The organism is Rectinema subterraneum, from assembly GCA_009768935.1.
In the GTDB taxonomy this organism is placed as follows: domain Bacteria; phylum Spirochaetota; class Spirochaetia; order Treponematales; family Rectinemataceae; genus Rectinema; species Rectinema subterraneum.
This window is the reverse complement of the sequence record WESA01000009.1, coordinates 1-57,671: the sequence shown is the minus strand read 5'-3', so window position 1 is coordinate 57,671 and position 57,671 is coordinate 1. Positions and strand designations below refer to the sequence as shown.

Below are 57,671 nucleotides of genomic sequence, written 5' to 3'. Positions count from 1 at the left end.
GCTCTGACGCTAGATCGAAATTTTCGAGAATATTGAGCATTTCGATAACCGACAGCCCACCAACAGGGGGAGGCGCTGAAATGATTTCATACCCGCGATATGTGCCACGCACAGGCTCGCGCTCGATTGCCGTATACGCAGCCAAATCTGCTTTTGTGATATAGCCGCCATTTTTAGCCATATCCTCAGCAATCGCATCGGCTATTTCTCCTTTATAGAACACATCGGGGCCGCCAGCAGCTATCTTTTCAAGCGTTGTGGCCAGATCAGGATTCCTGATTATTTGACCGGCTTCGAGGGGCAGGCCCTCGGGAGCAAGAATGGCTAGCAGCGCATCATTTTTCGAGATTGGATCGAAACGGTCCTTGATTGTAGATGCAAGAGTGTCGCTCACAATAAAGCCATTGCGGGCATAGCGGATTGCGGGGGCCATTACCTGGGCAAGACTCATCGTGCCATATTTTTCGAGCGCAAGGCAGAGACCTGCGACCGTCCCTGGCACAGCAACAGAGACATGCCCGTCCGGTGGGAATTTGACCTTGGACATATCAGCCAGCGGCGCCATGGAGCGATAGTCGATCGATGTAGTCACTTTCTTGTCGGCCAGATAGATTACCATCATTCCTTCCCCGCCCAGGCCGGTCGCATTCGGCTCGACAACGCCGAGGGCAAATGCGCTTGCCACAGCAGCATCGACTGCGTTGCCGCCAGCCATGAGAATCTCGAGCCCTGCAGCCGATGCAAGCGGCTGCGCCGAGGCGACCATGCCGTTGCGTGCTGTTACCTCTGGCTTTATGGTATCAGCTGCAAAAACTGAAGGCGAAAGTACAAAAAACAATAGCCCGATTGCCAGAAGAATCTTCGAAAAGCCTCCTAGCCATCGATGCTGATTGCCAGTACTTTCCCGTTCACCATGCATTTTGGTTTTCATCATGCAACCTCCTGTCATTGGTATTTTCAGTATTTCTTTCATTTTAGAAACGAGCCGACCCCTTGTCTGGCGATATTCTCCCATTCAGACCATCTCGTAAAGGTCGCTTTTTTGCCTTCTGGTGCATCAGCGTTCCATGCATCGAGAATAGCTTGTATGCTCGCCAAATGGGTTGCCACACGAACAGAGAGTGGATATGCAGAATCTTCAGCTGGGTCGGCGCTATCCAGCGATTGGGCAGGATTCGGCGTCTCTATAAGGAATGCGCATGCCTGCGTTTCATCTCCCCACTCGCGATGAGAAAGGCCGTAGAAGCTCTCACTTGATGGCTCCAGCTTCATTTTTATTCCTTCCAGTTCAAGGCTGAGCACCGCCATCGCGCCCATATCCAGATTTTTCGGATTGGCAACAATCATGTTTGCCAACCTCGATTCAGGCCCAGCTTCATGCAAATCGAAAGCCACATCGACATGTTCCTGCTTCAGAAGCTGCATGACTGCCCATGCGAGGCGCTCTGTCAAAGTTCCATCGGGCTTTCCCGGATAAACCCGATTGAGATTGCGCGATTCCTGCCCTTCGAGGCGCTCGTTGCTCTTGGGATGAATGTACTGCTCCGGATCTGGAGTGCCCTGATGAACTCTGTTGGTATAGCGTGCTCCATATTTGAAAAAGCGCGTACCAGAAGGCGTTCGGATAGCAATCCAAGCGGGCAATTGAGTACTCTCGGTCCATGTCGATGCTGAATTGTTGAGATTCGGAATAATCAGGAGCCTTCCTGTTTGTGGTACTGCCGATTCAACAAGAAGCACCGCAGTCAAAATACCTGCGATTTCATTTGCATGAGTACCGCCGGCAACAAATACTGTTGCGCCCGGTTTTCCGCTGTCGAGAATAAAAACTCGTGTATCAGCAGGTGTCCCCGCCAGTGGCGAAAACCACTCGGAAAGCCATGCAATCTTTGTGACGGCGGGATCTGGCCGGACATCATGCAGAATTGTCGATGCGCCTTGCGCTGGAAGACCTGCTGCGGCTACCAGCAGCAAAACAACCATAACCAGCGCTTTCGAATACCTTTTCCTCATCGGATAGCTTCCTCCTGCTGTCAGGTTGTACTGTAGCGCCCTCTTTCGCAGGACGCAAGACAAAATGCCCGAATTTCGCACTATCAAATACTTGCAAAGCGCCTCCTGAATTTCATGCAATGATCAACCGCCGAGGTTTAGCCACTTGCCATATAGATATGTTTATATTAATATATTTTTATACATCAATATTCAGGAGCTTGTTATGGCCAGATATGTAATCGTTGGCGGAGTTGCTGGCGGCGCCTCGACCGCTGCTAGGCTTCGCCGTATGGACGAGCGTGCAGAAATTGTCATGTTTGAACGCGGCTCGCATATAAGTTATGCAAATTGCGGTCTGCCTTATTATGCTGGCGAAACGATAAAGGAGCGCGAGCGGCTTTTTGTCATGACGCCGGAAAAATTCAAGGCTTGGCTTAATGTCGATGTGCGTGTGCGCACCGAGGTTGAGGCAATTGATCGCGGTGCTAAATCCGTTCGTGTTCGCGAGCTCGATAGTGGCCGCGAATATTCGCTCACCTATGATGCGCTCGTGCTCTCGCCAGGAAGCGAGCCGATCCGTCCGCCACTGCCAGGCATTGATGATCCGCGAATTTTCACGCTTCGGTCCGTAAGCGATATCGACCAGATCAAAAGCTTTATCGACGAACATAGGCCGGAGCGGACGATTGTTGTCGGAGGTGGCTTCATTGGCCTTGAGATGGCAGAAAACCTCCATACACGTGGCTCTTTTGTCACCATTGTCGAAGCGCTCGATCAGGTTATGAATCCTCTCGATTTCGAAATGGCTGCCATTGTTCACCAGCACCTCAAGCAGAAAAATGTCGAGCTCTATCTCAGCTCCGCGGTTGCACGCTTCGAAAAGGCTGGCTCGCGCGCTGTCGTTGTGCTTGCCGATAGCACACGGCTCGATGCCGACATGGTTGTGCTTTCCATCGGTGTACGGCCTGAGACAGCCTTTGCAAAACAGGCTGGCATCGAGACCGCTCCGAACGGAGCTATTCTTGTCAACGAAAACCTTCAGACGAATGACCCTTCAATCTATGCTCTCGGCGATGCCATTGCATTCCCGCACCCCATTCTTGGCATGGCCATGCCGATTCCTCTTGCAGGCCCTGCCAACAAACAGGCGCGCATCGTAGCGGACAATATCGTCAAAGGCGCAGGAACGCGCAGATGGAGCGGCGCAATCGGCACATCGATTGCCAAAGTTTTCGATATCACCGCTGCAGCAGCGGGCGTCGCTGAAAAGCTTCTCAAAAAGAATAATATCCCTTGCATGTCGATAATCACGCATGGATCCAGCCACGCAAGTTACTATCCCGGAGCCCAGCCGCTCACCATCAAGACAGTTTTTGCTCCGGATGGAACCTTGCTCGGTGCACAAGTAGTCGGCTACGACGGAGTCGACAAGCGCATCGATCTAATTGCTGACTATATTCGCCGCAAGGCAAAAGTGACTGAGCTGGGCGAGATTGAGCACGCCTATGCGCCGCCATTCTCCAGCGCAAAGGATCCGGTCAATATCGCAGGCATGACCGCCGAAAATGTGCTCACGCGCTTGAGCCGCCATGCGGCCTGGTCAGAAGTCGCGGTTCTGAAAGGAAATGGAGCTTATATTCTCGATGTGCGCACGGAAGAGGAATTCCAGCTTGGCGCAATTCCGGGCGCTGTGAACATTCCGCTCGACAATCTTCGCACAAGGCTTTCCGAAGTGCCCCGCGACCGCGCAGTCCTTGTCTATTGCGGCGTCGGACTTCGCGGTTACCTTGCGGAGCGCATTATGCGCCAGAACGGCTGGACTGAAGTATTTAACCTTTCGGGCGGTTACAAAACATGGGAGCTGGCCAGCGAGCCTCAGTCTCATAAAGGCGTCTACAAGCCAGGCCTCGCCGCGATTCAGTCTGCAAGCGCGAAAGGCGCCCAGGAACTTTTGCATACAACATTTGCCGAAGGCTCGGGGATGCCAGAGTCTATAGCTGCCAAACGCCAGGCTATTGTCCAGATCGATGCATGTGGTTTGCAGTGCCCGGGCCCCATCATGCGCCTCAAAACCGAAATCGACCGCCTCCCTGAGGGCGGGCGTGTCGTTATCAGCGCAACCGACCCTGGATTTGTCCGCGACGCGGCTTCCTGGTGCAATGTCACTGGAAACCTCCTTATTTCCATGGAGGAATCCAAGGGTGTCTATACTGCGATGATAGAAAAAGCTGTCAAGCAATCAGCCATGGCAGCCGCGACCGGCATGGCCGCATCACAGGGTGGTGCGCCGATCGTGCAATATTCGCCCAAAGGCGCCAGCATCATTGTCTTCTCCAATGATTTTGACAGGGCACTCGCAAGCTTTGTCCTCGCAAATGGTGCAGCGGCAGCGGGCAAAGATGTCACCATGTTCTTCACTTTCTGGGGACTCTCGGTGATCCGCAAGCCCGATGCGCCTCGCGTTGCCAAGGACTTTATGGGCAAGATGTTCGGTATGATGCTGCCAAAGCATGCTGGAGTTCTGTCCCTCTCTAAAATGAATTTTGGCGGCTTAGGCCAGCTCATGATGAAAGCACGCATGAAAGCCAAGCGCGTCGACATGCTCGAATCCATGATCGCGCAGGCGAGACAAGCCGGCGTGCGCCTCGTTGCGTGCCAGATGTCCATGGACATTATGGGCGTCAAGCGTGAGGAACTTATGGAAGGAGTAGAAATCGGCGGCGTTGCCACCTACATGGATGCGGCTTCGCAATCCGGTGTCAATCTATTTATTTAGCAAGCCCGAATATCGAGAGGAAAAAATTAAACGGCTCCCAAATAAAAAGCCATCCATTTCCACGGGTGGCTTTTTGTTTGCGCACTCGTCTACTTCGCCTTGCCCTGATTCGCGACCGCTTCTGCTGCAGCCTTGACTGCTTCTTCATCACCCAGATAATAATGCCGCGCAGGCGTAAGCATATCGTCAAGTTCATAGACGAGCGGAATTCCTGTCGGGATATTGAGATCTGCGATATCCTCGTCGCTGATGCGGTCAAGATATTTCACCAGCGCTCGAAGCGAATTGCCGTGCGCGACAATGATGACACGCGCGCCTTTTTGTACATCGCCCGATATTTCGTTATGCCACAATGGCATAAATCGTGCAATGGTGTCCTTGAGGCTTTCAGCCCGCGGCAGCTCTGAAGGATCGAGCCCTGCATAGCGTCTGTCCTTCCCCGGAAAACGCGGATCGTCGAGCGCAAGTTCGGGCGGCCGGATATCGTAGCTGCGGCGCCATACATGCACTTGCTCCTCGCCGTATTTTTTGGCTGTTTCTGCTTTGTTGAGGCCCTGGAGCGCCCCATAGTGCCGCTCGTTGAGGCGCCATTCTTTTCGCACCGGGATCCACTGCATGTCCAGCTCATCCAGGATGAAATTGAGCGTGCGGATGGAGCGTTTCAGCACCGATGTGTAGGCGATATCGAATTGAAAACCCGCATTTTTCAATGCCTTGCCGCTCTCCTTCGCTTCGCTGACTCCTTTGTCGGTCAGGTCCACATCTGTCCAGCCGGTAAAGCGGTTCTCTTTGTTCCATTCGCTTTCGCCATGGCGAACAAGCACGAGTGTATGCATGACTATTTCCCTCGAAATAGAGCGCAGGGGGCAGCTCAGGCCCCCAAATTTGCAGCACTATTTCATGCTCATTACGGCGTTGGCGGCACCTGCTCCACTTCCATCGGCTGCGCAGGCCCAATGCTCTGGAAGCTCGTCTCGCCGGCTGGCGGGCCAGATTCCTGGGCTTCCTGGATCTGCTCGGCCATGGTGAATGGCTCGATCCAGGGCTCGACGCCAGCTATCAGTTTAGGCACCGAAATAATCATCACATCGCTCCACAAGGGCACTTTGAACTCTTTTTCGATGGTTTTGTTGTCATCGAAAATGGTCACCTTGATTTTGTGCGTTTGCCCCTGAACCATGGCTTTGTCGCGGTCACCCGGATAATATTCCGATGATTCCTGGCGGTCTATTGCCACTTCCATGCCATTGATCGCGCTGTAGGAACCGTCAGCGGCATCCTTGTTGTCGATGAGGATGGTATGCCGCCTTCCTGTCATGATCATGAGCACCATGAGCAATACATAGATAACGAGCAGACCGCCGCGAATCGCGAGGCGACGGGTTTTTGTGGTGCCGTTCATGCCTGCCCTCCGTTCCCTGCCGCGCCATTCGCGCCATTTTTGACCGCGCTGACTTTTGTTGAGCCGTTCGTTCCTCCGCGCAAGCCAAGGCGGGCATCCGCTGCCGCTTTTCTCGTCCTCCATGCATAGAGCACAAGCGAGAGCGCAATGACGCCATACCCGATAAACTGGCGGAAATACTCGCCGATCATCGCCGAACCGAACAGCTTTTGCCCCGCAAGCGGCGACACGACAAACATCGAATGCAAGAGCGTGACGCCAATAAACACGTTCGCGATGCTCGCATGCGTAACTGACGCGCCTCCAACCAGAATCGCTGCAACCGCAAAGAATCCAGTCTGGTCATGCGCATTGTAGGTTGCCAGGTTGCCCATATTCTGAAGGAATATTATCTGCCCTGCACACGCCAGCACGGTCGAAATGATAATCGCAATAATGCGGGTCTTTTCGACAGGAATACCAGCAGCTTCCGCCACTACCATATCCTGCCCGACTGCACGCATATCCTGCCCGAGCTTCGTTTTCTTGAACCACACGATGAAAATGCACAGCAGCGCAATGATGATGAAGGTCACAACCGGAACCGCGTAGCCGCCCACTCGCAGAACAAGAATATTGTCAAGCGACTGCCGCACCGATTCGAGGTTGAGGGTGTTGCGTATTCCGTACCCGCGCGACAGCACGATCGCCCGGTTGCCCATCGGAATGACCGAACCCAGCATATACATGACAAAGAATTGGTAAATACCATTGATAAAGAACGCGAGGATGTAGCCTGTCACCATCTCGCGGCCCTTGGCCCTATTCATGACAAGCCCGCATATCCACCCCAAGAACACCGAGATAGGCAGCCCAACCAGCAGGGCAAACAGAAGCCCATGCCAGTTCGAAATACCGAAATTCACCGCAAATATAAGGCCAACCTGCCCTGCCATCGCTCCAAGCGTCATGCCGAAGTTCAAGCCCATGCCTGCGTAAATCGGCAACAGCAGCGCGAGCACAAGGAACGAATTCCGCCCCAGCCTTGTGATAATCTCCTGAAGGATGTATTTGATCGAAAGCCCTGACGGCGGAATCGCCGCCACCGTGATCATCACAAAAATGATAACGACCGCATACTGCGAAAAGAATTTGACGAATTTTTTCTGTGCGCTCATTTTGACACCTTTATCTTGCGCGTGAGCGCGTAGAGAATCATACCGTTCGAGACGATAATCCGTATGACTTCCGACATGTCGGTCTGCAAGAGTGAATTGATCACCGAGGGCGTCATAGTCAAGAGCCCCTGGAACAGAATTGTTCCAACCAGCACGTTCACCATGCTCGCCTTGTTGATGCTCGCCCCGCCTATCAGAATCGCTGCGACCGCGGGGAAGACCATCGGGCTTGGCGCCGTGTACAGCTGAATGAACCCGAAACTCTGCTCGTAGACGATAATGCCAACCGCCCCGAGGAAGGTCGATATGATAATGGAAATCGTCCGCATTTTATCGACATCGACACCTGAAGCACGCGCAAAATCCGGATTGGAACCGACCGCCGTCATCGCAGTGCCCGTCTTGCTACGCAAGAATAGCCACATCAAAAAGGCAAACAGCCCGACAAACAGCAGAAGCCCCGTCGGAAAGACAAAGAATTGGCCTATCCGTATCGCGAGGAAATTGTTCAGTATCTTGAGCCAATACCCTTCCACCGTGATCGTGGTGCGCAAGCCCTTGCCGGCATATCCCCACACCATTGTCGGATTATTGTAGGGCAGTATCAGCCACATGATGCACATGAACATGATGAAGGAGAACCCGACATACATGGCGATCGTCATCTCCTCGCCCTTTACCTTGTTCAAAAGCTTGGCGTAGAACCATCCAAGCACAAGCGCGAAGGGCGCGGCGAGCGCAATAGCTCCCAAAAATCCCAAAATGCCATGCAACTGGAACTGCAAAGAGAGCGTCGCCCCCAAAAGCCCCGACACAATCCCGAGCGCGAGCCCGAAGTTCAGCCCGCAGCCCGACTGGATCATCGGCACCATCGCCAGCACCATAATCGCATTCTGCCCGAAGCGGTTCAGCACGTCGGAAATCGACGCATCCAGTCGCACGCGGACAAATGGCGCCATAATGAAAAGGAATATCAAAAAGAAGAAAATGATGATGCGCGGCCAGCCGAAATCCTCGATGAATGTCTTGAGATTACGCATTGACGGCCTCCATGGCTGCGCCTGACATGAGCAGGCCGAATTCTGAAATATCCGCCGTCGGCGGCAGAATACCCGCGATCCTGCCCTCATCGACGATCGCAATGCGGTCGCAGATCGAGCGCAGCTCCTCGAGCTCACTCGAAACCATCACGATGGTCGTGCCGAAGTCGCGGTTATAGTGATGCAGCGTATCAAGGACGAGTTTTTTAGCGCCTACATCGATACCCCGCGTCGGCTCCGAGACGAAAAGAAGGCTCGGCTTTATCGCAAATGCTTTTGCGAGGCAGATTTTTTGCTGGTTGCCTCCCGAAAGCTCCTTGGCTTTTTGTTTTGTGCTTGTGCATTTGATATCCAGAAGGCTGACGTATTCCTTGCAGAGATCCTCCATCGCACGCTCGTCGCGCTGTGAAAAGAGGCCGCCCAGCACTTTTTTAAGGTACTGCCTGTGCACCTGCATCGCCGTAAAAGCGATATTCCATTCAAGGCTCTCGTCGAGAAGCAGTCCTACTCCACGCCTGTCTTCCGAAACAAAGCCCATGCCCATCGCGAGCGCCTTTGCCGGCGCGTTAAGCGGCACTGTATTTCCCTCAAGAATTACCTCGCCGCCTGCAGGAAAGAGGCCCATAATGCCATTGGGGATACCGAGCTTGCCCTGTCCCGCAAGCCCACCAATGCCGAAAATTTCGCCTTTATGGACATCGAACGAAACATCGCGAACCGTTTCGCCCGGCATATCGACCCACAAGTGGTGAACCTTGAGCGCAATATCCGAAAATTTCCTGCCTTCCGAACGCGCGCCAGTTTCGCCCAGCGAACGGCCAACCATCCACGATGCAATATCGCGCATGCTGACATGTTCGTTCGGCGTATCCTTGACCACATGGCCATCGCGCAGCACCACAATGCGATTTGCAATAGCCAGCACTTCCTGAAGCCTGTGGGATATGAAAATAATCGCGATGCCTTCCGATGCGAGGCGCTTCAGGGTCTGCAAGAGCACCTCTGCCTCTGATTCGGTGAGCACCGCCGTAGGTTCGTCGAGTATAAGAATGCGCGTCTGCTCCCTGTCTATCTCGCGGGCGATTTCAGTGAATTGCTTGTGACCAACCGGCATTTCCGATACCAGCATGTCCGGGTCGAGCTCGATGCCCAGTTTGCCGATGGCCTTTTCCGCACGCTCGCGCATTTTGTCGCGCAAAAGAATGCTCATTCGATCGCCGAACACATCGTTGAGGATGCTGGGGCGCATCGATTCACGGTTGAGGACGATATTTTCGGTTGTCGTAAAGCCAGGGATAAGACTGAATTCCTGGTGCACCATGCCAAGGCCCGCGTCCAACGCATCGAAGGGACTGGAAAAATGAACTTCTGAGCCCCCGATTATCACGCTGCCCTGGAAACCACCAGTTTCGGCTATGACCGGCATGCCGAATAAAATACGCATGAGTGTGGTTTTGCCCGCTCCATTCTCTCCGACAAGGCCTAAAATCTCGCCTTCGCGAAGATCGAAGCTCACATCATGCAAAACGACGTTTCCGTAGAAATCCTTGGAAACATGCTGAATGGAAAGAAGAGGGCTTCCGTTCGCCATAAGTGTTCCATATTATTGACGGATTTGCGAAAAAATGGCCCGTATCCCGACAACGCCTGAATACGGGCCGGAATGTTGCCGGCTGGTTCAGCCGGTTTTGTTCTGCTCATCGAAAGCCGCGCGATCACACGCGGCCAGCAATCATCAGTTGTGCATCTTGATGGTGTAGTACTTCTCGGGCACCTTCTGCTGCGTGGTCGGCAAGAATCCCTTTCCGAACACATAGGTATCCATGTAGATAAGGATCTGGTTCTTTGCGCGTACACCAGTTCCCATATCGACATAGTAGGCGCCGTTCCACTTGGCTCCCGGCGTATATTTGCCGAGCGAATCGAACACGTCTTTCATGCTGTCTTTTTTGGCCTTACCTTCAATGACTCTCTTGGCAAATTCACCAAGACCAGCGGTAAGGGTATAGCCATAGGAAAATGCCCAGGTGCCAAAGCGGCCAGCGCCGCCCTTTGCGATAACTGCTGCTTCAACCTTCTTGAGGATTGCGGGGAAATCGCCTGCTTCCTTGGAGAGATCGAGGCCCAGTGCGCCAGGATAGCCCATGAGCGGGGACGGAAGGTCAGCTTCGACAAAGATGCCGCCATACGCAAACAACTGCTTGAGAAGCGGCTCGGTATGCGCATCGTTGGTGCAGAAGAACGCGGTGTTCTTGCCATATTTCTGGATCCACTGCGGGACTTTCTCGAGGATAAACTGCTGGGCGCCAGCGACACCAACGTCAGACGTCGGGTCCGGAGCGGTCTCGAAGTAGAAGTTCAGGCCGAGATCCTTGCACGCCTGTTCCATAATCGCGCGGCGGCGGCCGAGCGATTCATAGCTCATATGGCGAGGGAAGGAAATATGCACAAAGTTCTTTGCGCCGAGCTGCTTGGCTGCCCAGATAATGGTGTAGCCACGAGATACAAAGTCGGCAGAGAGTGCAAGGTCAGCAGCGCCCTGGATAACGAGCGGGTCTTCGTGCGGCTCGCCAGAGAGAAGGAGAATGTCCGGTCTCTTGGCGCGCACGCGCTTGAACGCCTCAGCGGTGCCGGGAATGGACTGGTTGATGACAATCGCTTTCATGAGCGGATCGTCAGCCAGTGCCACGACTGAAGAAATGAACGTTTCCTGCTGGGACATAAAATCATCAGGATACGTAATGTGCTGGATCATGCCGCCATCTTTGACGCTGCCATATTCCTTGATCAGCTGCTCGGCACCGCGCAGGTCGTCCTCAGACTGGGAGACCGTACCGGTTACCACACCGATGTGGAATTTGGCCTTGGCCTGCGCGAATACATCCGCACCGACCACGAGGAAGGCGAGCACGAGCACGACTGCTACGAGCTTTTTCATAGAACCTCCTTTGAAATAGATGATGCAGAATTATTGTACACCTTAATGTGCAGCCGTCAAGTATTGTGTTTTTTTATTGAGAACTCGGCTGGCACAAGCTTGGAAGCACTATCGGAATAACCCGCCGGCTGGATTCTGGGCGCAGATGGCACAAGCTTCGGAGCACTATCGGGACTTTCCACCAGCCCGCATGGACGCTACAATAGAACCGATGCAATTTTCCCGAAAACGCTTTGCGGACGAGCTGTATTACTATTCGAACCAGTTTGTTCTCTTTTTTGTCATGATTATCTCGCTGACGTCGGGATCATGGCAGAATGCCATTGTCACTTCGCTCATTGTGTTGCTGTTCATGCTCGTTCAGACAGGCCTCCTTACCGTCCAGGGGCATATTCCTGTCCTGCGGCTTCTATATTCATTCATCACGCCTGCGGGATATTCAATTCTGCGTGCAACGCTCTCGGATATCGCATTTACAGAGACCGCAACCATGCTCCTTTGGGGAGCTTCGGTGTACATCGCGGTGTTCCAGACGCTCTCGCTCGTGCTGCGAAGGCCCTTCCTGAAAAGGCTCACAGAGACTGCGCTTTCGGTGGGCTCAGCGCTTATTTTCATTCTGTTTTATGCATACCTCGATTTGCGCATTTCGGTGACGGGAGCATTTTCGCGCGGGGAGATCGATTCAGAAGCGATGATACAGGCGCTTCGGATTCAGTCTTTTCCTTCGGTGTTTGACAAGTTCATCCGGGCGCCGCAGCATCTTTTTGCATTATTTGGAGTTATTTCATTCGATTTCATGCTTCTGGTAGCTCGCATGCGCGCGATTACGCTGCAGCAGCGGCTTACGCAACTTTTGGAAATGCCTAAGGAAGCTCAGCGAATTCTCGCTGCTTCACATACAGAAGCTGAAAGCGAAGGCCAAAGCAAAGAACCTGAATCGCACACAATTTCTGAGCCAGTGGCCCAGAGTGCAGCAAGTACTTTGAGTACTGCGAATTCGCCTGAACTTTCGGGGCTGCCGCTCCAGTCGCCGACTTCGCTGTCTGTAACCGTAGTTTCATCAGATATCGTCGGCTTTACCGATCTTTCCGAACAACTTGGTCGAACCGCAGCGACCACACTCCTCAATCGTTATTACGCAATCTGGACACATTGTGCAGGCAGTTTTGGCGGGCGAATCGCATCGCTCTCTGCCGATACTGTCGTGATTATTTTTGGCCTTGTCGATTCCGATCGAAGCGCTGATCGCGCTCTGAATGCCACGTATGCATTCCTGGAAGAGCTGGAAGGACTGAGAGAAGACATGGTTGTGCAATCGCTCCCCAGTGACATAAAAATTTCGGTCGGCATCCATGCAGGGTTTGTGACCGCCGCGCTGCTCGGGCCGCCTGGTCAGCAGAAAATGAGTTTCTATGGCGACACCATTGCGGTTGCCGCGCGCCTCGATTCGCTGTGTCGCGAATTCCATCAGAATTTGCTTGTCAGTCACGCAGCATACAGGCGTCTTACGCTGGAAAGCCAGGTGACGCTCGAACGCTTCAGCGAAGTGCTGCTCCGCAAGAGCACACGCCCGATGCCGCTGTATGCAAAAAAACCATAGTGTGGAGAAAATAATGAATTTAAGAAGGAACAATCTGTCTGGGAAGAGTCGCGCCCGGATATCTGAGAATGCGCATTTGCAAAGCAGAGCATCGCACAAGATCGACGCATTGGTGTCTTTCGCTGCCCTGCTTGTTGTGGTGGCGGCTACGGCCACCGCTATCCTGTTTGTTTCGTGCTCAGGAAGCCTTGATGCAACGCTGAAAACCGATGGATCGGTACGCGCCGCGGTCCGTCTGGATGTGCCTGACGCCCTGAGCGGTCGCGTGCGGCAATTTGTAGGCTTGGGCTCGAGAGAGCCTTTGTTCAACACTGAGGCAGTGCGCAATCAATTCCTTGGGCGAACAAGCATTATGCTTGTCGATGCATCGACACCCAGCCCGGAAGTGCTCACGTCGGTTGTGTGGGTGCCGAATATCGATGCACTCATCGCAGACACTTCGCTCGTGCCGCAGGGGATGATTCAATTTCGCAAAATTCCAGCACAGGGGTCTGCACCTGCCATGCGAGAGCTTTCGGTGAGCCTTTCGCGCGAGAATGCGCCGTATATGCTGAAATTGTTCCCGGGCGTGGATAAGCGGATTGTCGAAAGCCTGAGCCCTCCGGCGCTGGAGCCCGATCCTGTGTCCGCTGCCGAATACAGGCTCAATCTTGAACAGGTTATTATAGGGAAAAAATACATGGCTGCTTTCGATGCATGCGCGGTAGATATCGTCATTACCGTTCCGAGAGCGATTGCGGCAGCGGCGGGCGGCAGTTTCTCTGGGCCCATATTCCGTGCAAAGCTGCCTCTTTTTGATTTGCTGACGCTGGAAAAACCGATTGTGTTTTCGGTTCGCTGGCCGGAATAGCTGACGGCCTTTTTTGCTATAGAGCCGGCCGCTTATACACGCTCCATGCCTTTTTTTCATGAAAAGAGCGGCGCATGGCTTCCAGCAGTGCCAGCGATTCGCGGCGTGGGTACCATTCAGCCAAAAACGAAACAAGTGGTGCAAGGCCTGGAATGGCTGTCGAAATGCCCGCTTTGCAGATATCATCGCTTCCATCAGCGCTTTTCATATGCTGCGCATTTTCTGAATGTCCCCATTGCTTCCATCGTTCTACCATCGCAGCAAGCCCGGCGCGCAGCTCATTCACGATCGCTTCGTCAGCAATCTCCACAGCCGAAGACCTGCGTCCCACATGCTCCAGCACATGTGCATCGGAATCCGATATCACACAATGCCGGCCGCTCAGCACAGGGTCGGGGTCCGCACCGACTGCTTCAACCGCATCATATGCACCAGGCGGCAGAAAACCCAGCTGGCTGTATACCGAGAACTGCGCTCTATCCACATGCGCGGGAATGACAAGCGCCTCGGCGTTGTGCGCTGCGTCTGCAAAAAATGCAAATGATTCCTGCAATGCATTGCCGTACCAGGCTGCCGGCATTGCGAGAATCTCGTCTTTCGGATCGACTACAACCTGGTCGCCGAACTGACCGGGGTCGATTTCTAATTGCGGCAGGTATCGATATACCTGGTCACTAAAAGCAAGCGCTGCGAGCGGATCCGGGAAAATCGCCAGAAGATGCGCTTCCTCGAACGGGTTCATTTCCAGACCGAAAAAAGGAATCAGCCCCTGGCGCGCACACGCGATCGCAAAAGTCGCTGAGTTCAGCGCGCTATTGTGGTCAGTGAGCGCGAATATCTCGATTCCTTTCTGCCGCGCGCGCTTTGCCATTTCTGACGGCGAATTCTCGAGGCTTGCGCAGGGGCTGAGGCACGAGTGGTTATGAAAATCGAATGTGAGAATCATCAGGCTCGCCCTGCGCGTGCAAAGCCTGCCAGAGCCTGCCCGATACCTCGAACTGGCTCAGGCTGGTCCTGACAACGCCGATGCGCTCTTGCACAGCCGCTTCGGCCATATTGTCCACAATAGGACGGCTGTTACAAATGATAATGAGCGAAATCCCTACAATCGACGCAACGGCAATCGTGTTCTGATGCGCCTGAATCGTTACAAGCACCGTGGCATTTCTCCCATTCGCGAGCACATCGGAAAGAAGATCGGAAGTATACACTCCCGCCACAGGCGCCTCATCGAAATCGCCTTGAATCACCTCAGCATCGATGAGTTCGAAAATCTGCCTCGTCGTCATGGTGTTATGCTTCATAGCTTGCAGTATAGCCGCCAACTATGTTTCAATAAAGATGGAACGATTAAGGCGCTGAGAATCCCACATAATGCGCGCGAATAGAGGGGCGAATGGGCGCGCCAATATTCGCGCACAATGCGAATGCTCAGAAAAAGGCAGGCAAACTCATGATCGAACTGACCAATATTTCAAAAACCTACGCAAAAAGCGGCACCAAAGCTGTCGACTCTTTGACTCTACGCATTCCGGATGGCGCCATCTTCGGCTTTCTGGGACCGAACGGCGCTGGCAAAACAACAACAATCCGCATCATGACCGGCGCCATCGAAGCAGACTCAGGCAGTGTCCTCATAGACGGCATCGATCTTGCAAAAGAACCAATGGAAGCAAAGCGGCGCTTTGGCCTTGTGCCCGACACACCCGACCTTTTTAGCAGGCTTAGAGCCTATGAATATCTGAATTTTGTCGCTGATGTCTATGGTGTTTCCGCTTCGGACCGCATCACAGTCATCGAAGAACTTGCCGCACGCTTCGAGCTCTCTGATGCCCTGAAGTCTCCAATCGGCAGCATGAGCCGCGGCATGCGCATGAAGCTCAATCTCATCGCAAGCCTCATCCACAAACCCCACAACTGGATCCTCGACGAGCCGATTGTCGGCCTTGACCCGCACGCTGCGTTCGCGCTCAAGGAACTCATGCGTGCGCACGCTGCGAGCGGGGGCACAGTCTTTTTCTCGACCCATGTCATGGAGGTGGCTGAGCGCATTTGCGACAAACTTGCAATCATCAACAAGGGAAAACTGGTATTCACTGGCGACCTCGAGGGCTTGCGCGAGCTTCGCGAATCGCGCGGCAGGCTGTCCGGCCAGGTGCCACTTGTAGGCGCACCGAATTTTTCGGCACGTGAGGCAGGCATGGTGAACATAGAGGGCGCAGACCAGAGAGAAGAAAGCCTCGAAGCGCTCTTTCTTGCCCTCGTCGAGGAAGGTGAACAGGTGCCGGAAGAGGTCTCCAAACTATGAGGTCCCCATTCATTTCGCTTTTGAGCCTGAGCCTCAAATCGGTCTTTGCGATTCATCTGCCCACGCAAAAGGAGCTGGCCTCGCCCAAGGTGCTGCTCAAGACTTTTGGCTGGATTGTGCTCGCAGTCGTACTGCTTGCAGACTTCGGTTTTATGTTCGCGATGATGGATATCGGCATGCACGACGCACTCGCGCCGTTTGGCATGCAGTCGCTCATGCTCATCTATGCCACGGTGACGGCTTCGGTGCTTGTATTTCTTTTTGCTTTCATTACTTCTCTTTCGTTTTTCTCGAGCGCGCCGAACGAGGCCTTGTTCCTCACGATGCCGTTCAAGCCTTCGGAGCTTCTGGCGGCGAGGATGGCGACAGTCTATGCCATTGAAGCGCCGATTGCCTTTCTGGTGATGAGCATTGCGGCGGGCGTGTACGGCATAAAGAATAGCCCGCCTTTTGATTTTTATGTGTGGATGCTACTGAATGCGCTGGCGCTGCCGCTCGTGCCGCTTGCGGTTTCCTATGCGGTGCTCATGCCGCTGGTGAGCGCATCCCGCTGGCTCAGAAGGAAGAACACAATTCTGTATGTCGGCGGATTCATCGGGCTTGCGCTGGCGCTTGGCTTCAATTGGTATTTGCAGACTATGATGGCTCGCATCGAAGACCCTGTTCTGCTTCGCAAGCTGCTGATCGATAACGAGCTCAATTTTGCCGATATCGCGAACTGGTGGCCGCCTGCATGGCTGACAATGACCGCAATCGGGAATTCATCGATGCCGGCCGCTTTCGCGGCAACGCTTGCCAATCTTGCACTGGGCACGGCGCTGGCTGCGGCAGCAGCAACGATTTTCGGACGGAGCTACACCAAAATCCTCGCTAATTTCGGGGAGCTGGCTGCCGTGAAAGGGAAAATAGGCAGATCGCAGGCACAGGCTGTGTTTGCGCCGCGGCCTGTTTTTATTTCGCTTGTGCAGAGGGAGCTGCACCTTATGAACCGCGAGCCGATGTATTTCCTGAACGGGCCGTTTGTCATCGTATTGCTGCCTGTTATCCTAGCTATTTCGCTCATTGCGCAGGGTCAGCAGATTCAGCAGGCACTGCAGCAGCTCCGTCCCCTGCTGGATGGACAAGCTGGCTATCTCATCCCCGCGGGGATCGGCGTTTTTCTTGCAAGCTCGACGAGCATTGCCTGCACCGCCTTTTCGCGCGATGCAAAAGCGATCTATTTTCTGAAATCGCTACCGCTTGAGCCTCGCGATATCATTGCTGCCAAACTGGTGCATGCTCTGCTGTTTGCTGCGCTCGGTATTGTATTCGGCGTTGTCGGGGTCGGGCTCTTGCTGGGAATACGTCTGGTTGATATTGCTGTGGCGCTTGTGCTTGCAGTTCTTGGGGCAGTGACGCTTAATATCTGCGGCTTGGTGATTGACACCTTCTGGCCTCGCCTTTCGTGGGAAAATCCCATGTCAGCACTGAAACGCAACCCTAATACGATTATTGTGATTTTGGGTACAATGGGGCTGGTCGCAGGGCTTGGCGCGCTGTCGGCTAGCTTGCCCTTCCAAAAATACAGTTTTGCGCTTTTGTATGGCACTGTTTTTTTGGCTGCTGGGATAGGATTCGGCGTTCTTTTGTTCAGGAAAGGCTCCGCCTTCTTACGCCAGATGGAGCCTTGAACCAGCGCTCCAACAAAAACGCCGCGCGCCCGAGACAAAAGCGCAGGCAGCTGCAACCGCGTTCGCGTGGAGCTAAAAACGCCGCGAGCCCGAGATAAAAGAGCATCGCGACCCTTTACTCAAGCCGATATTCGACCCACCTTACCTGTCCCTGAGTAATCGCTTCGCGCACACTGCGCTCGACCGGACTCAATGCCGAGCGCCCGGTCTTTACCTCAATGAAAACAATTTCGCGCACAACTCCCTCGTCCGCGCCGCAAAACGCAACAAAATCGACCGGCTTGCCGATAAATCGCGCATCTGAAGGGTTGGCCGGAAAATCCGGCAGCCATGGAGCAATCTGTTCCGAAATCTGCCCGGAGAGCACTGCGCGGGAGCGCTCTATTGCATCCTTGCGCGCGAGATCCATCCTTTCCCCCTCGCTCAACTCCGCCTCAAGAAGACCTCGCTGCCTCCCTGCCCGATACGCGAGCACCCCAGCTGCAATCACCAGCGCCGAGAATACTATAAGAGCCGCGATAATAGCCGGCCCTGCCTGCAGACCAGCATGCAAACCTTCAATATTCATGCATTCAGCATAGACTGCTGCTGCTCTGCTGAAAAGCCAGCCGAACCGCATCGCTGTTCTGCAGAAAATGCCGCCGCGGAAAGCACTGCCGCGCCTTATATTTTTTACCCACAAAACCGGAAAACGGCTTTATAATGCAATATCTGCTGATTCAGCATAACAACGGGTCATTGTGAGCAGGTTATCAGGAGCAAATATGCAATTCCCTTCGTATGTGAAACATGCGCGTCTATTATCCTGGGTTTCCAGCATGAAAGATTTGTGCAAGCCCGATTTTGTCTATTGGTGCGACGGCTCCGAAGAAGAATACAACACCATCTGCCAATCGCTCGTCGCTTCGGGAACCTTCATACCCCTCAACCCCGAAAAACGCCCCAACTCCTTCCTTGCACGCTCGGACCCAAGCGACGTGGCCCGCGTCGAGGACCGCACCTTTATCTGCAGCCGCCGCAAGGTAGAAGCTGGTCCAACCAACAACTGGATGGACCCAAAACAAATGAAGTCTATCCTCACCTCTCTTTTTGACGGCTGTATGCGCGGACGCACGATGTACGTCATCCCCTTCTCCATGGGGCCAATCGGCTCTCCCATGTCCTACATCGGCGTCGAAATCACCGATTCGGCATATGTCGTCGCGAACATGCGCATTATGACAAGAATGGGGCGCAAGGTTATCGAAGCCCTTGGAGAAAATGGCGATTTTGTGCCGGCCATGCACTCGGTGGGCATGCCCCTCGCTGTCGGCCAGAAAGATGTCCCCTGGCCATGCAACAAGGAAAACAAATACATCGTCCATTTCCCCGAGACCCGGGAAATATGGTCGTATGGCTCAGGATATGGCGGAAACGCTTTGCTCGGAAAGAAATGCTTCGCCCTTCGCATCGCGTCGGTTATTGCGCGCGATCAGGGCTGGCTCGCGGAGCACATGCTCGTTCTCGGCGTCGAATCGCCGGACCACGAAAAAACCTATGTGGCTGCAGCATTTCCCAGCGCGTGCGGCAAAACCAATTTTGCCATGCTCATCCCGCCCAAGGCTTTCGAAGGCTGGAAGGTGACTACCGTAGGTGACGATATCGCATGGATTCGCCCGGGCAAAGACGGCCAGGTTCGTGCCATCAATCCGGAAGCAGGCTTTTTCGGTGTCGCACCGGGCACCTCCGCAAAATCCAACCCGAATGCAATGGCCACCATCCGCGCAAACACTATCTTCACCAACACAGCGCTCACCCCAGACGGCGATGTCTGGTGGGAAGGCATGACACCAAACCCGCCCGAAGGCCTCATCGACTGGCAAGGCAAGCCTTGGGATCCATCCTCCGGAAAGCCTGCGGCTCACCCCAATGCTCGCTTTACCGCTCCTCTCTACCAGTGTCCTTCAGTCGACCCTGAATGGGAAAACCCTGAAGGCGTTCCGATAAAGGCATTCATTTTCGGAGGCAGGCGCAGCACGGTGTACCCACTCGTCTACCAGTCATTCAACTGGATTTACGGCGTATATCTTGCCGCGACTCTGGGCTCGGAAACGACCGCCGCTTCGACGAGCGCAGTCGGACATGTACGCCGCGATCCCTTTGCCATGCTCCCGTTCTGCGGCTATAACATGGCTTCCTATTTCAATTATTGGCTCAGATTCGGGCGATGGAGCTGCAATCCCCCTCGAATTTTCGGAGTGAACTGGTTCCGCAAAGATAAAGAAGGCAACTACCTCTGGCCCGGCTTCGGCGAAAATATTCGCGTGCTCAAATGGATTGTCGACCGCGCAAATAACCACGGAAAGGCTGTCGAAAGTCCCATCGGCTGGATGCCCCGCTACGAGGACATCTGCTGGGACGGACTGGAATTCTCAGAAGAAAAATGGGCTGAACTCATGTCTGTGGAAAGAGATGCATGGATGAGCGAAATTCTCTCGCATGAAGAATTGTTCATGAAACTGTATGACAGGCTGCCAAAAGAGCTTATATTTGTAAAAGAGCTCATGATTTCGAGTCTGTGGCGCGCTCCCGAGCATTGGGAATTTGCAAAGGTAGAGATATCGTCGTATGATGATTAAGGCAAGCAACGGGGAGTCTGGCGCATATAGGGTGGCGGGGCGATGTATCTGGAGCGCTGCGCGATGTTTGGCGAGGCTCAGCGTTTGGCGCAGCACAGCAATATCAATTTCCGCAGGAGGTTAGAATATGCGAGTTGTCTATATCATCATTCTGATTGCAGCGGTGATCATCGCAGTAATCTTTGCGGTTCAGAATAGCGCGCCGATTACTGTTGCATTTTTTGGATGGTCAGCGACCGCCTCGATGTCACTTGTCCTTGTCCTCACCTTAGGAGCAGGCATCCTGATTGGCATGTTAATCCTTGTCCCTTCGATTTGGAAGCGAATGCGAGCTCTCTCTGTGCAAAAAAAGAAGACCCGGGAATTCCAAAAGCAGCAAAAGGAAGACGAAAAATCATCTACCCCTGAAGCTGCACAGGCCGAAAACCCGAGTCCTGAACAAAATAAAGGAAAATAGAAGCAAGAAGTTCTGACTTGCTTATTTCTTCTCTTCTTTCTTTTCTTCCTTTGGTGCGGTCGAGATGCCGAAGATCGTATACAGCGGGCAGAAAGAGATCGCGCTCGTCACTGCAAAGACCACCGCGATAATACCCAAAATCCACGCCCAGACGCCGGATAATGTGCCGACCAAAATCAAAATTGCAATAACAATTGCGGCAATGAGTCGGATAGTTTTATCCGTTTTTCCCATGTTCTTGGTCATGCTGTTCCTCCAGTGCAATCGAAATAGTAGCCCGCTCAAAGCGGACTCCGCCAAAGGCGGACACAAGGCAATTTCTTACATACAAATATACTAAGAAAACCCGGCTCTTCAAAATTTCCGGAAAACTGTAGTTTTTTAGCATTTAAAAAATGGGCGCTTTTCCAAAGCTCGACGGCGGCGGGCGTTTTCCCGTCATGAATCGGCGGCAGCCGCGTGCCTTGCCTCCAAGAGTCGGCGGCGGATTGGCTTTGACGCGCCATGAACCAATGACAGATTGCCTTTGACCCGCCATTCTCCAATCCAAGACACACAGGTACCAATTCATTATACTGCTGATATATGGATTTTCTTGTCGCATCGCCCAAAGATATGGAGAGGCGCCGGCTGGTTCCCGGCTCCTTCGATGCCGTCATAGTCAGCGGAGACGCCTATGTGGACCACCCCTCATTTGGGGCGGCGCTGATAGGACGCTGGCTCGAGGCTCATGGCTACCAGGTGGCCATACTCGCCAGGCCCGACCCCGATGATCCTGAAGTGTTTCGGATGTTCGGCAAGCCCAGGCTCGCGTTTCTGGTGACCGCCGGAGCGCTTGACTCCATGGTATCTTCTTATACTGCAAATAAAAAACCGCGCTCGCACGATGAATATGCGCCAGAAGGCGATCGCTCGCTCTGCTTGCGGGCCGATGGAACGATAGGAAAAAGCAAGCTGGGGCGAGTCAATGCGCGACCTGACCGGGCTGCAATTGTGTATTCGAACTTGTGCAGGCAGGCGTATAAAGGCGTTCCGATCATTTTGGGGGGAATCGAGGCGTCCTTGCGGAGGCTCGCTCATTACGATTATTGGTCGGATACTGTGCGCCGCTCTGTGTTGCTCGACGCAAAGGCCGATCTTTTGCTCTACGGGATGGCGGAGCGGCAAATCCTGGAAGTGATGGAAAAGCTTGCACAAGCCAGCAAAGCGGACAGCTCCACCGGACATGCGTCGGGCGCTGTGGGGACAGAGGTTGATTTGCGCGGTATCCGCGGGACAGTGTGGGCAGTCCATGCCTCGAAGTTCGAGCAGGCTCTTGCGGCGGCCCCGCAGCCGGGGACAGAGGTTCTGCCCGCGTTCGAAGAAATCCAGCCAGACTCCGACGAAGGCCGCCGCGCCTTCGCTCGTTCATTCAAAATCCAGTACCGCAACACCGACCCATGGTCAGCAAAACGCCTCATTGAGCCATGCGGCGACCGGTTCGTTATCCAAGAACCTCCCGAATTCCCATTGAGCCGCGAAGAGCTCGACAAAGTGTACGAACTGCCTTATCAGCGCGCATGGCACCCTATGTATGACCCATTCGGCGGCGTGCCCGCGCTCACAGAAGTCAAGTTTTCGCTCAACTCGTCGCGCGGCTGCTTCGGAGCTTGCTCATTTTGCGCCCTCGCCTTTCATGAGGGCCGCGTGGTCACCTCACGAAGCATCGATTCGATTGTGCGCGAAGCCCAAAGCTTTGCAAAAATGCCCGATTTCAAAGGCTATATCCACGATGTCGGAGGTCCCACCGCCAACTTTCGCGCCCCGGCATGCGACAAAATGGCTCAAAAAGGCGCCTGCATCGATCGGCGCTGCCTCGCCCCAACCCCCTGCGCCAACCTCGAAGTCGACCATAGCGAATATCGCGAACTTTTGAAACGCCTGCGCTCCCTGCCCGGGATCAAGAAAGTATTTATCCGCTCCGGCATCCGCTTCGATTATCTCATGCTCGACAGGGACAGAGGTTTTTTCCGCGATCTTGTGGAGCACCATATTTCCGGCCAGCTCAAAGTAGCACCAGAACACGTTTCCGACCGGGTGCTCGATCTCATGGGCAAGCCGCCGATCGAGACCTTCGACCGCTTCGCCGAAGAATATTCCCGCCTCAACCAGAAGTTCGGCAAACAACAGTACCTCGTTCCCTACTTCATTTCCGGGCATCCCGGTGCCACGCTCGAGGATGCCCTCGAACTTGCGCTCTACCTCAAGCGCTTCGGATTCATCCCCGACCAAGTCCAAGATTTTTATCCCACTCCCGGCACGCTCTCCACCGCCATGTGGAGAACCCGCATGAATCCCCTCGACGGCACATCAGTCTACATACCGCGCGGCACAAAGGAACGAGCGCTCCAGCGTGCACTTTTGCAGTTTTCCAAGCCCGAGAACCACGAGATGGTCCGCGAGGCATTGCGAATGCTGGGCCGCACCGATTTGATTGGGCGAGGGCATGAATGCCTCGTGCAACCATGATCGAGCGAGACTCACCAAAATAGTGCAGGAGGGGGATCACTAAAATTGCCGACTTCTGGGGTCATCAAAAATGGCAGGGTGGGGTCGGTATATGAGACGGGCTAGACTTTCAGCTTTTTAGAATTCCCGATGAAACAAGGCTAGTCTTGATCAATTCCATCTTTTGGCTAGAAATTGGAAGAAATGGCTTTCTGCATTCGCCGCAGGGCAGCCCGGCAATGCCAAGCGCATATTTAAGCGCCGGGGAAAAAGACCCCCAGCAAGCGCTTCAATAACCGAGTTCACCTTAGCTTGTAGCTTCTGGGCTGCAGCGATATCACCCAAAATAAATAGCTTTTTTATATCCAAAAACAGCTCAGGCATAAGATTCACTGTGCTGCCGATCATTCCATCGGCGCCAGACACAAGTGCAGGAAGAAAAACTTCATCATAGCCAGAAAAGAGAATCTTATCAGGATTTTTCACGCGGATGCGTTCCAATTCATATAGATTCATGGAAGTATGCTTGAGCCCGGCTACCCCCGGTATGTCGAGCAATCTGTCAATTTCATTATGGCCAAAATTTCTTCCCGAGAACGCCGGTATATTGTATACAAGCACTGGCAAGCCCGATGCTTCAGCAATATCAGCATAATAGCTATAGATTTTATCGAGATTATAACTGAAATAAAAGGGAGGAGTCGCTGATACAGCTGACGCGCCGCATGCTGCTGCATGCTGGGCTAAAGAAACCGCAACAATAGTCGACATTGCGCCCACATGCGCAATAACAGGTACTTTCCCTTCAGCAGCATCAAGCACAATTTCCAGTACTTCCTTGCGTTCAGCTTCGCTGAGCAGAAAGCATTCGCCTGTCGATCCGCCGACATAGAAACCTTCTACCCCTTTTTGAAGCAAATTCCTCACTAGAAAACAAAGCGCCTTTTCATCAACATTGCCAGCTTGATCGAATGCTGTCGGCAGAGCTGCAAAAATTCCCTTTGCAAGCGATGCTGCTTTCCGATTCCTCACCATGCAGTCCATCCTCCATCAATTACCAGATTGGAGCCAGTCATATATGAGGATGCTTGAGATGCAAGGAAAATAATCGCTCCGTTGAATTCATCTTCCCGCGCCATTCTCTTCATGGGCATCTTTGCGCAATAATTGGCCTGGAATTCCGGATCTTGTGTTGATCTCCAAACTCCAGAAGGTGTAAGGGTATTTACTCTGACACCTTTTGCCGCCCAGTAGGTTGCAAGATACCTGGTAAGGTTGTATACACCAGATTTTGAGGCAGAATAAGCAACAGGCTTTACAAAAGGGATCCCTGTTTTCGCTTCTTTATAAGCATAAATATCCTGAACAGGTGAAAGCATGCCATAAATTGAGCCTATGTTTATAATTGAACCTCTTCCAGCCTTTGCCATTTCAGCTCCTATTACTTGGCAACACAGGAAAGTTCCAACCAGGTTCACTTCTACAACTTCGCGAAACACCTCATCGGGAAAATTTTCAAAAGGACCGGATACTTCTGGCGGAGCTGATGGCTGCGTATCTAAACCTGCGTTATTAATAAGCACGTGCGGTATGCCCCAGGTATTCATCACTATAGAAAGCCCCTGTTTGATAGTTTCTTTTTTTGTGATATCGACAGGAACCGCTATAATGCGCTCGCTAAGGCCTGCAAAGACTTGTTTGATCGATGCGCGGTCAGGCGCATGGCGCGCAAAAATAGCAACTTTTGCACCGCGCTCAGCAAGCGATTTTACAAACTGGCGCCCTAATTGCCCCATGCCGCCGGTCACAACAGCTATATACCCTTCAACCGAGAATATATCCTCTTCTATTCGCTCATTACTCATTCTTTTGCTTCCTGGGAACTAGCTTTTACCGTTTTTCTCGACTTCAATATGTTGGAAATTATTGTATACAAAATGAGCGTCCAAAAAAGCCAGCAGAGCGGCCTTGTGAAGAATACAAGCAAATTACCTTCAGAAATAATAATCGTTCGTCCCAGATTAGACTCCACAAGAGGCCCAAGGATGAGGCCAAGCAACACGGGCGGGACCGGATAATCTGCTTTTACAAGAATGTAACCGAGAAAACCTGCAATAATTGTAACGCCTACATCGAATACATTATTGCGCATTGCATATGAACCAATGATTGCAAGAACAAAAATCAAAGTTGTAATAAGCTTCATTGGCAATTGCAGCACTTTTGCAAAAAACCTTGCCCCAATAAGCCCCAGCACAAGAATAAGAAGATTGCTTGTTATTGTGCTCGCAAATACAGTATAGATAACTTGCGGATTTTCTTTAAAAAGAAGAGGTCCAGGTTGCAAGCCCAAAAGCATAAGTCCGCCAAGCATGACTGCGGTGGCTGCTTCTCCTGGTATCCCTAATGTAAACATCGGGATCATAGCACCATTTACACAAGCATTATTGCCCGATTCTGGAGCAGCAACTCCTTCGATTCTTCCTGTCCCGAATTCTTCGGGATGCTTGGAAGATCGTTTTGCCTCTCCGTAGGAAAGAAATGCCGCAATGTCAGTGCCCGTCCCGGGTACAGCTCCTACAAAAGTGCCAATGAAAGCAGATTTGATTATATGCGGAAGAATTTGGATAAATTCATGCCCTGAAATGCCGATCTTTGTGATTTTTACCTGCTTCACCTGAATCTCATTATGCTTCTCGACGCCTTCGAAGGCTTGGGCGGCAGCAAAAAGACCAATCAAAACCGGCAACAGAGATAAGCCGCTCAACAAATTGAGCTGCCCAAACGTAAAACGAGGAAAGCCAGAAATCGGATCTATACCAATTGTCGAAATCAGCAAACCAAGCAAACCCATGAAAATGCCCTTTGCCATTGACTTGCCGGCAACATATGAAATCATGGTGAGGCCATATGCTCCAAGCAGCACGTATTCAGGTGGGCCAAAGAGCACCGCAATCCTGGCAATCTGCGGAGCAAGAAAAGTAAGAATCAGAGCGCCGATCAATCCGCCAAGCGCACTTGCTATTGTCGATATTGCAAGAGCTTTGCCCGCCTGGCCTTTTTGCGCAAGAGGATACCCATCCAATACAGTCGCTCCTGCTGCTGGCGTTCCCGGCGTTTTCAATAAAATGGCAGAAATCGAACCACCATAAATTCCGCCTGCAAAAATGCCGATCATAAGAGACAGCGCAAATGCTGGATTCATTCCATATGTAAAAGGAATAAGAAGTGCGATTCCCATTGTGGCAGTAAGCCCTGGCAAGGCGCCAATAATAATTCCAAGAAATACACCTATAAAAAGCGCAAAAATGCTTCCGCTGGAAATCAGATTTGCAAAGCCATTAAAAAGATATTGAACCATCGTATTATCCTCAGAACCCAAGTATCCCTTCGGGGAGTGGAACAGAAAGAAATATTTTGAAAACTAAATATATTCCAGCAGTTGTCAAAATCGATGTAAGCAGATTAATGATGATAGTTGAATATTTCATTATATTAAGAAGAACTGCAATAAAAACAGGTGTCAAAATCAAAAATCCTGCTTTTTTCACAAGTAATCCATAAAGCAAAAGAATAAAAAAAGTAAAAAAAACCATTTTGGCATTTTCAATATGCAATTCAGCATTGCTTTTTTTCTTCAGCGATTGAAGCGCAATAAAAATGCCGACAACAGCGAGAAGCGCAGAGACTATTCTGGGAAATACAGAAGCACCCAACTGAGCCTCATGAGGTTCAGGAAAGCTTTCGCTCAGGATATATACGCCGATTAATAATGCAATACCTATAAGGCCAAGAAATAGATCAAGCCATTTTACCTTAAATGAAACCATTCAGAGCCCTCCGCAACAATGACCAATGGACGAAGAAAAGCGGCCCGAGCCTTCAGGCCGCTTTATATTCATTTTATATTACTGCTACTAAAACGCCTATATTATTTCTTTCTCAGCAAACCAAGCTCGGTGAGGACCGGCTCAAGTGCCGCAGCCGTATCATCTGCAAGCTTTTTATAGTCTGCAGTCGAACGATAATCTATACCAAGTCCCATCTTGTTAAGTGTTTCAATGAACTCAGGTTCTTCCATCATCTTCTTGAATGCATCATGGAGTATTGTCACTCTATCGGCAGGCAGGCCTTTTGGACCGCCAATTCCGCGGAATGTACTGATATTGACTTTATAGCCAAGCTCCATCAACGTTGGAATCTGGGGGAAATTTGCCAGGCGCTTATCACCCATGCATGCAAGCATGGTGAGTTCACCCGCTTTTACTTGCGATTGAACCTCTGCGCCAGAAACCGTCACCGCGTCAATCTGATTACCGATAAGCGCCGCAATAGCTGGCGCTGCTCCATCGAATGGAACATAGGTCAGCGTAATACCTGCTTCCTTGGCAAAAACCGCTGCAGCAAGATGCCACAGAAGACCTGTGCCAGAATGACCAACCTTGAGCTTGCCTGGATTTGCCTTAGCGTATGCGATGAATTCCTGCACACTCTTGAATCTGCCCGCTTTTACTGTAAGAGCTGCCGGGTCAGTATTGAGATTCATGATTGGCGTAAAATCCTTGAACCCAAAGGGATAGACGCCTGTCTTGTCCATAAATCCCAATTCTACGGGGAGAATAGCAAGTGTGTAGCCATCAGGCGCGGCTTGAACGACTTCAGCCAAACCTACTGCTCCAGATCCACCTGGCTTGTTCTCCACAACCACAGGAACGCCAAGATACTTTTCGCCAGACCTGGCTAGAGCACGCGCGACCGCATCAGTACCGCCGCCCGCATTCCAGGGAACGATAATTTTGATTGGTTTTGTCGGGAATTTTGCTTGAGCAGAAATGCCCATAGCAACCAAGAACGACATCAAAAGTATGATGCCAAATATACGTTTGTGCATACGAACCTCCTATAATTTCATCCGGATTTATTCATCCCGGATATTTTCAAGAAGCAATTTCATCTGAGCTACTTGAGACTCCGTCACTTCGCTCATCGGAGACCGAGAAAAACCGCAATCCCTTCCGAGAATCTTAAGCGCAGCCTTCATCCTCGCTGGGAACTGGGGGCCACGAACTGCTTTCCATACAGGATAGATCGCGTCCTGTATGTGCCTTGCTTTGGCATTATCGCCATCTTTTGCAAGGTTCCACATCTTTACGCAGAGCTTCGGAAAGAGAGAAAGAATCGCGGAAATAGCGCCATCAGCTCCAAGGTCAAAAGTCGAATACAGCATTTCGTCTGTTGCTGAATAAATCATTCCACGATCACCATTTGTAAGCACCATATCGTAGAATGCCATTATGCCACCAACGCTTTGCTTGATGCCAATTACATTCGGGATATTCAGAAGACGCGAAAAGGCATCTGGCGTTATTTCGTTTTGCGGAACAACATTGTAAATAATGACAGGAAGATCCGCTGCTTCTGCTATTGCTTCATAAAATGAATAATTCCCTTTTTCGTCAGGCACAAGCACATTATAGAAAACTGGCGTCACCATAAGTGCGTTTGCACCTGCAGCTTTCGCTGCCAAGGCGGTCTTTACCGCTGCTTGCGTCGATGTACGAATCACGCCAGCAACAATAGGAAGCCCTTCGGTATTTTCTTCGCGAATAATTCCAATAAGCTCCGCCAGCTCTTCGTCGGTGAGCGCTGCTCCTTCTCCTGTGCTTCCTCCTGGCGACAAGCCATGAACACCGCAGCTTATGAGATGCCGAACTTCGCGCCTGAAAATCGTTCTGTCAATATTCCCCGATTCATCAAATGGAGTGACTATTGGAGGAATAATGCCGCTGAATTTCTTGCCTTTTTTCATTTCCGCCACCTGTTCAAATAAGCTTCACTTCTTTGAGCAACGCAATAAGGAACTCTCGCTCGGAAGAAGTGATTGGATCGAGCGGCCTCCGCGGCGGACCAACCTGGATACCAGTTACTATTTCAATCGCGGCCCTCAGCATCGGATTTGGATGAACTCGCCCGTTCACGCCAAAGCCACGGAAAAGTCTGAAAATATCGCGATATACTTCTGTCGCTTCGGCATTTTTGCCCGCTTCATAAAGATCAAAGACTTTCCGAATCCTATCGCCGACAAGATGGGCTCCCCCAGAAACAATGCCAATAGCTCCCTGAGGAATTGTAGGCATCAGCATGAGATCATCGCCATTGTACAGGAGAAAACCAGGCTTAATCTGCTTTGTAGCAAGATAATAATCGGTTATCTGGATCGGATTCAGCCCTGCTTCATCTTTGATCCCAATAATGCGGGACAGCGCAGCAAGCTTTCCTACCAGCGCAGGCTCCATATTGATACCTGTAAAAATCGGAATATTATACAGCAAAATCGAAATATTGGTCGCATCATGAACTGCCTTGAAATGGGCATAGACTGCATCTTGTGTTGGCTTGCAGTAGAACGGAGCGACGACCATTAGGCAATCAGCGCCAAGCTTTTCGGCTTTTTGAGCAAGAGCGACAGTCTCCCGAGTCGAAGCGCAGCCTACTCCAGCGATGACAGGCACCTTACCATCAACTGCTTCGAGCGCAGCCTCAAGCAAATTCACTCTCTCATCAAAGGAAAGTGTATTGAATTCACCTGTAGTGCCCGTAACGATGATAGAATCGCAATAATTCTTTTCGAGCGCATAACGAGCTAACTGCTTGTATTTGTCATAATCGACTTCTTCATTCTTATCAAACGGCGTGATAAGCGGAAGGAGTATGCGACCAAAATCCTTCACCATAAATAGCTCCTTTTAGCATATAAAATTTCCGATATCATGTTAGCAGATTGTCTGATATCTTAAATTATATTACAACGAGTTCAGCGATTTGTCAATGAATTTCTACTGCAATACCGAATGCATTTCGTGTACGCTGGCCAGCCGAAGCTGGAGCAAGGCAAGATATTATTTGCATAGCATTTACATTATGAAGTATCATTGTGTATTATGATTGTGATATATATGTAGCAGAGGTGTCATTTGAACCAAAAAATTCGAAAGATTGAGCGAGTCTCGATCACAGATCAGGTGGTCAAGCAGCTTCAAGCTTTGATTATGTCTGGCGAATTCAAGATCGGAGATAAGCTGCCGACAGAAAACGATTTTTGCGCGCAATTCGGCGTTGGTAGATCTACCGTGCGAGAAGCACTAAGAGTCCTTGCCGCAATGGGAATGATTCAAATTCAGGCTGGCAAAGGCGCTTATGTTACAAAAGATAAAGATAATTCATTTGATGCAATCAAATATTGGTTCGCTGAAAAACATGCCGAACTGAGCGAATTAATCGAGGTCAGAATGGGAATTGAACCCCTTGCAGTGCGTCTTGCCATTCAGCGCGCTTCTCCAGAAAGCATCAAGCAGATACAGGAGATTCATCAAGCTTTCAAGCTAGCAGCAATACGTAAGGACCATATCGAGCTGGCAACACTGGACGAATCTTTTCATAACGCGATCATCCAAGCTTCGGGAAACAGCCTGCTGATCAAGATTGGCAAACTGATCGCCGACTCCATGATGGAATTCCGAGCACGCTCCTTCGCAGTCATAGAGAATATCAATCATGCGACTATCCCTCACGAAAAGATTGTCGAAGCAATTTTGAAAAAAGACGAGCGTGCAGGAACACTCGCAATGATTAAGCATCTCGAGATTTCAAAGCATGATATGGAACAAGTAGCTCATGAAATAGAAAAAACTTAAAAATTCCGCCCCGTGCAAAAACCGCGTTTGATATCATCAAAGCTTCTATATAGAGTGGCCTGTCTCTTAGCTGTTTTCTTACTGCCTGGAACAGCTGAATTTTTTTCTTGACAAATAGACCAAGTCATGGTACATGTTTTTATAGTGACTCATCAGACAGTCTTATCACACGATTGTCGGAATGCTAAACACAAGGAGTTTCGAAATGCTGCAAAAAGAGAAGTATGGAAAACGGCTAGTTCCCATCGTCACACCATTCAAAAATGATATGTCGGTCGACTATGACGCAATAGTAAAAATCGGAGAAATCCTTCTAAAACGCGACTATGCAGATTCATTCGTCCTTACTGGAACAACAGGAGAATTCTTCACAATGACTTCAGACGAACGAATCAAGATATTTGAAACCATGAAAGAGGCCTTTGGAGCTCGCATTCAGCTTATTCCGCATACAGGAGCAGCATCCACCCAAGAAGCTATTGCTCTTACGCGTAAGGCAAAAGAACTTGGATTTGACCTTGTGATGGTAGTCGCTCCTTATTACACAAAACCCAGCCAGAAAGAAATAATAAACCACTTCTCTCTTATCGCGGATGTGGTCGATATCGATATAATGCTCTACAATATCCCGATTTTTACTGGCGTGAATATTGAGCCAGAGAGCCTTAGAGAACTTTCGAAAAAGAGCAACATCGTTGCTATAAAAGAAGAAGCTGAATTAAGACCAAAACAGATAAGCGAATATCTTCTGGCCACTCCTGAAGACTTCATTGTGTACTGCGGCGATGACACGATGGTGCTTGAAGCGCTGGCCCAGGGTGGCAATCGCATAGGCGGATTCATATCCGGCGGTTGTCACTTGTTTGGAGATCGCATGAAGAAAATGATCAATTTATTCCTGTCTGGGAATGTTCTCGAAGCAGGAAGAATTCAGCTGGAATTATTGCCTCTGCTTCGATCGCTGGGACAGAATGGAAGAACCAATCCTGTATGTCTGCTTAAAGGAGCCATGGCTATGGTGGGTTATCCGTCATGCCTCCCCAGGCTGCCGCTTACTCCGGCAACTGATGATGAAATGATAAAAGTAAAGAGCATTATGGTAAGAATAGGACTCATTTAGCGATATATCATCCTTAGGGTCATAATTGAAACGGGAGTTTGAATAGCAAGGAGGACGATAAAATATTCTCTATGAGCAAGCCTGCCATGATATGAGATCGTGGACTTTGGGTTAAGGATGCTAACTTGCTGACGCTCATAATGAGTAACCAAAGGGGATGTAGAAGAGGCAATTATAGTGGGATTCGTTAGAGATTGGTACTGCAAGAATCTGATCCTTTTTGTAATGCTTTTTATGGAAGACAGCAGGGCTGATTATTTTAAGAGGTCGCTTCGCCAAAGAATATTATTGGCAATAAAATGAAGAATGCCCATGTAAAGTTAAGAACTTCAAGAGAATTTCCTACAATTAGCATCGATGATGCATTCAAAATTAATCGAAATTTTGAAAAAAGGAGGAATGATAAAACAGTCGCCGTGAGCTGGTGGGTTTGCTATGCTGTCTTAGACTTAGGTTTGAGGCAGCCCGGTTACTGCTCGTCATGATGAATGACCTGCGAGGTCGGATAGGAGAATGGTGAGAACCCACCGTAATAGGAAGCTGGCTCAAACCAGAGCAAAGAGGAAGGCAATGCGTTTGAGCGTAGGAGTGGATTTACACAAGACACAGTTCACGGTGTATTGGCGCAGGGAAGGGGATAGCGAAGGTCGATTTGCGCAGTATCTGACGAACGAAGAAGGCTACTGTTGCTTTGAAGAAGAACTCGAGAAGGCGTTCGAGCAGGGGCATGAGGTTGCGGTGGTCGTGGAGTGCACGGGGAACGCACGATACTTCAAGAACCGTGTGGAGAAGTGTGGAGTCCGAGTCGTGATAGTGAATACGCTGAAGTTCAAGGTAGTCAACGAATCAGTGAGAAAGACCGATCGACACGATGCGGCTACATTAGCAGAGTTTTTGGAGAAGGGCATGCTTCCAGAAGCGCGGCTTTGCTCGCAGCACAGCGAAGAATTGCGACGCATGCTTAAGGAGCGATCCTCGCTGGTCCGCACAATCGTGAGCGTGAAGAACCAGATTCACGGGTTATTGTTATGTCTGGGTATTGAATCGACGCGCGCAGGTCTTCAGAGTCAAAAAGAACACCGACTAATACAAGACATACTCGCAGCACATGGCTACGTCGGCGGAGCGGTAGATCCACTCTTTGATATATTAGACCGGCTGGACGAAGAAGTCAAGAAATTGGGCAAGTTGATTGCCGAGCTGACGGCTGATAATCCGGTGGTGCAATTGATACGCACGATACCGGGAGCGGGCGTGATTAATGCAGCGACGCTGCGGGCATACATTGACGACATCAGTCGATTTACGACGCCCCGTCAATTGGCAGCCTTTGCGAGTGTAGTACCGTAGGTGCAGAACTCGAATAATCGGGAACACTATGGACACATTACCACACAAAGGTCGAACGAGCTGCACACGGCCATGGTCCAGGTGGTGCTTGGCATGGTGAGACAGAAACGATGGACGGGCAGGTATCGGCTCATAGTGCGCTATGACCGTATGAAAAAAGCAAAGGGGTCGGGGCGAAGCATCATCGCAGTGGCCCGTGCATTGAGTGAGATTTTGTGGCACATGCTCACTCAGAACGAACCGTTCGACGAAGCGAAGATGATTGATCCGAAAATACGCCGAAAGGCAGTGGAGATGCAGGCGGCAGCATTCGATGTCGTCGCATAATCGATGAGCCAACTTTGGCTCACGGTTGACTTTTTATAGGAGGTTTTTGATGAAAAACTGGAAAAAGCTTCTTGTGATCGTGGTTTTGTTTCTTTGCGTCGTTGGTGATCTTTTAGCCGAACAGCCGATAGTATTTAAGCTTGCCTTTACGGATCCCCCATACTTGAAGATCGGCGATTTGCAGGTTATGCACCACTCCTACGCAGGTATGGTTGCATTCAAGAGTGCACTTGAGAAACTCTCAAGTGGAAGAATAGTTGTTGAACTCTACCCTTACGGTCGACTTGGCGATGCCAATGAAAACATACAGCAGATTTTCTCAGGTACCCTGCAAGGAGCTACCCCCGCTGATGGTGCTGTGGCACCCTTCTACAAAGACATACAGGTTTTCTCAATCCCCTATGCTTTTGGCAGTGCTTTAGAGGCCTATAATCTCTGGGATGGTCCTGTTGGCAAAGCTCTATTCGACAATATGGCAAAAGTTTCCGGGCTCCGTGTCCTCGCAATTTATGACAATGGCGGATTCAGAAGCTTTTCGAACAACAAGAAGCCTATCAAGACAGCTGCAGACATGAAAGGCCTCAAAATACGGACCATGACGATTCCTGTTCACATGGAAATGGTGAAAGCATTAGGCGCAAGTCCTACGCCAATCGCATGGCTTGAATTGTACAACGCTCTTCAGACCGGAGTTGTTGATGGACAGGAAAACTCTGCAGCCACGATCCTTGGTGGGTCTTTGCAGGAAGTTCAGAAGTATTATACACTAGATGAACATTTTCTCGGATCTGCTATGATCGTTACCAGTGAAAAATGGCTCAAGTCTCTGCCTCCTGATCTTCAAACTGCGATCATTCAGGCTGGAAAAATCGCTGAATACGCAGCTCGCGGAACTTCGAGGGCGAACGATTCACTAGCTCTTGAAGCCTTGCAAAAAGCTGGTGTTCAAATTTACTATCCAACCTCAGCAGAAATAGCAACCTTCAAAGCAGCTTCTCAACAGCCAGTAATCGACTGGCTCAAGAAAAACATTAATCCCTCAACAGTTGATACGGTGTTAAGCGCCCTCAAATAGCATCGAGCATTTTTATGGGAGCGCGCTTCCAAGAAGCGCGCTCTTGCTTCTTCTGTTTAAAAAGGAGCATTCATGAGAACAGAGAAAGGAATTTTTGCTTTTATAGAAAAAATTATCACTTATATAACAGATATTCTTATGGCAGCAAATATTATTTTAATTCTATTGAGCGTTTTCTTTCGCTATGTCCTTGGCCATGCTTTGGTTTGGTCAGAAGAGCTCGCCAAGTTCATTCTTGTATGGACAGTATTTTTAGGCGCTAGCAATGCGATAAGACGTTGGGAAAATCTTCGTGTAACGTTTATTCTTGATAAGCTTCATCTAAATGCTTCGAGGGTTTTCGATATGGTTTTGAAAGCTGTTGCATCTGGATTCATTGCCTTTTTATTCATCCTTGCTCTGAAATCTATTCCCAATGTCTGGAGCCGTGAAATGGCGCCTGCTCTTGGTATTAATATGGTCATTCCTGAGCTAGGTATAATCGTAGGATTGGCATTAATGGTCTTGCAATGTATCGGATTGATTATAAGTTTTTTCATGAGGAGTAATCTGTGAACTGGAGTCGATCATGACAGCATTCTGGATCTCTACGCTTGGACTTATAATATTTATTACGCTTGGAATGCCAATTGCATTCTCTATCGGCATGGCATCTGTAGGGTTCATACTAATGACCAATCCGATGAGCCTTGTCATTGTTCCCTTGAGAATGTTTTCTGGTGTCAATTCCTTTACCTTACTTGCGCTCCCGTTTTTTGTTATGAGCGCAGAAATCATGGTTCGAGGTGGTGTCTCTTCTAGGCTTTTTGCACTCGTTAATATGTTGGTCGGGAGAGTGCGCGGAGGGCTTGCATATGTTAATGTCGTACAAAGCACAATTTTTGGGAGCATTTCCGGAGCTGCTCTTTCCGATGTAGCTGCTCTTGGAAAGATGGAAATTGATGCGATGGTAGAAAATGGTTATGACAGGGATTTTTCCTGCGCTTTGACTGCAGCATCTTCAATCCAGAGCCCTTTGATACCACCGAGTTCGACTGCAATTTTATATGCAGGAATAATGAGCATGTCGGTTGGTGGCGTTTTGCTCGGAGGTCTCGTTCCTGGACTTCTCATAGGTGGAACTCAGTGCCTCTATATCTTATTCAGAGGAAGAAAACTTAATCTGCCCAAGGTGACCTTAACATACGATCGAAAAACAAAAGCGAAAATATGGAGGGATGGTCTGGTTGCCCTAGGCATGCCCGCCATCATCCTCATCGGGATTGTTGGGGGTGTCTTTACTCCAACAGAAGCAGCAGCAGTAGCTGTCTTTTATTCACTGATTGCCGCCTTTCTGATCTATCGCGAAGCAAAGCCAAAAGATATCATTGAGGCGCTCGAGGCTACAGTAAAGACAAGTGCGACGCTATTCATGATTGTTGCACTTGCTGCATCCTACTCATGGGCACTGGGATCCGAGCGAATTCCCGAACAAATCGCAACCTTCATTCTAGGTATTTCTCATAATAGATATATTTTATTGCTCATCATGAATGTGCTTTTGATCATAGTAGGCATGTGGATGGAAACTGGCGCAGCTATCATACTATTCGCGCCGATTCTTGGGCCTATTGCAACCATGGCAGGAGTGTCTCCTCTTCATTTTGCAGTCATAATGATTGTAAACTTAGTCATAGGGCTAATTACTCCTCCTGTCGGAGTTGTACTCTATGCAACTTGTACAGTTGGCCAGACGACGCTTGAAAGACTAGTAAAAGCACTAAAGCCTTTCTATATTCTCAGCTTTAGCTGCCTTCTTCTGATTACATTTGTGCCTGATATAGCACTTTTTGTGCCCAGGCTGGTTGGGCTTGTAAAATAGTGAGAGGTAAAAAATGAGAAATGGCAATCCTTACCTCGGTGGTGGACGTTACATCCAGATAGAAGGTGCAGTACATCTTGTCGGCCAAGAACTGAAACGATACAAAGCAAAGCGTGCCTTTATCATTGGAGGGCATACCGCTCTTTCTATCGCATTAAGCCCTATTGAAACGAGCATAAAATCTGAAAGAATCGATTATCTTGTCGAAGAATTTCAAGGCCATTGCACATTGAAAAAAGTTGCTTCGCTCCGCGAAAAGGCAGAAAGATTCGATGCTGATATAATAGTCGGTGTCGGCGGCGGGAAAGCCCTCGACACGGCAAAGCTGCTAGCTAATGACATGAATCTAAGTGTAATCACGGTGCCTACTTCAGCGGCGACTTGTGCAGCTTTCGCCATTCTAAGTGTCGTCTATAACGATAATGGTGATGTGCTTTATAGCGTTTTCCATAATCGCGAAGTGGCTAGTGTGCTTGTAGATATGGAAATCCTGACTTCTCATTGCCCTACTCGTATGCTTGCAGCTGGTATTGCTGATGCACTTGCAAAATTCCCCGAGATAGCTTTTAGCATGGAATATGCATCTGATTGGGAAAAAACGGTATTGCCCTCTGCAGCGCTCGTATTGTCCAAACACAACTGGGATCTGTTCTTTCAAAAAGGCAAAAAGGCGCTTGAAGATGCAAAAACTGGTAAGCTCTCACCAGAACTAGAAGATGTAGTATGCGCTGGAATTGCGTTGACAGGAACCGTTTCTTCATTGGTTAGCGGAGGTCGGCAGCTCGCGGTAGCTCATTCATTTTATGATTCTATCTGCAAAAACTTTAAGCAACAGCAGCGCAAGTTTCTGCATGGCGAGATAGTATCAGCAGGTATACTGCTTCAGATGCTCGTGAACGGAATGGAATCTGCGCAGATTGATGAAACCAGGAATTTCCTCAGTTCGATCGGAACGCCTGTCTCGTTGCGTGACCTGGATATCGAGCCGACAAGTTTCAATATCGATGCAATCTATACTTACATCAGAACCACAATGAATCTTTTGGAAGGCTGGATGACTGAGCGCCTCCGTGCCGGTCTCAACGGGCTGCTCTCGCTCTGATTGAAAGAATTTGACGATACATCTATTCTACGATAAAAGGCAGGCAGTGCAAACCTTGAAAGAACCAAGAATTCAAAATAAAAGAGGCAATAAGCTGGAGAACCCACGTGCATATCATCGTTACTATTAAACAGGTCCCCGAAACCGACAAAGTCAAAATGGACCCCGAGACAGGTACCATGGTCCGCTCGGGGCTCGAAAGCATTGTCAATCCGCTCGATCTTTATGCGATCGAAGAGGCGCTCGTGCTGAAAGAGCGGTTTGGAGCCCGAATTACTGTTCTTTCGATGGGCCCGCCCGATGCGGAGCGCGCACTGCGTGAAGCGCTCTCGATGGGATGCGATGAGGCGGTTTTGCTCACCGACAGGGTGTTTGCTGGCTCCGACACATGGGCGACTTCGCGCGTTCTTGCTGAAGCTGTCAAGAAAATCGGTGCGTTCGAAATCATTTTGGCTGGCGAGCGCGCGACCGACGGCGACACAGGGCAGGTGGGGCCTGCGCTCGCTGCATGGCTCGGAATTCCGGTGATTTCGTATGCGAGCGGGCTTGAGCTTTTCGCCGATTTGGGGTCTGCAGGCGCAGAGAAGGGCGGCGTGCCTTTCGCACCCTCAACTGTGCGCGCGCGCCGGCTCACCGAAGAAGGCTACCAGATTCTCGAAACCGAAATGCCCTGTCTTATTACGGTGGTGAAGGAAATTGCCTCGCCTCGTCTGCCAACTTTGAGAGGAAAGAAATTTGCCAGAAGTGCGCAGGTGCTTCGCTGGGGTGCGCGCGAGCTTGGCTTGGGGACAGAGGATGCGGGCCTTCCGGGCTCTCCAACCCGGGTGACGAAAATTTTCTACCCTAAGGTTTCGCGCGATGGCGAGCGCCTTGTGGCCAGGGATGAAGAAGGAATTGCGCGTGCGGTGAATCGCATTTTTGCGCTGCTTGAGGAAAAGGGCTGCTTGAGCTCCGTCCCTGAAGCTGCTCTCGCAACTGCTCATCAAGAGCGAACCTCGCTCTATTCCAAAGCGAGCACCACACATGAGAATTTGGAACGTGCGAGCCTAGATCAGGAGGCGGCGCGAAATCATTCTGCCGCAAAACTTTCCCCCACTGAACCTTCTGCTGCTGAACTCTCTGCTTCCAGCCCTGGCGCCGCCAAATCCGCCGTTCCCAAACCCGAAGTCTGGATTATTGCCGAGCGGCGCCATGTCGGCCTTGATAGTGTATCGTTCGAACTGCTCGCCCGGGCGCGCACGCTTGCAGATGCGTTGCACACCTCTCTTGCAGCTATTGTTGTAGCTCCGTCCCTCGCCGATGAGGAAGTGCAAGCCTTGATCGCGTATGGCGCGGATAGCGTTATCGCGCTCGAAAGCCTCAATTTCGATGATTTTGTCTGCGAGACCTGGGCAGATGCTCTCTTTGCACTCGCCAGGGAACGCAAGCCTGATATTGTGCTCGCTGCGGCGACAACCACAGGGCGAACGCTTATGCCCTACCTGGCTGCGAAGTTCGGCACCGGCCTCACGGCTGACTGCACGGAGCTTGCTATCGAAGAGGGAACTGGACTCCTTTTGCAGACCCGGCCTGCCATTGGCGGCAATATCATGGCGACAATCAAAACGCCAAAGCACAAGCCGCAAATGGCGACGGTCCGCCCTCATTCGGCTCAACCTCTGTCCCCGGATTTCGAGCGCAAAGGGATAGTGCTTCGAACTCAAGCTCTGCAGCCAGCCGAATCCCGAGCGGGCACGCAGCAAATCGCCGTCCGAACGCGAGTACTCTCCATGGAACGCAATACAAAAGGCTTTGAAAACCTCGAAGGAGCGCGAATGGTCGTCTCTGGTGGCCGCGGCCTCAAAAAAGCCGAGAACTTCAAGCTTGTGCGCGAACTCGCCGATGCTCTTGGCGCTGTCGTCGGAGCGAGCCGCGAGGCTGTCGATCGCGGCTGGATTTCGTATCCGCACCAGGTAGGCTTGAGCGGCAAGACTATTTCGCCCGAAATCTATCTTTGCGCCGGCATTTCAGGAGCAATCCAGCATCTGGCGGGAATTCGGACCGCGAAAACCATCATCTCAATCAACAGCGATCCCGAGGCTCCCATCCACGCAGTCGCGGATCTCGCGGTCGTGGGAGACCTCTTTGAAATCCTGCCACGCCTTGCGGAGCGCGTTCGCAGCGCGAAGACGGGCATCTCCACGGAGGGCAATCATGCTCTATAACCGCGTTACAGAAGAAATCATACGGGAGCTCGCCGTTATCGCCGGTGCCCGCAATGTCCTTCTCGACCCCGCCAAGCTCGAAGCATATTCCCATGACGAAACCTCCAAAGAAGAATATGCGCACATGCCGGAAGTTGTCGTCACCCCCGAATCGACCGTAGCTGTGGCCGCAATCGTCAAACTTGCGAACCGCGCGCACATTCCCCTCACGCCGCGAGGAGCAGGAAGCGGCCTCTCCGGCGGCGCGATTCCCGTCTTTGGAGGCATTGTCATTTCGCTCGAAAAAATGAATCACGTGCGGGAAATCGATTACGAAAACCTCACCATGACGGTCGAAACCGGCATTGTCACGAACGAAATCAACAATCTTGTCAAGGATAAGGGGCTTTTCTATGCCGGCTATCCTATGAGCCTTGAGACATGCATGCTTGGTGGTAACATCGCGGAGAACGCAGGAGGTGGCAAGGCAATCAAGTATGGCGTCACCTCGCGCTACATCCTGGGCCTCGAATTTGTGACGCCCGCAGGCGACATAGTCTGGCTGGGCGGCAAACTGGCCAAGGATGTGACCGGCTACGATCTTGTGCATCTCATTGTGGGGTCTGAAGGTACGCTGGGTATCGCAACCGCGGCCATCATCAAGCTGATCGGACTGCCTGCAGCCAAATCCGACCTGCTCGTGCTCTTCCGAAGCCCACAGGAGGCAATTTCCTGCGTTCCCGTCATCCTTTCGAAAGGCCTCATCCCCACCGCAATCGAATTCATGGATCGCCGTTCGGTTGAGACGTCCTGCGCGTACTTGAACGAGAATCTGCCCTATGCGCAGTGCGGTGCGATGCTCCTCATCGAAATGGATGGCAGAGACCCTGCGCTTGTCGAGAGCGAAGCCGAGGCCGTCGGCGACCTGTGCATGGAGCAGGGAGCTATTGAGGTATATGTGGCCGATAACCGTACAACCCAAGAACGCCTGTGGGCAATTCGACGCAACATCGCAGAAGCATTCAAGGTGTACTGCCCAGTCCAGAGTCTTGAAGATATCGTTGTGCCGCCCGCATCGATACCGGCGGTGATCCCCGAGCTCGATCGCATCGCTGCGCAGTTCGGCATCACCATCCCCTGCTATGGGCATGCTGGCGACGGGAATCTCCACGCAACACTTGTCAAGGACCCGGAAATGTCCATGGAAGATTGGCACAGAATCGAACCGCAGGCTCTCGAGGCGCTCTATGAGGCAATTTCGAAGCTGGGCGGAAAAATCTCGGGCGAGCATGGCATCGGGCTCAAGCGCAAGGAATATATGAAAAGGTTTATGAGCCCTGTCGAGCTCGAGCTTTTAAAAGCGATCAAGCGCGCATGGGATCCGAACCTCATCATGAATCCGGGCAAGATGTTCGATCTGGAGAAGGGAATCGGCTGATTGCCAGGATGGGCTGAACCATAACCGGCAGCAACAGCCCGGGGCTGCCAGGGCCACGCTGGCCAGGACAACTGAAAGCAGGATCACCGCCGCAAACTCGCGTCGATCGCAAAGAAATTGAAGAAAAATGAGCCACGCTGTTTCAGAAGGTCATAAGCAAAACCGAGCGCAAGCAGACGGTCCCTCCTACGATAGAATGAATTGCCCAGCACGAGCGGCGTAAAGCGCACGAACACCTGGGCTTTCGGAGTTGCGCCTGAAAATCCTCTCGCCCAAAGCTCCGTCCCTCCGCCCAGAAAGCCTATTTCTGCGAGCATGCTCACCCAATTAGGCGGCACGCGATCGTTGATCCAGCGTTCTGCGAGCAAAGAATATCCGAGCGAGACAGCCCCGAGCAGGGAATCGCCGGGCTTCGGTGTGAGCATGGTTACAGCACTGAAATCCAATTCAAGTCTGGGGGTCAGACCCCCTATTAAACCGATCGAAACATGTTGCCCTGGCCCGGAAATCCGCTCACCAGCAGTATCCGCGAAAAAACTCCACTGCTGGATGCTCAAGGAGACATCCTGCGCATGAACTGGCTGCGCTGATGGGGCAAACATGAAAAGCACCGCAAGCAGCATAAGCGCCCGAAGCCTTGCACTTGAGCGGAAAACCCCCGAAGCCTCCATTTTTAAACCCTTCATGCCCTGCTCCCTTCCTCGCCTCAATGCACAAACGCAGTAAGCCGGATCAGCGATGCCCCCCACCCGCTCACTAAACCTTTCGAATCCAGCACAAGCTCTGTCCCCAGGAAGGACACATAGCTTTCGCCAAACCAGAACCTCACAAGCTGCGCCGAAACGACAAAGCCCACCTCGCGGCCGCCAGCGGGGTCGATAAGCATTTCCGCCGAAACCGCAGGCGCATATTTCCATTCGCGCACAAAAAACGAGGAATGAGCTGTTCTTGCCATATAGCGAAGCTCAATCCCGATATTCAGCATCAAACCAGAAAAGTCCAGAGGATTGACCGGCACCAGCGCACCCAAAAACCACGCCGGCTGAATCCCCTTCGGCGGGAAAGGGTCAAATAGCAGCCCTGCGCGCATATACTCGCCATTATCAAAGCCTTTTGCAGCAAAACCCTCGGTTCCTACAACAATTCCGACATGCCAGGGCTCTGCAGCGTAGACCATACCCGAGCTAGCTGCCACATAGCACATAAGCATTATAAAAATCACGAAGCGCATAGAATGCTTCATATTTAGCAAACGCTCCATTCTCATCCTCCAGGCACAGAAAGAAGATAACTCATAAAATACGAAAAACCCCGCCATTTCTGAGCTTCTTCTATGCTGACAGGGCGCGCCCGTTTCTGCAATTCCGATAAATTCTGGCTCACAACACCGATTGTTCGCTCATTATCGAACACGAACACAATCTCATTCGAGAGCCGCACAGAGCGATAATTGAAATTCGGGCTGCCCAGTGCGACTATCTTCCGGTCCATCATAGCGAGCTTGTAATGAAGGAGGGCATTCCCGGCTGATTTGTAGATGAAAACATGCGCCCCTGCCTCCAGAAGCGGCAGGACGGTGTAGTGCACCGCTTTATCCATGGCAGGACTTATTTGATCATCAGAAAGCATGATGTTGACCTGAATGCCCCGCTGTAATGCTTGCTTCACCATCTGCATGATTGTTTCTGTCGGCATTGCAAAAGCCTGGACGAGCCATACCTCTTCTTGAGCATAATCGAATATGGCGCGATAGAGGGCTTCGATGCTCCGAGTTTCCCCAATGACCTGATTGCCCAGCCACGCATTTACAGCACCTTTATTGGCATTTGGCGGGCAGGCAAGGGGGGTATCTTGGCTGGTCGTTGAGTCCATGCTAGCTGTTTGGCTGCCAGCTGAAGCTTCCGGGCTGGCCGCCGCCGTTGCTCCGATCGAGCCGCCAGCGCCAGTTGCTACCGCCGGCGCAATATCCTCCAGGTTGAGCGATTCTACAGAAAACTGATTCCATGTTTCGGCAAGCGAGGGCGCGAGGGCGCGTCCCGCATCGGGACTTTGGATTTCTACCATCGCATCTTCGTTTCCATTCTGATCAAGCGGCGCAAAAGAATAAATGTTCAGATTGTACCCGCCTGCATAGATGGTCTCTCCATCGACCATGACGATCTTGCGGTGATCGCGCACAAGTAGCCATGGCAGCGCGGCTATGCGCTCGAGCCTCAGCGGATTGAATTCAGCCCATTTCACTTTTGTGCCCCGGAACACTTCCGAAGGCGCGACAATTTCATCATTCCACTTCGGATTGTGGAAAATCCGCTCATAGGATGTCGCATCGAACAGGAAATAGACAGGCACCCCTTCAGCAGCCTTGGCAATGAGCGCATCATAGATTTCAGCATTGAATTCATTTCGGTTCGCCAAAAAAACAAGCACAAAAACAGATTTTTTGGCCTGAGCAATGGTATTGAGCAGCGATGCTTTCCACGATTCTGCGCTGTAATGAATGATTGGCTCATTCGTTTGAATTCGCGAAAAGCCATTCGATTCAAGAAAAGCCTCAATGCTCTGTGTGCTGTCCGCGCCGGAGTTCGCAAGGCTAACGGAGTTCACAAGACCAATGGAATTCGCAAGGCTGCCTGCTCCCTGCGAGGTCGCACATCCGCCAAGGATTACCATTGCTGAAATAGTTGCAAGTAGAGCGAGAACGCCGAAAGCGAACCTATAAAATGGCATTCCGCGGAGCATCGGAGAGTAATAATTCTTCTGCATATGCCTCAGCTGAAAAATGGCTTTATGATATCTCCGATCGATGAGCTGAAATACTTTTCCTGGCGCCAGCCGAGTGATTCGAGGAGCGATGTATCCATGCGGCAGTCGCGCGGTCTTGGAGCGCCTTTTGGAGGCGAGGGATCGGGGCGGATATGGCTGGCATCGATACCCAGGGCGGCAGCCATAGCCTTTGCCATTTCATATTTGGTGTATGCTTCCTTTCCAGAAAGCAGAAAACGCGGAAAGGGACCGCACGCTGCCGTGCGCTGCATGCAGGCTTCGACAATAGCCATAATTGCTGTCGAAACATCATCGACATGCGCAGGATACCGGTGCGCCCAATGCTCGATATTTCGCGGCTCGGTCGACTTGAGCGCAAGGGCGATCTCGGTTACCGAAGATTCTTCGAGATATTCTACTGGACCATACAGAATGGGAATGCGCAAAACCGCACCCACGCTCCGTCCTCCGAAAGCCCGCACGATACCCGAAAGCGCAGTCTCTGCAACTTTTTCCGCTTCAACCTTCATCCGGCCATATTCATTGAGCGGATGTACCGGAGAATTAGGGAAATACGGAGGGGCCGAACCATCAAACACATAGTCTGTCGATATCAAAAGCAGAAACACCCCGCGCTTTGCGCATTCCCGAGCAATAATCTGCGTGGCATCGATATTGATTGCCCTGGCTCGCTCTAAATCTGTATCGACAATATCGGGTCGTCGCTCCGCAGCCAGATGAATCACCACATCAGGCCTGAAATGCGCAAAAAACAGCGCGACCGAGCGCTCCTCTGTCAAATCAAGCTTTTCGAGCGGTGCCTTTGCGCGCGAAAACGCCACGCCCTTCGTTTCTATATTCGGGTAGCTCGCAAGCAGCTTCATAAGCGAGCGTCCGAGAAGCCCTGAGGCGCCGGTTACCAGCAATTTCATACTGATGAAGATACCACACTCCGTGTTCTGGAGAAAGAACCTCCAGCCGGCACCCCCCTCAGCTTCCAGACCTGCCAAAGCTCGCCGCCCTTGCGCAAACCGCCCTTTTTCGCTAGTGTATATACTTGCAATTCGGCACATTCCTTCCGCACGGCGAAAAGCGAGGAGATAACAATATGGAACAGAATTTTTGGTCCAGCCGCCAGAGCGAGCAGTGGCGCATCAAGGTTGGACTCGCGGAAATGCTCAAAGGCGGCGTCATTATGGATGTCACAAATGCAGCACAGGCAAAAATAGCCGAAAAAGCCGGCGCATGCGCTGTCATGGCCTTGGAACGCGTTCCCGCGGATATCCGCGCGCAAGGCGGCGTAGCCCGCATGTCCGATCCGAAAATCATCAAAGAGATCCAGGACGCTGTTTCCATACCGGTCATGGCGAAATGCCGCATCGGCCATTTTGTCGAGGCGCAGATACTCGAAGCCCTGGGCGTCGACTTTATCGATGAATCCGAAGTGCTGACGCCGGCTGACGATCGCTTTCATGTCTACAAGCACAATTTCAAAGTTCCATTTGTCTGCGGCTGCCGCGATCTCGGCGAAGCACTCCGCCGTATCGGCGAAGGCGCGGCAATGATCCGCACTAAGGGTGAAGCAGGAACCGGCGACATCATCGAAGCGGTGCGCCACATGCGCACCGTGCGCGACGAAATAGCCCGCCTGACTCGCCTGCCTGATGAAGAGCTCATGACCGCCGCAAAAGAGCTCGGCGCCCCATTTGAACTTGTCTGGGAAGTAGCCAAGACCGGAAAGCTGCCCGTGCCGAATTTCTCCGCAGGCGGCGTTGCAACCCCCGCTGATGCTGCCCTTATGATGCAGCTCGGCGCAGAGTCGGTCTTTGTCGGTTCCGGCATTTTCAAATCCGGCAACCCGGAACGCCGCGCAACCGCAATTGTTTCCGCAGTCGTGCACTACAAAGATCCCAAAATTCTTGCGGAAATTTCCGAAGACCTCGGGGAGCCGATGGTCGGTATCGGGCTCGATGAGCTGAACGAAAATCAGAGAATCGCGGGGAGAGGCTGGTGAGTAGTTCTCGCATTGGAGTGCTCGCGCTGCAGGGAGATTACGAAGCGCACCTGAAAGCGCTCGCGCGAGCCAGCGAAAACGCTGTCGAAACCATCGAGGTGCGTCGTCCTGCTGATCTTGAATCCATAGCTGCGCTCATTATCCCGGGGGGCGAGAGCACCGTCATGGGCATGTTGCTTGAGCGCTTCGGCATGTTCGAACTGCTCAAATCGCGCATTGCGAACGGAATGCCTGTTTTTGCTACCTGCGCTGGAATCATTCTTCTTGCGAAGAACATCGAAGCCAGCGAGCAAACTCGCCTCGGCGTTCTCGATGTCACTGTCCGGCGCAATGCCTATGGCAGACAGGTCGACAGCTTCCATGCGCCAGTGCAGACGACAATTCCAGAAATCGGCACAATTGATGGCGTGTTTATCCGTGCGCCGAAGATAATCGCCTTAGGCCCAGGTGTCGAAGTGCTCGCTGTCTATCAGGGCGACCCTGTTATGGTCAGGCAGGGAAACATTGTCGCCGCGACATTCCATCCCGAACTGCTGCCCGGCGCACCAGTGCATCGCTGGTTTATTCAGTCTTTTTGACCAGCACCTTGTCGATGCGCTTGCCATCCATATCGACTACTTCGATAGAGAGAGGCGGCCATTCAATCGTATCTCCCGCCTTCGGAATGGTTCCTGTTCGATGCAGCACGAAACCGGCCACCGTATCGTAATCCTCGCGCGAAAATTGCTCGACATTAAGCTCGAGAGCTTCCGCAAATTCATCAATGGGCATCGAGCCATCAACGAGGTATGAGCCATCGCTTCGCTTGAAAATCTGTGGTTCTTCCTGCTGCTCGATTTCGGAAAGATTCGCCACTACCTCAAGCAAATCCCCAATCGTGACAAGCCCGGAAACGCCGCCATACTCATCCACAATGAGCCCTGCGGATTTTTTCGCATTCTTGAGAATGCCAAGCGCCTGCAAACCGGAAAAACTCTCCGGAATCATGACTGCCGATTGCATGCACTCCCGGATTCCTGCAAAGCGCCCCTGTGCAAGCCGCGTAAGCGCACGCTTTACTTCGAGCATGCCAATCGCATGATCCAGATCCCCCTCGACCACCGGCAAATACCCGAACTCCGCATGTTCGATGATCGCGCGCACATGCGCTTCGCGCGAATCCGCCGTGTCCAGCGCTACCACATCCGTCCGTGGCGTCATAAACATCGTGACCCGCCTGTCATCCAGATTCAGCACCCCTTCCACCATCTCGCGCTCGGCGGTCTCGAACACCCCCGATTCCTCACCCTGTTCGACAAGGATTTTCACTTCCTCGGGCGTAATCGCGGATTCTGCGGCGCGATGAAACCCCATAAGCCTGACCAAACCATCAGTGGCCGCCGACAGAAGCCTCACCACCGGAAAAAAGAGGACACTCAGAAAATGCATCGGCCGAATGGTAAATGCTGCAATCTGCTCAGGATTGTGCAGCGCAATCGATTTCGGAACGAGCTCCCCGATAATGACTGATAAAAATGTAATCGCGAGCACCACCACCGCAATCGAAATCGAAGCGGCATATTTTTCGAGCGCAGGGAAAGTGGCGAGCCAAGCTGCAAGGCGCTGGGAAATCGTGGTACCGCTCACTGTGCCGGTTAGAATACCGATGAGCGTGATTGCAACCTGGATTGTCGAAAGATAGCGGCTCGGTGACTCGCGCGTCTTGAATGCAAGCTGGTACGCGCTCTTGCCTTTATCGGCTTCCGACTTGAGCCTCGCCTTGCGCGACGAAACAAGCGCCATCTCGGAGAGCGAAAAAAAACCATTCAGAAGAATAAGCAAAAGCAGCACAAGAAACTCAGTTGGCATAGACTACTCCGAAAAATAACCAGATGGCAGCTTGCCGGGTTTTACACTGCGCAGGGCCGTTTGCGCGGAGTCCAGGCAGGTATGGCGCGGCTTTCAAACAGCTGAAAGGGTTCTCAGCAAGGTCGCCATTTCTCTGCGAGTCATCACTTTGCATGAAAAGAGAATAGCAAGAAACTTCGTATGCTGTCGAGCATTTTGGAAGTCTTTATTCCTGCGCTTTTTCTGGTATATAGTGAGCACACATGAAGCCACCGAAAAAAAGTGCTCTTGAGGGGCTCTATATTCTGCTCTTACTGTTCGTACTCGCACTGATCCACCCATTTCCTCAGACATTGGGCGCCCAGGAGAATGAGCCAGCGCGGGACCCTGTGACTGCTTCGTTCGACCAGGCCTTCGCCGACGGGGATCCAGTCAGAAATGTTATTGAGCCTGTTTTCGTTGGCGAGGCAGGGTTTGTGCAAAGGCTGAACATCCGCACAACCCGCTCCGGTACGCAGGGCAGTCCAACAGATGCACAAGCTTCCGTGCACCCCCCGCTCGGCCTCGTCCTAAGCGGAGGCTCAGCCCGCGCCTATGCGCATATAGGTGTCCTGAAAGAACTCGAAAAAGCCGGCATCTACCCCGATTTCATCGTCGCCAATTCCATGGGAGCGATTATCGGCATGCTCTATGCCGCAGGTTTTTCGCCCGATGATATCCAACTGCTCATTCATGCAATCCCGCTGGATTCCTATTTCGATATCGTACTCCCTACAAATGGCGGGTTCATCAATACAGAAGCCTTTGCGGCAGCGATGCGCATGCTGGTCGGCAATCTGGACATTTCCGAAACTGCTATCCCAATTATAGTCACTGCGGAAGACCTTCCCTCGCGGCGGCAGATATGGTTTGCGGAAGGCTCATTCGAGCGCATTATGACTGCAGCTTTTTCTATGCCTGCCGTGTTCGAGCCGCAGCATGTTGGCAATTTTATTCTTATCGATGGGGGAATAGCGGCCATTGTTCCCATTGAGCCTGCTCAGCGATTCACCGACAGACTCATCGTATCGACTGCGCTCTATAACCGCGCCATGAGCTTTTCCAACCCGCTTACGGTAGTAAATCGAGCTATTGATATCGGAAAGACGCGCACAAGTATGGGCGCTCTGGAAAAAACAAGCGCTTTTATCATCCGCAACGATGTCGAGACCCTCTCCTACATGCAATTTAGCGATCCCAATCTTATCATCGCGAGAGGAGAAGAAAGCGCTGCGAGAGCCATTGCCGCCCTCGATGCACAGGAGCGCGCCCAGCTTGAAAATCCGCCACCGCCCTCACTTGTGGAATTGCGGGCTCGCATGCACCAGAAACTTATAAAGACTATCGAGGCGTTGCGCACTGGTGTTATGCCTGCATCCGCGCCGACAATCCGAGCAGCCCCTGCGCTCAGACTCTTCCCCCCAATTTTGGGCTTCGCGGGCGAAACAGAAACCATTCCCCGCGCTGGCCTTTCCGCAGTTTTTTCAGCATGGAGAACAAAAACCTCTCTATCGTATTTTGCTGCTATCGCGCCGGAGACCGGCAAGCAGTGGGCCCTCGACGGAAGCATCAATATAAATCCCATAGAGGCTTTGGTGATCGGAGCGTCTGCGCGGCTCTGGGGCGATTATAGTAGCACTGCTATACTTGGCCATACGCCCGCAATGTGGGAATTTGCCGGCTCGCTAAAGAGCGCGACATTTGTCGGTGCAACGAAAATCGGTTTTGTGGCAAGTGCGGACGTGATCAGGGAGATCGGCGAAGGAAGTGCGACCTGGCAATCCATCGGGCTTGTGAGCGCCGCATCAGTGACCCCTGGCTTCGATCAGGATGCGCATGCGATCGTGCCGTGGTATTCACTGGAGGCTGGGGGATTCGCGGAAAACACAGTCAGCGCCCAACTCTCTGCCGGGCTGGAGGGCACATTGATGATAGGCCTGCATGCCGGCTTGTTCAGCCCGAGAGTGCGCGGGTTTGCAAAAGTTGCCCTGAATGGCAATGCATTTCTGGAATCGGAATTTGATGGCTTCCGGGGCGGTGCAGCCCGTGCAGCCGCAGCATCCTCGCTGATAACCAACGCTGAGCTGGCCATCGCCCCGCGCAGCCTCTTTTTCGATATTGCAGAGACTGCGCTTGTGCGCAATTTGGAGCTTGCACCATTTTTCGATACAAAATGGAGCGCGCCTGCCGGGGGGGCTGGCAGCTTTGCAATGAAAGACTGGGCGGCCGGCCTATGCTTTTCATTCCAGGCGAGTGCCTTCGGACTTGCTCCAGCAACAATCAGCGCCTACGCGAGTTATTCGGGCTCGCACGTCTTCACTTTCCAGGTGCGGGCAGGCGCGCTCTTCCCGAGCAGATAGGAGACATCTTTTTCGCTATGTCTTGAGGCACAAGCAAAAAGCGCGGTACCACGAAAGGCGCCGCGCTCGACAGACTGAAACCAACCAGGATTACAGCTTGTACCTGATACCAATAGTTCCACCAACTCCCGAAGCGCCGCCGACAAAATGATTGACATAGAACGAGTGCAGATCGATGGCGAGTTTTTCATTCACATAGTACGAAACGCCGCCCCCCGACGACATTCCGAATCCAAAGGGGATGATGCCAACACCAAGGCCAAGACCCATATACCAATCGAATTTCCGCAAGAATTCAGGAAAATCCTTATAAGCTTTGAGACCCCAGTGAAGAGTGGCCATACCTGCGGCAGAAACATCGAAGCCAGATCCGAAATCAAGACCTGCAAGCCCCATGACGCCCATCGTGAGCGGGAATCCGGGAATATCGAATTTTTGGAAAATATATTCAACTCCACCACTCATCCCAAAACCTCTCCATCCATAGCCGATTCCGCCGAGCACGCTGAAATCGCCCTTTTCAGCATGAACATCCGTTGTAACGCCTTTAACAGCATTTTGCGCCAGAACCGGTCCTGCAACGATTATTGCAAGCGCTGCCGCCAACAATGCAACTTTCCACGTTTTCATCGTTTCCTCCATGAGCCGCTTGGATGTATCAGCGTTTTTCGCATATCTGCAGCCCTTTTATGCCAGCAATCTTATTCAATTATACGGGGCTTATACGCAGAATTCAAATAAATCGCGCATTTATTTGCTATTCCTTTATCTATTTGCTATTATTTCGCCATGAATCGATGCCCATGGTGCGGAAGCGATCCGCTTTACCTTCGCTACCACGATGAGGAATGGGGCGTCCCCGTACACAACGAGCGCACGCACTTCGAATTCCTCCTGCTGGAAACGCAGCAGGCAGGGCTCTCGTGGAGGACAATCCTTGGAAAGCGCGAAGCCTATCGAGCTGCTTTTGCGTACTTCGATCCCGAGAAAGTTGCGCGTTTTTCCGGCCCGGAAATTGAGCGCTTTCTGGCTGACCCCAGCCTCATTCGAAACAGACGCAAGTTGGAAGCCGCGGTGGCAAACGCGCGGGCATTTCTGAATATTCAGGAACGCTATGGCTCCTTTGACGCTTGGATTTGGCGCTTTGTGGAAGGCAGGCCAATTCTGAATACCTGGAAGGATATATGCGAACTTCCTGCCAGGACGCCGCTTTCAGATTTAATCAGCAATGAAATGAAAAAAGCCGGCTTTGCATTTGTAGGTTCTGTCACTATTTATGCGCATTTGCAGGCGATCGGCATTGTCAACGACCACCTTGTGAGCTGTTTTCGGCATGAAGAAATCGCGCGATTAGCAGCATCGAGCGCGCCAGGCTGAGCCTTCGACTCATTTTTTTGGCATTCGCCGCATGCCATTTTGCCCGCCTCGGGAAATTCATTATATTATAAAAGAAAGCGGCCCAGCCGCTCATAAGAAAGTTTAAACGGAGGAAAGCAATGCTATCACAGAAAATGATCGATCGAATCAATCTTCAGATCAATCGCGAAATGTATTCAGCATATCTCTACCTCGCTATGGCGGCGAGAATGAACGAAGCAGGCTATACCGGCATCGGAAAATGGCTCACCGTGCAATACCATGAGGAAATGTTCCATGCGATGAAATTCGCAAAGTACCTGCATGACCAGAATGCCACGGTTGCCTATACAAAAATCGACACCCCTGAATTCAAAGAAAAAGATGTCAAATCGCTCTTCCAGCATGTGCTGGCGCACGAGCAAAGCGTCACAGCCAGTATCCGCGAAATTATGGACCTCGCAATTGCCGAAAAGGATTATGCGACCCAGGCTCTTGCGCAGTGGTACATCAACGAGCAGATAGAAGAGGAAAAGAACGACACTCAAATTCTGCAGAACATCGATTTGCTCGGCAATTCAGCCCAGGGCCTTTTCATGCTCAATATCGAGCTCGGCAAACGCGATCCGTCTGTGCCACTCGATTTCAACAAGATTTGAGGAAAAATAATCTAACACACTTGCTACCAATGCATTCTTAATATAGGCCCGCCGCTCCGAAACGGTGGGCTTTTCTCATTCCAGCGAGTCCTGTATTCTCTCTGGTATGGTGATTCGCTATACAAGCACTCGAAATGGCCGCGTAAACGCAAGCATTGCCGAAGCCATTGTGCAGGGCATGCCTCAGGATGGCGGGTTGTTTGTCCCAGTGCAAATACCGGCGCTTCCGCCTGAGGCGCTCAATGAGCCGGGATTATCATATGCTGAGCTTGCGTGGCTTGTCCTCGCCCCCTGGTTCGATTGGTCAGAATACGAGCTCCGTCCCCTCATCGAGCGCGCATATATTGCGCAGAACGCACCTGGTGGCGAAGCTCTGTTCGATGTGCCAGAAATTGTCCCGCTAAGGGCAGCTGGTTCGCTCGGAAATCATCCTTTATTTCTGCTCGAACTTTTTCACGGCAAGACATGCGCATTCAAGGATCTCGCGCTTAGCCTCCTCGGCAGGCTCTTGCAAGAAAGCCTGGAAAAATGCGACATCGATGAGCCCTTGCTCATTCTGACCGCAACTTCGGGCGACACAGGCTCAGCTGCGCTCGCTGGACTCGGCGGGCAGCCTGGCATTCGCATCGCCGTCATCTACCCAGCCGAAGGAACGAGCGAAATTCAGCAGCTTCAGATGACCTCTGTCCCCGTTGAGGGCAGATTGGTTGTCGGCCTGCGCGGCAATTTCGACGACGCCCAGCGAGCAGTCAAGCGCATTTTTCAGATTGCCGGGAATCCTGACTCGCCATTCCATGCGATTCGACTCAGCTCCGCGAATTCAATCAATATAGGAAGACTGCTGCCTCAGATTGTCTATTATGTGAAAGCTTGGCGCGAGCTTTATTTTTCCCGTTTCCTGCGGCAAGGCGAGCCATTCGATGTTGTTGTGCCTAGCGGCAATTTCGGCGATATATTGGCTGCCCGCTATGCCAAAGCAATGGGCCTTCCCATAGGCAAGCTCGTGTGTGCTTCAAATTCTAATCGCATACTGCATGATTTTTTCTCTACTGGCGTGTACGACAGGCGCCGCGAATTTACAAAAACCCTAAGCCCCTCGATGGACATTCTGGTCTCGAGCAATCTTGAGCGGCTCTTGTACCATGCGCTTGAGGAAAATCCTGAGCTTGTCGCCATGACTATGCAGAAATTTGAACGCAAAGGCGTATTTGAGCTTTCTGAGAAAAATCGCGCAACAATCGCTGATTTCCGCGCCAGCTGGGCAGATGACGCCCAGACGCTTGAGACCATTCGCTCAATGTGGGAATCGCACGGCCTGCTCGTTGATCCGCACACAGCGGTTGCATGCAAAGTAGCGCGCGATGTGTATACGAAGGGGACAGAGGTTTCGGGCGAAACCACGGATTCGGCGCCCATTGTCGTCGCGGCCACGGCCAGTCCCTTCAAATTTCCTGCCGCCTGCCTCGAGGCGCTTCAAGGCAAGAAAGGCCCGACAAGCGAAAAAGGCAAGGACCTGCAGCTTGCCTTTGAATTGTCGCGACTTACAGGCCTTCCCGTTCCAAAACCGATTGCTGCGCTCGTCTCTGCCAAAATCAACCATAGCACCATCATCGATGAATCTGATCTTGAACGCGTGCTTACAGAATTTGCGCAGCAAGAAGCTGGCATAGCGAGGATCCTATGATTGAAATTGAAGTTCCTGCAACAAGTGCAAACATCGGGCCGGGCTTCGATTGCCTTGGCATTGCGCTTTCGCTTTCCAATACCGTGCGAGTCGAGAAAGCCTCTGAGACTCGGTTGAAGGGCTGTCCTCCGCAATGGGCAGGCCCCGACAATCTTTTTTTGCGTTCGTTTCGGCAAGCTTGCGCGCTTTTGCAAACCTCTGTCCCCGAAATCGAGGTCGAATTCATCACCCGTATCCCGCCAGCACGCGGGCTGGGCTCGAGCGCATCGCTCGCTGTCGCCGGAGCTGCAGCCGCACTTCTGCTGTATGCACAGCCTAAAGCGGGGACAGAGCTTGATATTCTCAAGGAGCAAAAAAACCAGCACTTGTTGCTCAAAGCTGCCACGGCTGTCGAAGGGCATCCCGACAACGCTGCCCCAGCTATCTATGGCGGATTCACTGCTGCCGCGATCGCCAAAGAGGATATTTCCATTATCCGCGCCGATGCGCCCGCAGAGTGGCGCTTTGCTGCCTGCATCCCAGACTTCGATCTCGAAACGAGCGTCGCGCGCAAAGCCCTTCCCGACGTATATTCGCGAGCCGATGTCGTCCATGCCATCTCGCATGCTGTGCTCACTGCGCTCGCGATTCGCAATGCTGATATATCAAGCCTTGGTCGAGTCTGCGAAGATCGCATCCATGAGCCGTATCGGCGCCCCCTTGTCCCTGATTTTGAAGATGTTGAAAACGCGTGCCAGGCAAATGGTGCTGCAGCTGTGTGGCTCTCGGGCTCTGGCCCGACCATTCTTGCAGTATTTGAAAGCTCTGTCCCCGCTAAGAGCCTTGCCTCCGACATTGCCGCGCATGCGAAACGCAGATGGCAAGTAGTTCCTTTGCATGCTGACAATATGGGGCTGCGCGCGCAAATATCTCCATAAGAGGGGGCAAAAATGATTCCAATACAGTGGAAAGAAACCCAAGCATTTTCAACCTCTGTCCCCACGCGGTTCGGCAGCATCGTGGTGGTATGGCAGGGAGAAGAAGCGCCAATCTTGAGCCGTATCTATCTGCCTCGCAATGATGGTGCGTTCGATAGCCAAGCGCACACTGATTTCCCGATACTTGAGCAATGGAATGACAGACGTCTATTACCTGATCTCATTTCCCGCGCAACAGAAGCTATATGCGCAGCGGCTGAAAGCAAACCTGCACAATTCCCGTTCAAGCTTCTCAGACCCGGCCTGCAGTATTTGAACAGCTTCAGACAGACAATACTTTCACTGGAAGCTTCAATCCCATTCGGCCACGTCAGCACCTATCTCGAACTCGCCAAGGCAAGTGGCAAGCCTTCCGCCTTCCGCGCGGTCGCCAGCGCACTGTCGCACAATCCATTCCCGCTCCTCATTCCATGTCACCGCGTCATTGCCTCGAATGGCTCTCTCGCCGGATATCAGGGAGGACTCGAGATGAAACGTTTTCTTCTCGAACGCGAGGGGGTCCCTTTTTCATCTTCCGGAATGGTGAACCTTCATCTCGCCCGGCTTTGGCATTTTTCTTGATTCGGTTTATATACGCTCAGTTTATTGACTATTGCAGCCGCTTTGCGCAGATTTTTAAATTGTCAGCAAGTCCCGCCACGGACGATCCCGACTAAAACCAGGGCAATGCGTTGAAGTGGCAGCCCGCCTGCAGTATCCTCAACAATATGAATAAAGCTCTGTCCCCCATCGTCATGCCCGCCCTCTTTGTAGGACATGGCCTTGCAATCAACGCTGCGCTCAACAACGACTTTACCGAATCGCTCCGATCGCTCCGAACCCGCCTGCCCTCCCCTGATGCTATCGCGGTCATTTCCGCCCACTGGAGCACCCCCGAAGTCCGAGTCACCAGTTCTCCCTTCCCGAAGCAGATATTCGACAGTATCGAATTCCAGGAAGAATTATATGCGATCAGCTATGCTCCCCCAGGCAAGCCTGATCTGGCCGATACAATCTGCAGCCTCTTGCTAACTGCAGGCATCAATGCAAAAAGCGACTCCACGCGCGGAATCGATTATGGAGCATGGGGAATTCTTGTTCACCTTTTCCCCGAAGCACAAATCCCTGTGGTGGAAATAAGCCTTTCATACCATATCGATACAAAAAAAATTGTCAATGTAGGGAAAGCCCTGGCACAACTCAGAAACGAAAGGAGTTTGCTTATTGGAAGCGGTGCACTTGTTCAGAATCTGTACAAAATTAGCAAGAATATCAAAGCAAAACCCTACCCTTGGGCTCTGGAGGCAGACAGAAAAATCGCCGCCATCATTCAAGCCGGCGATGCTTCTGCCCTTAGCGAATTCGCTCTTCGGAACCTTGAACGCTCCCCTGCGATGCCCACGCCGGAACACATCCTGCCAGCTATCGCAATCCTTGCTATGAAAGAAAAGGATGACCGCATCAGCTTTTTCCATGAATCTTTTCAAAATGCGAGCATTTCGATGCGTTCATTCATTATCGAGCACGGCTGAGCATGCTCAAAGTCTCCCGGCCCCGCAATGTATGCATAGTGTCATGAACCCTGCATATGAATTTGAAGTGAAAGCCTCTTTCCTTGCGTCTATAAGGAGAGGAGGCTTTCATGCATCATTTTCATTTCTGCCCAAACCCGGCCTGTGCGTATCATCAGCACGCACCGAAAGAACGCTGGTTCGTCGCCGCAGGGTTCTATGTGACCAAAACCTTCGGCAAAGTCCAGCGCTTTCGCTGCAGCTTCTGCGGCAAGTACTTCTCTACCCAGACCTTCAGCCTTGATTACTTCGCCAAGCGCAGAATCGCCTATCCCCAGATCGAAACCCTGCTCAGCTCTTCCATGAGCATCCGCGCACTCTCACGATTCTTCTCTGCTTCGTGCGGCACCATCCAGAACCGTATCGACCGACTCGCCCGTCAAGCCATCGCACTCCAGAGCATGCTCCGTCCCCATGCCAATCCCCACGAATCCGTCTGCATCGATGGCTTCGTCTCCTTCGATGTCTCTCAGTACTTCCCCAACAACATCACCCTCGCCGTCACCGCCGATTCTCAATTCTTCCTTGCCGCTACCCATGCCACCCTGCGCCGTTCCGGCAACACCACCGAGGCTCAAAAGCATAGAATGTCCCTGCTCTATCGTGCGTGTACCTTTGAGCCTCGGAGCATCGAACGCTCATTCCGGGAGCTGCTCGATCGCCTTGCCCAGGAACGCATGCCCCAGCTATGGCAGCCTCTCATCCTCATCACCGACGAAAAAAAGGAATATCGCAGAGCGCTGTATAGCCATCCGCTCTTTCGCTTTCAGAATGCAGACCATCGACTGGTGCATCTGACCGTGCACTCCACCGAACCGCGCACCTGGTACAATCCCCTCTTCAGCGCCAACTACATGGATCGCGAGCTCAGAAAGGATCAAGCAGCCCATAGGCGTGAAACCGCCTGCTTTTCCCGCAATGTCGCCAATATGCTCAATCGCTTCTGCGTCTACATGGCCTGGCACAACTACGCAAAGCCCTTCCGGATCAAAGC

53 protein-coding genes (1 of these 53 running past the window's edge) are annotated in these 57,671 nt (G+C 51.8%); 28 read left to right on the top strand and 25 right to left on the bottom strand.

From position 1 onward, the window contains the following. Both ggt and GAP13_RS04250 read right to left on the bottom strand, forming a co-directional pair. A protein-coding gene (ggt, locus tag GAP13_RS04255; RefSeq protein WP_158906520.1) for a gamma-glutamyltransferase crosses the window boundary here: on the bottom strand, positions 1-934 show its 5' portion. Its footprint begins 761 nt before the window's first position; 934 of the gene's 1,695 nt are visible here — the first part of the coding sequence; the start codon lies at positions 932-934; the stop codon falls past the left edge of the window. A 35-nt stretch (positions 935-969) separates the two neighbouring features. Next, complete coding sequence (locus GAP13_RS04250; RefSeq protein ID WP_158906518.1) at positions 970-2,013, bottom strand: succinylglutamate desuccinylase/aspartoacylase family protein; 1,044 nt, start codon at positions 2,011-2,013, stop codon at positions 970-972. 205 nt (positions 2,014-2,218) lie between these two features. Here GAP13_RS04250 and GAP13_RS04245 point away from each other — a divergent pair, with 205 nt between their 5' ends. Continuing rightward, positions 2,219-4,771, top strand: coding sequence for an FAD-dependent oxidoreductase (locus GAP13_RS04245; RefSeq protein ID WP_158906516.1), 2,553 nt, complete (start codon positions 2,219-2,221; stop codon positions 4,769-4,771). A gap of 89 nt (positions 4,772-4,860) precedes the next feature. Here GAP13_RS04245 and gpmA read toward each other — a convergent pair whose 3' ends face one another. The 6 genes from gpmA to GAP13_RS04215 form a co-directional block, all read right to left on the bottom strand. Further along, a complete protein-coding gene (gene gpmA / locus GAP13_RS04240) occupies positions 4,861-5,607 on the bottom strand; it encodes a 2,3-diphosphoglycerate-dependent phosphoglycerate mutase (RefSeq protein ID WP_158906514.1) in 747 nt (248 codons plus the stop codon). Positions 5,608-5,678: 71 nt separating this feature from the next. Next, positions 5,679-6,173, bottom strand: a complete 495-nt coding sequence (locus GAP13_RS04235) for a DUF6672 family protein (protein WP_186338820.1) — start codon at positions 6,171-6,173, stop codon at positions 5,679-5,681. Continuing rightward, positions 6,170-7,330 carry an ABC transporter permease subunit gene (locus GAP13_RS04230; RefSeq protein ID WP_158906512.1) on the bottom strand — a complete coding sequence of 387 codons (1,161 nt, stop codon included), beginning with the start codon at positions 7,328-7,330 and terminating at the stop codon, positions 6,170-6,172. The genes GAP13_RS04235 and GAP13_RS04230 overlap by 4 nt, the downstream gene beginning before the upstream one ends. Further along, positions 7,327-8,370 carry an ABC transporter permease subunit gene (locus GAP13_RS04225; protein WP_158906510.1) on the bottom strand — a complete coding sequence of 348 codons (1,044 nt, stop codon included), beginning with the start codon at positions 8,368-8,370 and terminating at the stop codon, positions 7,327-7,329. The genes GAP13_RS04230 and GAP13_RS04225 overlap by 4 nt, the downstream gene beginning before the upstream one ends. Beyond that, a complete protein-coding gene (locus tag GAP13_RS04220; protein WP_158906508.1) occupies positions 8,363-9,961 on the bottom strand; it encodes a sugar ABC transporter ATP-binding protein in 1,599 nt (532 codons plus the stop codon). The genes GAP13_RS04225 and GAP13_RS04220 overlap by 8 nt, the downstream gene beginning before the upstream one ends. 144 nt (positions 9,962-10,105) lie before the next feature. Continuing rightward, positions 10,106-11,308, bottom strand: coding sequence for a DUF3798 domain-containing protein (locus tag GAP13_RS04215; RefSeq protein WP_158906506.1), 1,203 nt, complete (start codon positions 11,306-11,308; stop codon positions 10,106-10,108). 145 nt (positions 11,309-11,453) lie between these two features. Between GAP13_RS04215 and GAP13_RS04210 the strand changes: the two genes are divergently transcribed. Further along, positions 11,454-12,908, top strand: coding sequence for an adenylate/guanylate cyclase domain-containing protein (locus tag GAP13_RS04210; RefSeq protein WP_222126144.1), 1,455 nt, complete (start codon positions 11,454-11,456; stop codon positions 12,906-12,908). Positions 12,909-12,984: 76 nt separating this feature from the next. After that, positions 12,985-13,758: a hypothetical protein gene (locus GAP13_RS04205; RefSeq protein ID WP_222126143.1), complete on the top strand. Its 774-nt coding sequence runs from the start codon at positions 12,985-12,987 to the stop codon at positions 13,756-13,758. Positions 13,759-13,774: 16 nt separating this feature from the next. On the opposite strand, the gene GAP13_RS04200 is transcribed toward GAP13_RS04205, so the two are convergent. Both GAP13_RS04200 and GAP13_RS04195 read right to left on the bottom strand, forming a co-directional pair. Next, positions 13,775-14,704: a PHP domain-containing protein gene (locus tag GAP13_RS04200; protein ID WP_158906500.1), complete on the bottom strand. Its 930-nt coding sequence runs from the start codon at positions 14,702-14,704 to the stop codon at positions 13,775-13,777. After that, positions 14,679-15,062 carry a hypothetical protein gene (locus tag GAP13_RS04195; protein ID WP_241864290.1) on the bottom strand — a complete coding sequence of 128 codons (384 nt, stop codon included), beginning with the start codon at positions 15,060-15,062 and terminating at the stop codon, positions 14,679-14,681. Before GAP13_RS04195 ends, GAP13_RS04200 begins: the two co-directional genes overlap by 26 nt. Before the next feature lie 92 nt (positions 15,063-15,154). Here GAP13_RS04195 and GAP13_RS04190 point away from each other — a divergent pair, with 92 nt between their 5' ends. Both GAP13_RS04190 and GAP13_RS04185 read left to right on the top strand, forming a co-directional pair. Then, on the top strand, positions 15,155-16,066 hold the full coding sequence (locus GAP13_RS04190; RefSeq protein WP_241864289.1) for an ABC transporter ATP-binding protein: 912 nt from the start codon (positions 15,155-15,157) through the stop codon (positions 16,064-16,066). Beyond that, on the top strand, positions 16,063-17,736 hold the full coding sequence (locus tag GAP13_RS04185) for a hypothetical protein (protein ID WP_158906498.1): 1,674 nt from the start codon (positions 16,063-16,065) through the stop codon (positions 17,734-17,736). Before GAP13_RS04190 ends, GAP13_RS04185 begins: the two co-directional genes overlap by 4 nt. Before the next feature lie 115 nt (positions 17,737-17,851). Here the strand turns inward: GAP13_RS04185 and GAP13_RS13200 are convergent, their stop codons facing one another. Continuing rightward, complete coding sequence (locus GAP13_RS13200; RefSeq protein WP_241864288.1) at positions 17,852-18,304, bottom strand: Holliday junction resolvase-like protein; 453 nt, start codon at positions 18,302-18,304, stop codon at positions 17,852-17,854. Between the two features lie 196 nt (positions 18,305-18,500). Here GAP13_RS13200 and GAP13_RS04175 point away from each other — a divergent pair, with 196 nt between their 5' ends. After that, positions 18,501-20,354, top strand: a complete 1,854-nt coding sequence (locus GAP13_RS04175) for a phosphoenolpyruvate carboxykinase (GTP) (RefSeq protein WP_158906496.1) — start codon at positions 18,501-18,503, stop codon at positions 20,352-20,354. Positions 20,355-20,481: 127 nt separating this feature from the next. Then, positions 20,482-20,811: a LapA family protein gene (locus GAP13_RS04170; RefSeq protein ID WP_158906494.1), complete on the top strand. Its 330-nt coding sequence runs from the start codon at positions 20,482-20,484 to the stop codon at positions 20,809-20,811. A gap of 21 nt (positions 20,812-20,832) precedes the next feature. Here the strand turns inward: GAP13_RS04170 and GAP13_RS04165 are convergent, their stop codons facing one another. Next, positions 20,833-21,057, bottom strand: coding sequence for a YgaP family membrane protein (locus tag GAP13_RS04165; RefSeq protein WP_158906492.1), 225 nt, complete (start codon positions 21,055-21,057; stop codon positions 20,833-20,835). Positions 21,058-21,396: 339 nt separating this feature from the next. Here GAP13_RS04165 and GAP13_RS04160 point away from each other — a divergent pair, with 339 nt between their 5' ends. Continuing rightward, the gene (locus GAP13_RS04160) at positions 21,397-23,319 is read left to right on the top strand and encodes a YgiQ family radical SAM protein (RefSeq protein WP_158906490.1); all 1,923 of its coding nucleotides are present in this window, start codon (positions 21,397-21,399) and stop codon (positions 23,317-23,319) included. Between the two features lie 150 nt (positions 23,320-23,469). Here GAP13_RS04160 and GAP13_RS04155 read toward each other — a convergent pair whose 3' ends face one another. The 7 genes from GAP13_RS04155 to dapA (GAP13_RS04125) all read right to left on the bottom strand — a co-directional run bounded on the left by GAP13_RS04155 (position 23,470) and on the right by dapA (GAP13_RS04125) (position 30,032). Further along, entirely contained in the window at positions 23,470-24,333 is an 864-nt protein-coding gene (locus GAP13_RS04155; protein ID WP_158906488.1) for a dihydrodipicolinate synthase family protein, read from the bottom strand. Next, complete coding sequence (locus tag GAP13_RS04150; RefSeq protein WP_241864287.1) at positions 24,327-25,163, bottom strand: SDR family oxidoreductase; 837 nt, start codon at positions 25,161-25,163, stop codon at positions 24,327-24,329. The genes GAP13_RS04155 and GAP13_RS04150 overlap by 7 nt, the downstream gene beginning before the upstream one ends. After that, the gene (locus GAP13_RS04145; RefSeq protein ID WP_158906486.1) at positions 25,160-26,659 is read right to left on the bottom strand and encodes a tripartite tricarboxylate transporter permease; all 1,500 of its coding nucleotides are present in this window, start codon (positions 26,657-26,659) and stop codon (positions 25,160-25,162) included. The genes GAP13_RS04150 and GAP13_RS04145 overlap by 4 nt, the downstream gene beginning before the upstream one ends. A gap of 10 nt (positions 26,660-26,669) precedes the next feature. After that, positions 26,670-27,128, bottom strand: a complete 459-nt coding sequence (locus GAP13_RS04140; RefSeq protein ID WP_158906484.1) for a tripartite tricarboxylate transporter TctB family protein — start codon at positions 27,126-27,128, stop codon at positions 26,670-26,672. Positions 27,129-27,229: 101 nt separating this feature from the next. After that, positions 27,230-28,189, bottom strand: a complete 960-nt coding sequence (locus GAP13_RS04135; protein WP_158906482.1) for a tripartite tricarboxylate transporter substrate binding protein — start codon at positions 28,187-28,189, stop codon at positions 27,230-27,232. A gap of 27 nt (positions 28,190-28,216) precedes the next feature. Next, entirely contained in the window at positions 28,217-29,107 is an 891-nt protein-coding gene (locus GAP13_RS04130) for a dihydrodipicolinate synthase family protein (RefSeq protein ID WP_158906480.1), read from the bottom strand. A gap of 13 nt (positions 29,108-29,120) precedes the next feature. Beyond that, positions 29,121-30,032, bottom strand: a complete 912-nt coding sequence (dapA, locus tag GAP13_RS04125; RefSeq protein ID WP_222126142.1) for a 4-hydroxy-tetrahydrodipicolinate synthase — start codon at positions 30,030-30,032, stop codon at positions 29,121-29,123. 240 nt (positions 30,033-30,272) lie between these two features. On the opposite strand from dapA (GAP13_RS04125), the gene GAP13_RS04120 reads away from it, so the two are divergent. The 10 genes from GAP13_RS04120 (at position 30,273) to GAP13_RS04070 (ending at position 41,448) form a co-directional block, all read left to right on the top strand. Next, positions 30,273-30,992 (top strand): FadR/GntR family transcriptional regulator, encoded by a 720-nt coding sequence (locus GAP13_RS04120; RefSeq protein ID WP_158906478.1) that lies wholly within the window; start codon positions 30,273-30,275, stop codon positions 30,990-30,992. A gap of 205 nt (positions 30,993-31,197) precedes the next feature. Continuing rightward, on the top strand, positions 31,198-32,112 hold the full coding sequence (dapA, locus tag GAP13_RS04115; RefSeq protein ID WP_158906476.1) for a 4-hydroxy-tetrahydrodipicolinate synthase: 915 nt from the start codon (positions 31,198-31,200) through the stop codon (positions 32,110-32,112). 570 nt (positions 32,113-32,682) lie between these two features. Further along, positions 32,683-33,462, top strand: a complete 780-nt coding sequence (locus tag GAP13_RS04110; protein ID WP_158906474.1) for an IS110 family RNA-guided transposase — start codon at positions 32,683-32,685, stop codon at positions 33,460-33,462. Further along, complete coding sequence (locus GAP13_RS04105; RefSeq protein ID WP_158906472.1) at positions 33,463-33,789, top strand: hypothetical protein; 327 nt, start codon at positions 33,463-33,465, stop codon at positions 33,787-33,789. A gap of 49 nt (positions 33,790-33,838) precedes the next feature. Continuing rightward, the gene (locus GAP13_RS04100; RefSeq protein ID WP_158906470.1) at positions 33,839-34,864 is read left to right on the top strand and encodes a DctP family TRAP transporter solute-binding subunit; all 1,026 of its coding nucleotides are present in this window, start codon (positions 33,839-33,841) and stop codon (positions 34,862-34,864) included. A 72-nt stretch (positions 34,865-34,936) separates the two neighbouring features. After that, on the top strand, positions 34,937-35,419 hold the full coding sequence (locus GAP13_RS04095; protein ID WP_158906468.1) for a TRAP transporter small permease: 483 nt from the start codon (positions 34,937-34,939) through the stop codon (positions 35,417-35,419). Positions 35,420-35,432: 13 nt separating this feature from the next. Beyond that, a complete protein-coding gene (locus GAP13_RS04090) occupies positions 35,433-36,725 on the top strand; it encodes a TRAP transporter large permease (protein ID WP_158906466.1) in 1,293 nt (430 codons plus the stop codon). 13 nt (positions 36,726-36,738) lie between these two features. Continuing rightward, positions 36,739-37,827 carry an iron-containing alcohol dehydrogenase family protein gene (locus GAP13_RS04085; protein ID WP_158906465.1) on the top strand — a complete coding sequence of 363 codons (1,089 nt, stop codon included), beginning with the start codon at positions 36,739-36,741 and terminating at the stop codon, positions 37,825-37,827. Between the two features lie 107 nt (positions 37,828-37,934). Beyond that, positions 37,935-40,031 carry an FAD-binding protein gene (locus tag GAP13_RS13195; RefSeq protein ID WP_241864286.1) on the top strand — a complete coding sequence of 699 codons (2,097 nt, stop codon included), beginning with the start codon at positions 37,935-37,937 and terminating at the stop codon, positions 40,029-40,031. After that, on the top strand, positions 40,021-41,448 hold the full coding sequence (locus GAP13_RS04070; protein WP_158906463.1) for an FAD-binding oxidoreductase: 1,428 nt from the start codon (positions 40,021-40,023) through the stop codon (positions 41,446-41,448). Before GAP13_RS13195 ends, GAP13_RS04070 begins: the two co-directional genes overlap by 11 nt. Before the next feature lie 83 nt (positions 41,449-41,531). On the opposite strand, the gene GAP13_RS04065 is transcribed toward GAP13_RS04070, so the two are convergent. Genes GAP13_RS04065 through GAP13_RS04050 form a run of 4 tightly spaced genes read right to left on the bottom strand, consistent with a single transcriptional unit; the run spans position 41,532 to position 45,143 of the window. Further along, entirely contained in the window at positions 41,532-42,134 is a 603-nt protein-coding gene (locus GAP13_RS04065; RefSeq protein ID WP_158906461.1) for a hypothetical protein, read from the bottom strand. Between the two features lie 20 nt (positions 42,135-42,154). Then, entirely contained in the window at positions 42,155-42,691 is a 537-nt protein-coding gene (locus tag GAP13_RS04060) for a hypothetical protein (RefSeq protein WP_158906459.1), read from the bottom strand. A gap of 20 nt (positions 42,692-42,711) precedes the next feature. Next, positions 42,712-44,175 carry a phospholipase D-like domain-containing protein gene (locus GAP13_RS04055; protein ID WP_222126141.1) on the bottom strand — a complete coding sequence of 488 codons (1,464 nt, stop codon included), beginning with the start codon at positions 44,173-44,175 and terminating at the stop codon, positions 42,712-42,714. Positions 44,176-44,216: 41 nt separating this feature from the next. Then, positions 44,217-45,143, bottom strand: a complete 927-nt coding sequence (locus GAP13_RS04050; RefSeq protein WP_158906455.1) for a dTDP-4-dehydrorhamnose reductase family protein — start codon at positions 45,141-45,143, stop codon at positions 44,217-44,219. 176 nt (positions 45,144-45,319) lie between these two features. Here GAP13_RS04050 and pdxS point away from each other — a divergent pair, with 176 nt between their 5' ends. Next, positions 45,320-46,225 (top strand): pyridoxal 5'-phosphate synthase lyase subunit PdxS, encoded by a 906-nt coding sequence (pdxS, locus tag GAP13_RS04045; protein WP_158906453.1) that lies wholly within the window; start codon positions 45,320-45,322, stop codon positions 46,223-46,225. Continuing rightward, on the top strand, positions 46,222-46,803 hold the full coding sequence (gene pdxT / locus GAP13_RS04040; protein WP_222126140.1) for a pyridoxal 5'-phosphate synthase glutaminase subunit PdxT: 582 nt from the start codon (positions 46,222-46,224) through the stop codon (positions 46,801-46,803). The genes pdxS and pdxT overlap by 4 nt, the downstream gene beginning before the upstream one ends. On the opposite strand, the gene GAP13_RS04035 is transcribed toward pdxT, so the two are convergent. Continuing rightward, positions 46,787-48,073, bottom strand: a complete 1,287-nt coding sequence (locus tag GAP13_RS04035; protein WP_158906451.1) for a hemolysin family protein — start codon at positions 48,071-48,073, stop codon at positions 46,787-46,789. The genes pdxT and GAP13_RS04035 overlap by 17 nt on opposite strands. Positions 48,074-48,315: 242 nt before the next feature. Here GAP13_RS04035 and GAP13_RS04030 point away from each other — a divergent pair, with 242 nt between their 5' ends. Continuing rightward, positions 48,316-50,451, top strand: coding sequence for a patatin-like phospholipase family protein (locus tag GAP13_RS04030; RefSeq protein WP_158906449.1), 2,136 nt, complete (start codon positions 48,316-48,318; stop codon positions 50,449-50,451). Positions 50,452-50,541: 90 nt separating this feature from the next. Here the strand turns inward: GAP13_RS04030 and GAP13_RS04025 are convergent, their stop codons facing one another. Then, positions 50,542-51,081: a hypothetical protein gene (locus GAP13_RS04025; protein ID WP_158906447.1), complete on the bottom strand. Its 540-nt coding sequence runs from the start codon at positions 51,079-51,081 to the stop codon at positions 50,542-50,544. A 159-nt stretch (positions 51,082-51,240) separates the two neighbouring features. Between GAP13_RS04025 and GAP13_RS04020 the strand changes: the two genes are divergently transcribed. The 7 genes from GAP13_RS04020 to GAP13_RS03990 all read left to right on the top strand — a co-directional run. Further along, complete coding sequence (locus tag GAP13_RS04020) at positions 51,241-51,828, top strand: DNA-3-methyladenine glycosylase I (RefSeq protein WP_158906445.1); 588 nt, start codon at positions 51,241-51,243, stop codon at positions 51,826-51,828. A 119-nt stretch (positions 51,829-51,947) separates the two neighbouring features. Next, the gene (locus GAP13_RS04015) at positions 51,948-52,466 is read left to right on the top strand and encodes a ferritin (protein ID WP_158906443.1); all 519 of its coding nucleotides are present in this window, start codon (positions 51,948-51,950) and stop codon (positions 52,464-52,466) included. 106 nt (positions 52,467-52,572) lie between these two features. Continuing rightward, positions 52,573-54,150: a threonine synthase gene (gene thrC / locus GAP13_RS04010; protein ID WP_158906441.1), complete on the top strand. Its 1,578-nt coding sequence runs from the start codon at positions 52,573-52,575 to the stop codon at positions 54,148-54,150. Next, the gene (gene thrB / locus GAP13_RS04005; RefSeq protein WP_158906439.1) at positions 54,147-55,067 is read left to right on the top strand and encodes a homoserine kinase; all 921 of its coding nucleotides are present in this window, start codon (positions 54,147-54,149) and stop codon (positions 55,065-55,067) included. The genes thrC and thrB overlap by 4 nt, the downstream gene beginning before the upstream one ends. A gap of 12 nt (positions 55,068-55,079) precedes the next feature. Next, positions 55,080-55,688 (top strand): methylated-DNA--[protein]-cysteine S-methyltransferase, encoded by a 609-nt coding sequence (locus GAP13_RS04000; RefSeq protein WP_158906437.1) that lies wholly within the window; start codon positions 55,080-55,082, stop codon positions 55,686-55,688. 146 nt (positions 55,689-55,834) lie between these two features. Continuing rightward, the gene (locus GAP13_RS03995) at positions 55,835-56,638 is read left to right on the top strand and encodes a dioxygenase family protein (protein WP_158906435.1); all 804 of its coding nucleotides are present in this window, start codon (positions 55,835-55,837) and stop codon (positions 56,636-56,638) included. Between the two features lie 110 nt (positions 56,639-56,748). Further along, on the top strand, positions 56,749-57,671 hold a 923-nt coding region (locus GAP13_RS03990; protein WP_158906433.1), incomplete at its 3' end, for a hypothetical protein.

What these genes read in the sequence shown, in the direction of transcription:
- GAP13_RS04250 (WP_158906518.1), bottom strand. Translation starts at nt 2,013, where the DNA reads ATGAGGAAAAGGTATTCGAAAGCGCTGGTTATGGTTGTTTTGCTGCTG.
- GAP13_RS04245 (WP_158906516.1), top strand. Translation starts at nt 2,219, where the DNA reads ATGGCCAGATATGTAATCGTTGGCGGAGTTGCTGGCGGCGCCTCGACC.
- gpmA (WP_158906514.1), bottom strand. Translation starts at nt 5,607, where the DNA reads ATGCATACACTCGTGCTTGTTCGCCATGGCGAAAGCGAATGGAACAAA.
- GAP13_RS04235 (WP_186338820.1), bottom strand. Translation starts at nt 6,173, where the DNA reads ATGAACGGCACCACAAAAACCCGTCGCCTCGCGATTCGCGGCGGTCTG.
- GAP13_RS04230 (WP_158906512.1), bottom strand. Translation starts at nt 7,330, where the DNA reads ATGAGCGCACAGAAAAAATTCGTCAAATTCTTTTCGCAGTATGCGGTC.
- GAP13_RS04225 (WP_158906510.1), bottom strand. Translation starts at nt 8,370, where the DNA reads ATGCGTAATCTCAAGACATTCATCGAGGATTTCGGCTGGCCGCGCATC.
- GAP13_RS04220 (WP_158906508.1), bottom strand. Translation starts at nt 9,961, where the DNA reads ATGGCGAACGGAAGCCCTCTTCTTTCCATTCAGCATGTTTCCAAGGAT.
- GAP13_RS04215 (WP_158906506.1), bottom strand. Translation starts at nt 11,308, where the DNA reads ATGAAAAAGCTCGTAGCAGTCGTGCTCGTGCTCGCCTTCCTCGTGGTC.
- GAP13_RS04210 (WP_222126144.1), top strand. Translation starts at nt 11,454, where the DNA reads ATGGCACAAGCTTCGGAGCACTATCGGGACTTTCCACCAGCCCGCATG.
- GAP13_RS04200 (WP_158906500.1), bottom strand. Translation starts at nt 14,704, where the DNA reads ATGATTCTCACATTCGATTTTCATAACCACTCGTGCCTCAGCCCCTGC.
- GAP13_RS04195 (WP_241864290.1), bottom strand. Translation starts at nt 15,062, where the DNA reads ATGAAGCATAACACCATGACGACGAGGCAGATTTTCGAACTCATCGAT.
- GAP13_RS04190 (WP_241864289.1), top strand. Translation starts at nt 15,155, where the DNA reads ATGGGCGCGCCAATATTCGCGCACAATGCGAATGCTCAGAAAAAGGCA.
- GAP13_RS04185 (WP_158906498.1), top strand. Translation starts at nt 16,063, where the DNA reads ATGAGGTCCCCATTCATTTCGCTTTTGAGCCTGAGCCTCAAATCGGTC.
- GAP13_RS13200 (WP_241864288.1), bottom strand. Translation starts at nt 18,304, where the DNA reads ATGAATATTGAAGGTTTGCATGCTGGTCTGCAGGCAGGGCCGGCTATT.
- GAP13_RS04175 (WP_158906496.1), top strand. Translation starts at nt 18,501, where the DNA reads ATGCAATTCCCTTCGTATGTGAAACATGCGCGTCTATTATCCTGGGTT.
- GAP13_RS04170 (WP_158906494.1), top strand. Translation starts at nt 20,482, where the DNA reads ATGCGAGTTGTCTATATCATCATTCTGATTGCAGCGGTGATCATCGCA.
- GAP13_RS04165 (WP_158906492.1), bottom strand. Translation starts at nt 21,057, where the DNA reads ATGACCAAGAACATGGGAAAAACGGATAAAACTATCCGACTCATTGCC.
- GAP13_RS04160 (WP_158906490.1), top strand. Translation starts at nt 21,397, where the DNA reads ATGGATTTTCTTGTCGCATCGCCCAAAGATATGGAGAGGCGCCGGCTG.
- GAP13_RS04155 (WP_158906488.1), bottom strand. Translation starts at nt 24,333, where the DNA reads ATGGTGAGGAATCGGAAAGCAGCATCGCTTGCAAAGGGAATTTTTGCA.
- GAP13_RS04150 (WP_241864287.1), bottom strand. Translation starts at nt 25,163, where the DNA reads ATGAGTAATGAGCGAATAGAAGAGGATATATTCTCGGTTGAAGGGTAT.
- GAP13_RS04145 (WP_158906486.1), bottom strand. Translation starts at nt 26,659, where the DNA reads ATGGTTCAATATCTTTTTAATGGCTTTGCAAATCTGATTTCCAGCGGA.
- GAP13_RS04140 (WP_158906484.1), bottom strand. Translation starts at nt 27,128, where the DNA reads ATGGTTTCATTTAAGGTAAAATGGCTTGATCTATTTCTTGGCCTTATA.
- GAP13_RS04135 (WP_158906482.1), bottom strand. Translation starts at nt 28,189, where the DNA reads ATGCACAAACGTATATTTGGCATCATACTTTTGATGTCGTTCTTGGTT.
- GAP13_RS04130 (WP_158906480.1), bottom strand. Translation starts at nt 29,107, where the DNA reads ATGAAAAAAGGCAAGAAATTCAGCGGCATTATTCCTCCAATAGTCACT.
- dapA (WP_222126142.1), bottom strand. Translation starts at nt 30,032, where the DNA reads ATGGTGAAGGATTTTGGTCGCATACTCCTTCCGCTTATCACGCCGTTT.
- dapA (WP_158906476.1), top strand. Translation starts at nt 31,198, where the DNA reads ATGCTGCAAAAAGAGAAGTATGGAAAACGGCTAGTTCCCATCGTCACA.
- GAP13_RS04110 (WP_158906474.1), top strand. Translation starts at nt 32,683, where the DNA reads ATGCGTTTGAGCGTAGGAGTGGATTTACACAAGACACAGTTCACGGTG.
- GAP13_RS04100 (WP_158906470.1), top strand. Translation starts at nt 33,839, where the DNA reads ATGAAAAACTGGAAAAAGCTTCTTGTGATCGTGGTTTTGTTTCTTTGC.
- GAP13_RS04095 (WP_158906468.1), top strand. Translation starts at nt 34,937, where the DNA reads ATGAGAACAGAGAAAGGAATTTTTGCTTTTATAGAAAAAATTATCACT.
- GAP13_RS04090 (WP_158906466.1), top strand. Translation starts at nt 35,433, where the DNA reads ATGACAGCATTCTGGATCTCTACGCTTGGACTTATAATATTTATTACG.
- GAP13_RS04085 (WP_158906465.1), top strand. Translation starts at nt 36,739, where the DNA reads ATGAGAAATGGCAATCCTTACCTCGGTGGTGGACGTTACATCCAGATA.
- GAP13_RS04070 (WP_158906463.1), top strand. Translation starts at nt 40,021, where the DNA reads ATGCTCTATAACCGCGTTACAGAAGAAATCATACGGGAGCTCGCCGTT.
- GAP13_RS04065 (WP_158906461.1), bottom strand. Translation starts at nt 42,134, where the DNA reads ATGAAGGGTTTAAAAATGGAGGCTTCGGGGGTTTTCCGCTCAAGTGCA.
- GAP13_RS04060 (WP_158906459.1), bottom strand. Translation starts at nt 42,691, where the DNA reads ATGAAGCATTCTATGCGCTTCGTGATTTTTATAATGCTTATGTGCTAT.
- GAP13_RS04055 (WP_222126141.1), bottom strand. Translation starts at nt 44,175, where the DNA reads ATGCCATTTTATAGGTTCGCTTTCGGCGTTCTCGCTCTACTTGCAACT.
- GAP13_RS04050 (WP_158906455.1), bottom strand. Translation starts at nt 45,143, where the DNA reads ATGAAATTGCTGGTAACCGGCGCCTCAGGGCTTCTCGGACGCTCGCTT.
- pdxS (WP_158906453.1), top strand. Translation starts at nt 45,320, where the DNA reads ATGGAACAGAATTTTTGGTCCAGCCGCCAGAGCGAGCAGTGGCGCATC.
- GAP13_RS04035 (WP_158906451.1), bottom strand. Translation starts at nt 48,073, where the DNA reads ATGCCAACTGAGTTTCTTGTGCTGCTTTTGCTTATTCTTCTGAATGGT.
- GAP13_RS04030 (WP_158906449.1), top strand. Translation starts at nt 48,316, where the DNA reads ATGAAGCCACCGAAAAAAAGTGCTCTTGAGGGGCTCTATATTCTGCTC.
- GAP13_RS04025 (WP_158906447.1), bottom strand. Translation starts at nt 51,081, where the DNA reads ATGAAAACGTGGAAAGTTGCATTGTTGGCGGCAGCGCTTGCAATAATC.
- GAP13_RS04020 (WP_158906445.1), top strand. Translation starts at nt 51,241, where the DNA reads ATGAATCGATGCCCATGGTGCGGAAGCGATCCGCTTTACCTTCGCTAC.
- GAP13_RS04015 (WP_158906443.1), top strand. Translation starts at nt 51,948, where the DNA reads ATGCTATCACAGAAAATGATCGATCGAATCAATCTTCAGATCAATCGC.
- thrC (WP_158906441.1), top strand. Translation starts at nt 52,573, where the DNA reads ATGGTGATTCGCTATACAAGCACTCGAAATGGCCGCGTAAACGCAAGC.
- thrB (WP_158906439.1), top strand. Translation starts at nt 54,147, where the DNA reads ATGATTGAAATTGAAGTTCCTGCAACAAGTGCAAACATCGGGCCGGGC.
- GAP13_RS04000 (WP_158906437.1), top strand. Translation starts at nt 55,080, where the DNA reads ATGATTCCAATACAGTGGAAAGAAACCCAAGCATTTTCAACCTCTGTC.
- GAP13_RS03995 (WP_158906435.1), top strand. Translation starts at nt 55,835, where the DNA reads ATGAATAAAGCTCTGTCCCCCATCGTCATGCCCGCCCTCTTTGTAGGA.